Origin of the sequence: Microbispora corallina (genome assembly GCF_016863035.1) — a bacterium.
Lineage (GTDB): Bacteria > Actinomycetota > Actinomycetes > Streptosporangiales > Streptosporangiaceae > Microbispora > Microbispora corallina.
Genome location: NZ_BOOC01000033.1, coordinates 1 through 56,536 on the forward strand (window position 1 = coordinate 1; position 56,536 = coordinate 56,536).

Annotated in this window: 54 protein-coding genes and 2 pseudogenes (1 of these 56 cut by a window edge); 26 read left to right on the forward strand and 30 right to left on the reverse strand. The window is 72.4% G+C overall.

The genetic code is table 11. The features are described 5' to 3' along the window. Positions 1–480: RICIN domain-containing protein (locus tag Mco01_RS28650; protein WP_239103978.1), on the reverse strand; the 480-nt coding region annotated here is incomplete at its 3' end. Between the two features lie 605 nt (positions 481–1,085). After that, positions 1,086–2,168 carry an aldo/keto reductase gene (locus Mco01_RS28655; RefSeq protein WP_204059979.1) on the reverse strand — a complete coding sequence of 361 codons (1,083 nt, stop codon included), beginning with the start codon at positions 2,166–2,168 and terminating at the stop codon, positions 1,086–1,088. Between the two features lie 178 nt (positions 2,169–2,346). Between Mco01_RS28655 and Mco01_RS28660 the strand changes: the two genes are divergently transcribed. From Mco01_RS28660 to Mco01_RS28690, 7 genes are all read left to right on the forward strand, one after another. Further along, positions 2,347–3,237, forward strand: a complete 891-nt coding sequence (locus Mco01_RS28660; protein ID WP_204059980.1) for an AraC family transcriptional regulator — start codon at positions 2,347–2,349, stop codon at positions 3,235–3,237. A gap of 344 nt (positions 3,238–3,581) precedes the next feature. Next, positions 3,582–4,799, forward strand: coding sequence for an extracellular solute-binding protein (locus tag Mco01_RS28665; RefSeq protein ID WP_204059981.1), 1,218 nt, complete (start codon positions 3,582–3,584; stop codon positions 4,797–4,799). Between the two features lie 103 nt (positions 4,800–4,902). After that, positions 4,903–5,760: a carbohydrate ABC transporter permease gene (locus Mco01_RS28670; protein ID WP_204059982.1), complete on the forward strand. Its 858-nt coding sequence runs from the start codon at positions 4,903–4,905 to the stop codon at positions 5,758–5,760. After that, positions 5,757–6,599 (forward strand): carbohydrate ABC transporter permease, encoded by an 843-nt coding sequence (locus Mco01_RS28675; RefSeq protein ID WP_204059983.1) that lies wholly within the window; start codon positions 5,757–5,759, stop codon positions 6,597–6,599. The genes Mco01_RS28670 and Mco01_RS28675 overlap by 4 nt, the downstream gene beginning before the upstream one ends. Further along, positions 6,599–7,330, forward strand: a complete 732-nt coding sequence (locus tag Mco01_RS28680) for a GntR family transcriptional regulator (protein ID WP_204059984.1) — start codon at positions 6,599–6,601, stop codon at positions 7,328–7,330. The genes Mco01_RS28675 and Mco01_RS28680 overlap by 1 nt, the downstream gene beginning before the upstream one ends. Next, positions 7,327–8,280 carry an ROK family protein gene (locus Mco01_RS28685; protein ID WP_204059985.1) on the forward strand — a complete coding sequence of 318 codons (954 nt, stop codon included), beginning with the start codon at positions 7,327–7,329 and terminating at the stop codon, positions 8,278–8,280. Before Mco01_RS28680 ends, Mco01_RS28685 begins: the two co-directional genes overlap by 4 nt. Next, the gene (locus tag Mco01_RS28690) at positions 8,273–8,992 is read left to right on the forward strand and encodes an N-acetylmannosamine-6-phosphate 2-epimerase (protein WP_204059986.1); all 720 of its coding nucleotides are present in this window, start codon (positions 8,273–8,275) and stop codon (positions 8,990–8,992) included. Before Mco01_RS28685 ends, Mco01_RS28690 begins: the two co-directional genes overlap by 8 nt. Positions 8,993–9,063: 71 nt before the next feature. Here the strand turns inward: Mco01_RS28690 and Mco01_RS28695 are convergent, their stop codons facing one another. Beyond that, entirely contained in the window at positions 9,064–9,531 is a 468-nt protein-coding gene (locus Mco01_RS28695; protein ID WP_204059987.1) for a MarR family winged helix-turn-helix transcriptional regulator, read from the reverse strand. A gap of 106 nt (positions 9,532–9,637) precedes the next feature. On the opposite strand from Mco01_RS28695, the gene Mco01_RS28700 reads away from it, so the two are divergent. Continuing rightward, positions 9,638–9,814: a hypothetical protein gene (locus tag Mco01_RS28700; RefSeq protein WP_198167604.1), complete on the forward strand. Its 177-nt coding sequence runs from the start codon at positions 9,638–9,640 to the stop codon at positions 9,812–9,814. Between the two features lie 7 nt (positions 9,815–9,821). On the opposite strand, the gene Mco01_RS28705 is transcribed toward Mco01_RS28700, so the two are convergent. Further along, complete coding sequence (locus tag Mco01_RS28705; RefSeq protein ID WP_275410597.1) at positions 9,822–12,680, reverse strand: helix-turn-helix transcriptional regulator; 2,859 nt, start codon at positions 12,678–12,680, stop codon at positions 9,822–9,824. Between the two features lie 763 nt (positions 12,681–13,443). Between Mco01_RS28705 and Mco01_RS28710 the strand changes: the two genes are divergently transcribed. Both Mco01_RS28710 and Mco01_RS28715 read left to right on the forward strand, forming a co-directional pair. Continuing rightward, the gene (locus Mco01_RS28710) at positions 13,444–14,757 is read left to right on the forward strand and encodes a sensor histidine kinase (RefSeq protein ID WP_204059989.1); all 1,314 of its coding nucleotides are present in this window, start codon (positions 13,444–13,446) and stop codon (positions 14,755–14,757) included. Beyond that, positions 14,754–16,133 carry a sensor histidine kinase gene (locus tag Mco01_RS28715; RefSeq protein ID WP_204059990.1) on the forward strand — a complete coding sequence of 460 codons (1,380 nt, stop codon included), beginning with the start codon at positions 14,754–14,756 and terminating at the stop codon, positions 16,131–16,133. The genes Mco01_RS28710 and Mco01_RS28715 overlap by 4 nt, the downstream gene beginning before the upstream one ends. A gap of 89 nt (positions 16,134–16,222) precedes the next feature. Here the strand turns inward: Mco01_RS28715 and Mco01_RS28720 are convergent, their stop codons facing one another. After that, complete coding sequence (locus Mco01_RS28720) at positions 16,223–17,644, reverse strand: alkaline phosphatase PhoX (RefSeq protein ID WP_239103979.1); 1,422 nt, start codon at positions 17,642–17,644, stop codon at positions 16,223–16,225. Positions 17,645–18,140: 496 nt separating this feature from the next. Between Mco01_RS28720 and Mco01_RS28725 the strand changes: the two genes are divergently transcribed. The 6 genes from Mco01_RS28725 (at position 18,141) to Mco01_RS28750 (ending at position 27,243) form a co-directional block, all read left to right on the forward strand. Then, on the forward strand, positions 18,141–19,385 hold the full coding sequence (locus Mco01_RS28725; protein ID WP_204059992.1) for an MFS transporter: 1,245 nt from the start codon (positions 18,141–18,143) through the stop codon (positions 19,383–19,385). Beyond that, positions 19,382–20,602: a glycosyltransferase gene (locus Mco01_RS28730; RefSeq protein WP_204059993.1), complete on the forward strand. Its 1,221-nt coding sequence runs from the start codon at positions 19,382–19,384 to the stop codon at positions 20,600–20,602. Before Mco01_RS28725 ends, Mco01_RS28730 begins: the two co-directional genes overlap by 4 nt. Further along, positions 20,599–21,678 carry a hypothetical protein gene (locus Mco01_RS28735; RefSeq protein ID WP_204059994.1) on the forward strand — a complete coding sequence of 360 codons (1,080 nt, stop codon included), beginning with the start codon at positions 20,599–20,601 and terminating at the stop codon, positions 21,676–21,678. The genes Mco01_RS28730 and Mco01_RS28735 overlap by 4 nt, the downstream gene beginning before the upstream one ends. 142 nt (positions 21,679–21,820) lie before the next feature. Further along, entirely contained in the window at positions 21,821–25,987 is a 4,167-nt protein-coding gene (locus Mco01_RS28740) for a SpoIIE family protein phosphatase (RefSeq protein WP_204059995.1), read from the forward strand. Beyond that, positions 25,984–26,295: an STAS domain-containing protein gene (locus tag Mco01_RS28745; RefSeq protein WP_204059996.1), complete on the forward strand. Its 312-nt coding sequence runs from the start codon at positions 25,984–25,986 to the stop codon at positions 26,293–26,295. Before Mco01_RS28740 ends, Mco01_RS28745 begins: the two co-directional genes overlap by 4 nt. Before the next feature lie 75 nt (positions 26,296–26,370). After that, positions 26,371–27,243 (forward strand): sensor histidine kinase, encoded by an 873-nt coding sequence (locus Mco01_RS28750; RefSeq protein ID WP_204059997.1) that lies wholly within the window; start codon positions 26,371–26,373, stop codon positions 27,241–27,243. A 26-nt stretch (positions 27,244–27,269) separates the two neighbouring features. On the opposite strand, the gene Mco01_RS28755 is transcribed toward Mco01_RS28750, so the two are convergent. After that, positions 27,270–27,806 carry a hypothetical protein gene (locus Mco01_RS28755; RefSeq protein WP_204059998.1) on the reverse strand — a complete coding sequence of 179 codons (537 nt, stop codon included), beginning with the start codon at positions 27,804–27,806 and terminating at the stop codon, positions 27,270–27,272. Between the two features lie 69 nt (positions 27,807–27,875). Continuing rightward, positions 27,876–28,370, reverse strand: a complete 495-nt coding sequence (locus Mco01_RS28760; RefSeq protein ID WP_239103980.1) for a MarR family winged helix-turn-helix transcriptional regulator — start codon at positions 28,368–28,370, stop codon at positions 27,876–27,878. 96 nt (positions 28,371–28,466) lie between these two features. Between Mco01_RS28760 and Mco01_RS28765 the strand changes: the two genes are divergently transcribed. Further along, on the forward strand, positions 28,467–29,333 hold the full coding sequence (locus Mco01_RS28765; protein ID WP_204059999.1) for a haloalkane dehalogenase: 867 nt from the start codon (positions 28,467–28,469) through the stop codon (positions 29,331–29,333). A 243-nt stretch (positions 29,334–29,576) separates the two neighbouring features. On the opposite strand, the gene Mco01_RS28770 is transcribed toward Mco01_RS28765, so the two are convergent. The 4 genes from Mco01_RS28770 to Mco01_RS28785 all read right to left on the reverse strand — a co-directional run bounded on the left by Mco01_RS28770 (position 29,577) and on the right by Mco01_RS28785 (position 33,975). Further along, positions 29,577–30,110, reverse strand: coding sequence for a GNAT family N-acetyltransferase (locus Mco01_RS28770; RefSeq protein WP_239103981.1), 534 nt, complete (start codon positions 30,108–30,110; stop codon positions 29,577–29,579). Between the two features lie 48 nt (positions 30,111–30,158). After that, positions 30,159–30,977 (reverse strand): nucleotidyltransferase domain-containing protein, encoded by an 819-nt coding sequence (locus Mco01_RS28775; protein WP_204060000.1) that lies wholly within the window; start codon positions 30,975–30,977, stop codon positions 30,159–30,161. Between the two features lie 25 nt (positions 30,978–31,002). Next, entirely contained in the window at positions 31,003–32,433 is a 1,431-nt protein-coding gene (locus Mco01_RS28780; protein ID WP_204060001.1) for a tetratricopeptide repeat protein, read from the reverse strand. Positions 32,434–32,901: 468 nt separating this feature from the next. After that, positions 32,902–33,975: a hypothetical protein gene (locus Mco01_RS28785; protein ID WP_204060002.1), complete on the reverse strand. Its 1,074-nt coding sequence runs from the start codon at positions 33,973–33,975 to the stop codon at positions 32,902–32,904. Positions 33,976–34,689: 714 nt separating this feature from the next. Here Mco01_RS28785 and Mco01_RS28790 point away from each other — a divergent pair. Further along, a complete protein-coding gene (locus Mco01_RS28790) occupies positions 34,690–35,118 on the forward strand; it encodes a hypothetical protein (protein WP_204060003.1) in 429 nt (142 codons plus the stop codon). A gap of 87 nt (positions 35,119–35,205) precedes the next feature. Here Mco01_RS28790 and Mco01_RS28795 read toward each other — a convergent pair whose 3' ends face one another. Then, the gene (locus Mco01_RS28795; protein WP_204060004.1) at positions 35,206–35,817 is read right to left on the reverse strand and encodes a TetR/AcrR family transcriptional regulator; all 612 of its coding nucleotides are present in this window, start codon (positions 35,815–35,817) and stop codon (positions 35,206–35,208) included. 69 nt (positions 35,818–35,886) lie between these two features. Here Mco01_RS28795 and Mco01_RS28800 point away from each other — a divergent pair, with 69 nt between their 5' ends. Continuing rightward, positions 35,887–36,720 carry an MBL fold metallo-hydrolase gene (locus tag Mco01_RS28800; RefSeq protein WP_204060005.1) on the forward strand — a complete coding sequence of 278 codons (834 nt, stop codon included), beginning with the start codon at positions 35,887–35,889 and terminating at the stop codon, positions 36,718–36,720. A 43-nt stretch (positions 36,721–36,763) separates the two neighbouring features. Here Mco01_RS28800 and Mco01_RS28805 read toward each other — a convergent pair whose 3' ends face one another. Beyond that, positions 36,764–37,360 (reverse strand): hypothetical protein, encoded by a 597-nt coding sequence (locus Mco01_RS28805; protein ID WP_204060006.1) that lies wholly within the window; start codon positions 37,358–37,360, stop codon positions 36,764–36,766. Further along, positions 37,357–37,782, reverse strand: coding sequence for a MarR family winged helix-turn-helix transcriptional regulator (locus Mco01_RS28810; protein ID WP_204060007.1), 426 nt, complete (start codon positions 37,780–37,782; stop codon positions 37,357–37,359). The genes Mco01_RS28805 and Mco01_RS28810 overlap by 4 nt, the downstream gene beginning before the upstream one ends. A gap of 124 nt (positions 37,783–37,906) precedes the next feature. On the opposite strand from Mco01_RS28810, the pseudogene Mco01_RS40295 reads away from it, so the two are divergent. After that, positions 37,907–38,026 (forward strand): annotated as a pseudogene (locus Mco01_RS40295) (HAD hydrolase-like protein); the annotation flags it as partial. 72 nt (positions 38,027–38,098) lie between these two features. On the opposite strand, the gene Mco01_RS28820 reads toward Mco01_RS40295, so the two are convergent. The 3 genes from Mco01_RS28820 to rpmG all read right to left on the reverse strand — a co-directional run bounded on the left by Mco01_RS28820 (position 38,099) and on the right by rpmG (position 39,410). Next, positions 38,099–38,917, reverse strand: a complete 819-nt coding sequence (locus tag Mco01_RS28820) for a PIG-L family deacetylase (RefSeq protein WP_204060008.1) — start codon at positions 38,915–38,917, stop codon at positions 38,099–38,101. Between the two features lie 80 nt (positions 38,918–38,997). Further along, the gene (locus Mco01_RS28825) at positions 38,998–39,243 is read right to left on the reverse strand and encodes a type B 50S ribosomal protein L31 (protein WP_204060097.1); all 246 of its coding nucleotides are present in this window, start codon (positions 39,241–39,243) and stop codon (positions 38,998–39,000) included. 2 nt (positions 39,244–39,245) lie between these two features. After that, a complete protein-coding gene (gene rpmG, locus Mco01_RS28830) occupies positions 39,246–39,410 on the reverse strand; it encodes a 50S ribosomal protein L33 (RefSeq protein WP_204060009.1) in 165 nt (54 codons plus the stop codon). Between the two features lie 123 nt (positions 39,411–39,533). Here rpmG and Mco01_RS28835 point away from each other — a divergent pair, with 123 nt between their 5' ends. The 3 genes from Mco01_RS28835 to Mco01_RS28845 all read left to right on the forward strand — a co-directional run bounded on the left by Mco01_RS28835 (position 39,534) and on the right by Mco01_RS28845 (position 41,656). Next, positions 39,534–40,190 carry an Ohr family peroxiredoxin gene (locus tag Mco01_RS28835; protein ID WP_204060010.1) on the forward strand — a complete coding sequence of 219 codons (657 nt, stop codon included), beginning with the start codon at positions 39,534–39,536 and terminating at the stop codon, positions 40,188–40,190. A 58-nt stretch (positions 40,191–40,248) separates the two neighbouring features. Beyond that, positions 40,249–40,596, forward strand: coding sequence for a hypothetical protein (locus Mco01_RS28840; protein ID WP_204060011.1), 348 nt, complete (start codon positions 40,249–40,251; stop codon positions 40,594–40,596). Between the two features lie 82 nt (positions 40,597–40,678). Then, entirely contained in the window at positions 40,679–41,656 is a 978-nt protein-coding gene (locus tag Mco01_RS28845) for a helix-turn-helix transcriptional regulator (RefSeq protein ID WP_204060012.1), read from the forward strand. Here the strand turns inward: Mco01_RS28845 and Mco01_RS28850 are convergent. The 5 genes and pseudogenes from Mco01_RS28850 to Mco01_RS28865 form a co-directional block, all read right to left on the reverse strand. After that, on the reverse strand, positions 41,647–42,561 hold the full coding sequence (locus Mco01_RS28850) for an SDR family oxidoreductase (protein WP_204060013.1): 915 nt from the start codon (positions 42,559–42,561) through the stop codon (positions 41,647–41,649). The two genes, Mco01_RS28845 and Mco01_RS28850, sit on opposite strands and share 10 nt — an antisense overlap. A 160-nt stretch (positions 42,562–42,721) precedes the next feature. Continuing rightward, positions 42,722–43,573, reverse strand: a complete 852-nt coding sequence (locus tag Mco01_RS28855) for a neutral zinc metallopeptidase (protein ID WP_204060014.1) — start codon at positions 43,571–43,573, stop codon at positions 42,722–42,724. Positions 43,574–43,636: 63 nt separating this feature from the next. Further along, positions 43,637–44,449 carry a neutral zinc metallopeptidase gene (locus Mco01_RS28860; protein ID WP_204060015.1) on the reverse strand — a complete coding sequence of 271 codons (813 nt, stop codon included), beginning with the start codon at positions 44,447–44,449 and terminating at the stop codon, positions 43,637–43,639. Positions 44,450–44,539: 90 nt separating this feature from the next. Continuing rightward, the gene (locus tag Mco01_RS40525) at positions 44,540–44,809 is read right to left on the reverse strand and encodes a carbohydrate-binding protein (protein ID WP_504739637.1); all 270 of its coding nucleotides are present in this window, start codon (positions 44,807–44,809) and stop codon (positions 44,540–44,542) included. Next, positions 44,804–45,310 (reverse strand): annotated as a pseudogene (locus tag Mco01_RS28865) (lytic polysaccharide monooxygenase auxiliary activity family 9 protein); the annotation flags it as partial. The gene Mco01_RS40525 and the pseudogene Mco01_RS28865, both read right to left, overlap by 6 nt. A 183-nt stretch (positions 45,311–45,493) precedes the next feature. Here Mco01_RS28865 and Mco01_RS28870 point away from each other — a divergent pair. After that, positions 45,494–45,967, forward strand: a complete 474-nt coding sequence (locus tag Mco01_RS28870; protein ID WP_204060017.1) for a hypothetical protein — start codon at positions 45,494–45,496, stop codon at positions 45,965–45,967. Positions 45,968–45,970: 3 nt separating this feature from the next. On the opposite strand, the gene Mco01_RS28875 is transcribed toward Mco01_RS28870, so the two are convergent. From Mco01_RS28875 to Mco01_RS28910, 8 genes are all read right to left on the reverse strand, one after another. Next, positions 45,971–47,101: a small ribosomal subunit Rsm22 family protein gene (locus tag Mco01_RS28875; RefSeq protein ID WP_204060018.1), complete on the reverse strand. Its 1,131-nt coding sequence runs from the start codon at positions 47,099–47,101 to the stop codon at positions 45,971–45,973. Continuing rightward, positions 47,098–48,339 (reverse strand): MFS transporter, encoded by a 1,242-nt coding sequence (locus Mco01_RS28880; protein ID WP_204060019.1) that lies wholly within the window; start codon positions 48,337–48,339, stop codon positions 47,098–47,100. The genes Mco01_RS28875 and Mco01_RS28880 overlap by 4 nt, the downstream gene beginning before the upstream one ends. A 613-nt stretch (positions 48,340–48,952) precedes the next feature. Continuing rightward, positions 48,953–50,092 (reverse strand): CU044_5270 family protein, encoded by a 1,140-nt coding sequence (locus Mco01_RS28885; protein WP_204060020.1) that lies wholly within the window; start codon positions 50,090–50,092, stop codon positions 48,953–48,955. Further along, positions 50,089–50,616 carry an RNA polymerase sigma factor gene (locus Mco01_RS28890; RefSeq protein WP_239103982.1) on the reverse strand — a complete coding sequence of 176 codons (528 nt, stop codon included), beginning with the start codon at positions 50,614–50,616 and terminating at the stop codon, positions 50,089–50,091. Before Mco01_RS28890 ends, Mco01_RS28885 begins: the two co-directional genes overlap by 4 nt. 111 nt (positions 50,617–50,727) lie before the next feature. Further along, on the reverse strand, positions 50,728–51,564 hold the full coding sequence (locus tag Mco01_RS28895; RefSeq protein ID WP_204060021.1) for an NAD(P)H-binding protein: 837 nt from the start codon (positions 51,562–51,564) through the stop codon (positions 50,728–50,730). Between the two features lie 107 nt (positions 51,565–51,671). Next, the gene (locus Mco01_RS28900; protein ID WP_204060022.1) at positions 51,672–52,988 is read right to left on the reverse strand and encodes a ZIP family metal transporter; all 1,317 of its coding nucleotides are present in this window, start codon (positions 52,986–52,988) and stop codon (positions 51,672–51,674) included. Between the two features lie 97 nt (positions 52,989–53,085). Continuing rightward, on the reverse strand, positions 53,086–53,781 hold the full coding sequence (locus Mco01_RS28905; protein WP_204060023.1) for a DivIVA domain-containing protein: 696 nt from the start codon (positions 53,779–53,781) through the stop codon (positions 53,086–53,088). A gap of 103 nt (positions 53,782–53,884) precedes the next feature. Then, complete coding sequence (locus Mco01_RS28910; protein WP_204060024.1) at positions 53,885–54,649, reverse strand: glycerophosphodiester phosphodiesterase; 765 nt, start codon at positions 54,647–54,649, stop codon at positions 53,885–53,887. Between the two features lie 355 nt (positions 54,650–55,004). Here Mco01_RS28910 and Mco01_RS28915 point away from each other — a divergent pair, with 355 nt between their 5' ends. Together Mco01_RS28915 and Mco01_RS28920 are read left to right on the forward strand one after the other, a co-directional pair. Beyond that, complete coding sequence (locus tag Mco01_RS28915; protein ID WP_232326797.1) at positions 55,005–55,409, forward strand: ArsR/SmtB family transcription factor; 405 nt, start codon at positions 55,005–55,007, stop codon at positions 55,407–55,409. Next, on the forward strand, positions 55,402–56,536 hold the 5' portion of the coding sequence (locus Mco01_RS28920) for a cation diffusion facilitator family transporter (protein WP_204060025.1). The gene runs 92 nt beyond the window's last position; the window shows 1,135 of its 1,227 coding nt (coding positions 1–1,135); its start codon is at positions 55,402–55,404; its stop codon lies off the right edge, out of view. Before Mco01_RS28915 ends, Mco01_RS28920 begins: the two co-directional genes overlap by 8 nt.

Consider the following 56,536-nt stretch of genomic DNA (forward strand, 5'->3'; position numbering starts at 1 on the left):
AGTCGGCGTCGGTGAGGGCGTCGGCGAGGGGCTCGTCGGGGTTCCGGTGGTCCAGCGCTGGTTGGTGCCGGTGTGGCAGGTGTAGATCTGCACCTTGGTGCCGTTGGCGGTGCCGGCGCCGACGACGTCCAGGCACTTGTTCGCGCCGATGGCGGTGATGGTGCCGTCGGAGTTGAGGCGCCACTTCTGGTTGTTCTGCCCGTTGCAGTCCCAGATGATCACCGAGGTGCCGTCCGCGGTGCCGCCGCCGTTCACGTCGAGGCACTTGCTGCCGTAGACGCGCAGCTCACTGGCGCTGGTGGTGGTCCACTGCTGGTTGTTCTGACCGTTGCAGTCCCAGATCTGCACCTGCGTGCCGTTCGTCTGGGAGACGCCGGTGACGTCCAGACACCGCCCCGACCCCACCCCGATCAGCGGCGTGGTCGCCGCCGAGGCCGGTGCCGACAATGTCAGGGCGGCGGCGAGGAGGGTCGCCAGCACGGCGGTCAGACGAACCGCCAGCCCAACAGGCGAACGCCATCGGCCGACGGCCGAACGGATGGGGGGTGACTCCATGGTCTACTCCTGGGGGGATACGAGGCAGAGTGATCCTGTGTCATACGGCAGGAAGCGACAGGAGCCGGTACGTCCGGCTGAACCGCTCGCCGCCCCTGGGTGGTCGAGGCAGCGGGCGAACCCTCGTCGCCTGGAGATCCTCGGTCTGGGTGACCGATGACACGCGTTCCACCACCGGCACCAGGCCCGGGGCGTTCAGGGCGCCCCTCCCGGTGCCGGCCACGCCCGGGACGCCGCTGAGAAGGCGCGTGGCTGCGGACCGCCTCCGATCATGGAGACCTCCTTCCCAGGGCAGGGCGTGTTAACGCTAACATCTGTCCGCGGCGCGGAAGGTCGCGTCCACAGTGCTCGATGCCAGCGGTAATGGCGGAGCAAATCAGGGGTCGCCGGGGTGCGTCAAGAAGGCGATCGAGAGCTCCGATGGCGCTTCGGACCTTCTGGAACGCGCCCATCTGGTCTTTCCGGCCCCGCCCGCACCGTGAGCGAGAACGGCTGGTGATGAAAGTTTCAACCGACGGCCCGAGGGGGTGTCAGTAGCGGGCGCTGGAGGCGAGCAGCAACGGGGACGCGACCGAGGTACGGCCGTCCACCGTCGCCCCCGCGAACTGGAGGTGCGGCGCCAGAAGCCGGTTGTTCTCGGCGGGGAAGTTCAGCTTGGGCGCCGAGACCTCGTCGAGCGCGGCGCGGTGGACCTCGCTGAGCGTCACGTCCAGGGCGCCGACATTGGTCTCGAACTGGTCGATGCTGCGTGCGCCGATCAGGGTGGAGACGACTCCGGGCCGCCCCTGCACCCAGGCCAGGGCGACCTGGGCGGACGTCGCGCCGGTCTCCTCGGCGACGGCGTTCACGGCGTCGATCACGGTCAGTTCGGCCGGGCCCGGCTCGCCGGGAATCCGCGAGCGGCTCGCATCGGGGACGGTGCTGTCGGCGCTGGAGTACTTGCCCGACAGCATCCCTCCGTGCAGCGGCGACCACGGCATCACGCCCATGCCCAGCGCCTGGGACATCGGGACCAGCTCACCCTCCGAGGTCCGCTCGAGGAGCGAGTACTGCACCTGCACCGCGATGATCGGAGCCCACCCGCGCAACCGCGCGAGCGTGGCCGCTTCGGCGGTCGCCCACGCCGGCACGTCGGAGAAGCCCACGTAGCGGATCTTGCCGGCGCCGACGAGGTCGTCCAGCGTGCGAAGGGTCTCCTCCACGGGGGTGACCGGGTCGAAGTTGTGCAGCCAGTAGATGTCGACGTAGTCGGTCTGGAGGCGGCGCAGCGAGTTCTCCAGCTGTTGCACGATCGCCTTACGGCTGGGTCCGCCGCCGTTCGGGTCGGTGGAGTACAGATTGCCGAAGAACTTCGTGCCGAGCACGAGCCGGTCCCGCAGCGACGGCCGGCCGGCGAGGTAGTCGCCGATGATCTTCTCGGAGTGGCCGTTGGTGTAGATGTTGGCGGTGTCGATCGAATTGCCGCCGCGGTCGACATAGGTCGCGAGGATCTTCGTCGACTCCTCTACGCTGCTGCCCCAGCCCCAGTCCGGGCCGAAGGTCATCGTTCCCAGCGTGAACGGGCTGACCCGCAGGCCCGAGCGGCCGAGGGTGACATAGGAATCGAGCGACATTCGTGGACCTCCACGTTCAGGGGATATGAGAGCCGGCGAAGCGGTCTCCGGATGCGTCCCATTGAAGTGGGGGAACGGCGTGACCACCTAGGTCATTGCGCTCGGACCATTGCACGATCCGCTCAAGTTTGCCCGGATCATGATGCGCGTCCGCCCAGAACCGTGGTTCACTCGAGTCGTGAGCCACCTGGACGAACTCGGCCGCCGGATCGTGCGACTCGCCGGAGACAGCCGCCGCCCCCTGTGGGTCGAGGACGCCATGGTGTTCGCCGCCGACCACGTGACCGAGACGATGGCCACGGTCACCGAGCCGATGCTGGCCCTGGTCGTGCAGGGAGTGAAGCGCTCGGCCCTCGGCGGTCATGTCTTCGAGCACCACCCCGGCCAGGCCGCCGTGGTGACCGTCGCCCTCCCCCTGACCTCGCAGATCACCCGGGCCAGCCGGCGCGAGCCGTTCCTCGCGCTCGGGCTGCGGCTCCAGCCCGCGCTGATCGCCCAGCTGCTGGTGGACGGGGGGCCCACCGCCATCCGGCCCCACGACGGGCCGGGCCTGGCGATCAGCGACGCGGACGACAAGCTGCTCGACGCCCTCGTCCGGCTGATGCGCCTGCTGGAGGAGCCGCGTGACCTCCGGGTGCTCGGGGACGGGGTGCGGCGGGAGATCCACTGGCGGCTGCTGAACGGACCCCAGGGCGCCCTGATCAGACAGGCCGGCGCGGCGGACAGCCGCCTCGCCCTCGTCGCCCGCGCCATAGCCTGGATCAGGTCCCGGTACGACCAGGTGATCCGCATCGACGACCTCGCCTCGGACATCGGCACGAGCGTCTCGTCCCTCAACCGGCACTTCCGCGCGGTGACCGCGATGAGCCCGCTGCAGTACCAGAAGCAGATCCGGCTGCAGAAGGCCCGCATCGAGCTCATCTCCGCGCCGAACGACGTGGCCGCGATCGGCCACGCCGTCGGCTACGACAACCCCTCGCAGTTCAGCCGGGAGTACCGGCGCATGTTCGGGATGCCGCCGGGGCGGGACGCGGTACGTCTGCAGACGATGGCCGTCGTCGAGGAGTAGCCCGTACGCCCGCCCGTCTGGTGCGGCTCCCTCTGACGGTCGCGGCGCCCGTCCGCCGGGCCGAAGATCCCGACCTTGGCTCACGCGTCATGGCCAGGCACGGGCTGTCGGTGCACAAGTCGTCCGTACCACTTCCGAGCGGCCTTTCGCTCGCGCTCTTGACGTGAGGTGGGCCATAGAGGATTATTCCGTGCCACCTGCCATATTGGTACGGACCACTTGGAGAGGCGATGCGGGTACGAAGATTCACCGCGGCAGCGATCGCGCTGGTGGCTATGGGCGGAGCGGCAGGGTGTGCCGGCGCCGCGGGAGGTGGGTCCGGCGCCGGTGGCGGCACCGTCCAGATGGTTCTCTGGCCCGGTCCCGAGGGCGACGCGATGCAGAAGGTGGTCGACGCCTACAACGCCGGCCAGGGGAAGAAGGACGGGGTCACGGTCAAGATGACCCTTCTGAGCCGTACGGACACCTTCGCCAAGGAGGCGACGGAGATGGCGGCCAAGTCGAGCTCGGTGGACGTCTACTTCACCGCCAGCTACATCGTCGGGCAGCACGCGCCCAGCCTCGACCCCATCGCGGGGGTCGACTCGTCGGCCTACTTCCCGGTGGCCGTGGACGGGCTGACGTACGAGGGCAAGCTCTACGGGCTGCCGCTCGACGTGAGCAACCACTTCCTGCTCTACCGGAAGGACCTCATCGACCAGCTGATGTCCGACGCCGCGTGGAAGGCCGAGTACGGCAAGGTCAGCCAGGAGGTCGTCGGCAAGAGCCTGACGCCGAAGCCTCCGGCGGACTGGAACTGGGACGACTTCGTCGCCGCGGCCGCGTTCTTCACCAAGAAGTACAACTCCGGCTCACCCACGACGTACGGCACGGCGTTGCAGGCGAAGAACCTGCTGTACAACGTCATGATCTGGGACGACGTCCTGTGGAGTCAGGGCGGGAGCTGGCTGGACTCCTCCGGCAAGCCGACGCTGAACAGCGCCGCGGGAAAGGCCGCGATGTCGGTCTACTCCACCATCTACACCAAGGGGCTGACCTCCCCCGACTCCGCGCAGGCGGAGTTCCCGGAGACCCAGGCGGCGATGCAGTCCGGCAACGCGGCGTTCGCGCTGCAGTGGTCGGCGGGCTACGCCGACCTCAACAGCGCCGAGAAGTCACCGAAGACGGCAGGCAAGATCGGCATCGCGCCGGTGCCGGGTGAGCAGCACAAGACCCACGTGCACGCGCTGGCGGTCGGGCTGAACAAGTACTCGAAGAACAAGGCCAACGCCATGAAGTGGCTCACGTACCTGGCCACGCCGGCGGCCATGACCACGTACGCGCAGGCGGGAGGCATCCCGGCCATGCCGTCGGTGCTCCAGGCACAGCAGGGGACCAACCCGGTCTTCTCCTCCATCACCGACAGCATCGGCACGTACGGGTTCGCCGAGCCCACGCTGAAGAACAGCTTCCAGGCGTACAGCGATCTCGCCGACGCACTCAGCGGCGCCTGGGTGGGACGCGAGCCCGCGGACGCCGCGTTGGCCAAAGCCGACGACGCCCTGAACCGGCTGAGTGGATGATCAACGCGTGAGTACGCACACGTGGCTTCGGTCTGGGCGCCCGTCCCTGGGCGCCCAGACCCGCCATCCCCAGAGCAACCCCCATGAGGTCAGGGCCCGGTCGGTGCGAACCCGCTGGATCCTCGGCGCCCCGCTGCTGGCGTTCCTGGTGCTGCTCGTGGCGGCTCCGATCACCTACGGCGTGTGGACGAGCCTCACACGGCGGACGCTGAGTGGAACCGACGCCCCCTTCGCCGGCCTGGCCAACTACGGCGCGGTCCTCGGCGACAGCACCTTCTGGCACTCCCTGGGGTTCACCGCGGCGTTCACCGCGGCCGTCGTCGTTCTCGAGGTCCCGTTGGGCTTCGGTCTCGCGCTCCTGGTCAACCAGCGGCTCCCTGGGCATCGGGTGCTGTTCACCGCGCTCCTGCTGCCGATCATGGTGGCCCCGTCGTTGCTGGGAGTGATGTTCCGCCTGCTGCTCAACGGCGACATCGGGGCCCTGCCCGCCCTGCTCGCCAAGTTCGGCGTGAGCGTGTCGCTGTTCGACCCGTCCAGCGTCGTCCCGCTTCTGGTCGTGCTCGACGTGCTGCAGTGGACACCGTTCACCTTCCTCATCCTCTACGCGGGCCTGCAAGGGGTGCCGGCGGACCTGTACGAGGCCGCCGCCGTCGACGGGGCCTCCTACGTGCGCACGCTGCGATCGGTCGTGGCCCCCGTCATGGGACCGGTCCTCGCCTCGGCGGCGTTCCTGCGCGCCATCGACGCCTTCCGCACCTTCGACGTCGTCTACGTCCTGACGGGCGGCGGTCCGGGCACCTCGACGACGACCGCGAGCATCTACATCTACAAGACGGCGTTCACCGACGGTGACTTCGGTATCGCGTCCGCGGCCTCGGTGGTGCTGTTGCTGCTGCTCATCGGGCTTGTGCCCGTCGTGGTCCGGCGCATTGTGGGAAAGCCAGGGGAGGGACGCCGGTGAGCACGTCATTCACTTCGGGCCGGCGGCTGCGGCGGCTCGTGATGACCGCGGTGGTCGCCCTGATCGCGGTTGTGATCAACCTGCCGCTGCTGAACGCCCTCAACGTCAGCTTCAAGACCGACGGGGAGATAGCGACCAGTCCGCTCGCGCCGGCCGGGCATCCCACGCTTGAGCACTTCGCCAACGCTCTGGGGGCCGCCGGGTACGACTTCCCGGCCTTCTTCGCGAACAGCACGATGATCGCCTGCGGCACCGTCGTCCTCGTGCTGCTCGTCGCGGTGCCGTCCAGCTACGCCGTGGTGCGCCTCGGGTGGGGCGGACGCTGGGTGCTCAGCGGGGTCGCCGCGCTGCGGCTGTTGCCGGCCATCTTCTTCGCCGTCCCCTTCTATCTCCTGTTCTCCTTCGTGGGACTGCTGGACACGGTGGCCGGTCTGATGCTGGTCAACACGTTCCTCAACCTGCCGCTGGCCATGGTGCTGCTGGCCGCCGGCCTGCGCGATCTCCCGGTCCAGGTCGAGGAGGCAGCGGCCGTCGACGGGGCGAGCGACTACCGGATCCTGACCTCGATCGTCACTCCGATGCTGGCGCCCAGCCTGGTCGCGGTGTCGGTTCTGACGTTCCTGTTCACCTGGGCCGACTACCTGTTCGCGGTGGTCGTCTCCACGACCAGGGCCACCCCCGTCACCGTCGGGGCGGCCAACTTCGTGACCAGCTACGGCATCCGATGGGGAGACGTGTCCGCGGCGACGCTGCTGTCGGCGCTCGTGCCGATCGTGTTCGCCGTCGCCGCCCAGCGGTATCTGGTGAGCGGTCTGTCCATGGGGGCGGTGAAGGGCTGATGGCTTCCACGACCAACGCGGGACCCAAATACGATCAGGTCCGCGCTCAGCTCGCCGAGCGGATCCGGACCGACCTGCGCCCGGGGGACGCGCTGCCCAGCGAGCGAGAGCTCATGGAGATGTTCGGCATCAGCCGGATGACCGTGCGGAAGGCACTGGCCGGGCTGGAGGCCGAGGGGCTCGTCTACCGGATCCACGGCAGCGGCACCTACGTCAGCGAGACGGCCCTCGTGAGCAAGACGCTGCGGCTCACCTCGTTCAGCGAGGACATGCGCGAACGCGGCCTCCGCCCGGGCACGCGGTTGCTCGAAGCCGAGCTGGTGCCCGCGACGGCGGACGTCGCGCAGCGCCTCCGGCTTTCGCCGGGGACACAGGTCGCGCATCTGCGCCGGCTCCGCCTGGCCAACCAGACCCCGATGGCCTTGGAGGAGGTGTACCTCCCCGCGGAGCTCGTCCCCGGCCTGCTCGATCACGATCTAAGCGGCAGCCTGTACGACGTGCTGGACGCGGCCTACGGCGTGAGGGCCGTACGAGCCCGGCAGGTGGTGCAGTCCACCGTCGTCGACGACGCCCAGGCGGAGCTGCTCGAGGTACCTCCGCGGTCGCCCGCCCTGATCGTCGGCCGCGTCGCCGTGGACGCGCGCGGACGTGCCGTCGAGCTCGGGACCACGCTCTATCGAGGCGACCGGTACGCCTTCGACGTGACCATCACCCGGGAGGCACGCTCGTGAGCTGGGCGGGCATCGACATCGGCGGCACGAAGACCCACGTCGTCATCTGTGACGACGAGCTCCACATCCTCGCCGCCACCCGCGCGCCGACCCCGGTCGAGGCCGGCGCCCGCGTGATCCTGGCGGAGGCCGCGCGGCTGACACATGAGCTGGTCACCACGCTGGGTCTCCCCGTCGCCGCCGCGGGTGTGGGCGCCGCCGGCGTCGTCGATCCCGAGACGGGCGCGGTGGCCTCGTCGACCTCCACGTTCAGCGGCTGGTCCGGCAAGCCGCTGAGGGCGATCACGGAGGAGCTGCTGGGCGTGCCGGCCATCGTCGACAACGACGGCAACGCCGCTCTGTACGCCGAAGCGAAGATCGGAGCCGCGGCCGGCGCCTCACACGCACTGGCCGTGGTGGTCGGCACCGGGGTCGGCGGCGCGGTGCTCAGCGACGGCCGGCTGATCCACGGCCGTCACGGTGCCGCCGGGGAGTTCGGGCATCTACCGGTCGGCGGCGACGCGGCCTGCCCCTGCGGAGGACGAGGGCATCTGGAGTCGGTGGCGGCGGGCCCGGCTCTCGCCCGCGCCTATACGGGGCTCACCGGGGTGAGCGTGACCGGCTCGGAGGTGGCGTCGCTGGCCCGCGCCGGCGACCGGGCCGCGGCTGCGGTGCTCGACCACGCCGCCGCGGTTCTCGGCCGCGCGGTGGCCGGGCTGGCCAACGCGCTCGACCCCGACGTGGTGGTGCTCGGCGGAGGCGTCCTCGACGCGGCCGATCTGCTGCTCGCCCCACTGCGCGCGGCGGCCGCAGAACACCTGCTGCCACCGCTACGTGACCTGCCGATCGTGCGGGCCCGGCTCGGCTCCGACGCCGTCGCGGTCGGCGCGGCGGCACTCGCCCGCGACCACCGGATGCAACGGGCGGCACCTGAGGCCCCCTCACACCTTGGAGAGGAAACCCATGCCTGACACGACAGTCCTGGAGCAGCTGCGAGGACAGCTCGTGGTCAGCTGCCAGGCCCCACCCGGAGACCCGCTGCGCAGCCCGGATCACATCGCCGCCATCGCCGCGGCGGCCGTCGCCGGGGGTGCCGCCGCGGTGCGGATCAACTCCCCGGAGGACGTCCGCGCCGTGCGTTCCCGCGTCGACGTACCGATCATCGGGCTGTGGAAGGACGGTACGGAGGGCGTCTACATCACCCCCACCCCGCGTCATGTCACCGCCGTGGTCGACGCGGGTGCCGACATCGTCGCCCTGGACGCGACCGGACGCCCGCGGCCGGGCGGCGCCACCCTGGAGGAGTGCGTGGAGGCCGCACACGCCGCCGGCGCGCTCGTCATGGCGGACGTGTCCGTCCTGGAGGAGGGGCTGGCGGCGGAGAAGATCGGCTGCGACCTGGTCGGCACCACGTTGTCCGGCTACACGCCCTATTCCCGGCAGGACCATGGCCCGGACCTGGACCTCGTGGCCGACCTGGCGGCTCGGCTCACCCTCCCGGTGGTCGCCGAGGGCCGCATCTGGACACCCGAGGAGGCCGTCGCCGCGCTCCGCAACGGCGCCTGGTGCGTCGTGGTCGGCACCGCCATCACCCGCCCCGGCGTCATCACCGCCCGGTTCGCCGACGCCGTGACAGCAGCCGCCGCATCCGTCTCGCCCCTGCGTGACGAGCCGGCCAGCTGATGATCCGGTAGGCGATCCCGGTCACCGAGTGCCCGCCCGTCCTCTCAGAAAGGTATGGGCGGGTGCTCCGGTCAGCGCGGGACGGCCAGGTGAGCGTCGCCGGCGGCGGCGATCACTCGGGTGAGCGCATGGTGGAGGGTCTGCAGCTCGGCCAGGTCCATCCCCAGGCGCTCGACGATCGTCGCGGGCACCTTCTCGGCCTGCTTGCGCAGGTCGCGTCCCTTCGGGGTCAGCATCACCGCGAGGGAGCGCTCGTCGTCGCTGGAACGGCGGCGCTCGATGAGACCCGCGGCTTCCAGGCGCTTGAGCAATGGCGACAGCGTGGCCGGCTCCAGCTGCAGCAGCCTGCTGAGGTCCTTGACCGACAGCGGAGCGTGCTGCCACAGCGCCAGCATCACCAGGTACTGCGGGTGGGTCAGTCCCATCGGCTCCAGCACCGGCCGGTAGAGGCCGATCACCGAGCGCGAGGCCACCGCGAGGGCGAAGCAGACCTGGTTCTCCAGGGCCAGCGGGTCGACGATGTCGCCAATGTCACTCATGCACCCCTCCGTTGCCGCTACTCCTCACCCTACCGCCTTAGTACACTAACAGTTAGTGCACTAACCATTAGGGCCCTCCGCTCCGCCGTCCCAGTGAGGAACGCTCATGGCACGTAAGAGTCTCGAAGAGCGCATCGCCGACCGCGTCGCCAAGCGGCCGCCGCTGAAGGAGGGCAAGAACTTCGAGCACAAACCGGCGGCATGGCTGTTCGCCGCCGTCCTGGTGTTCACCGTGCTGATCCATCTCGTCATCGTGGGCATCGTCATGCTGGTGGGGAGCTGACAGCAGGCTACGAGTCCCGGTCCGGGCGCTCTTCGGCGAAGATGCGGGCGAGTTCGGCCCGGGACGCGATGTCGAGCTTGGCGAAGATCCGGCGAAGATGCGCCGAGACCGTGTGCGGAGACAGGAACATCTGCGCGGCGGCCTGACGATTGGTCAGTCCTTGGGCGATCAGCTCCGCCACCGCCCGTTCCGTGTCGGTGAGGCTGTCCCAGCCGAATTCCCGCTGGTGTGACTGGGCCCAGTGACGGCGCCGGACGCCCAGTGCGCGCAGGCGCGCCCGCGCGCGGGCCGCGTCCCGGAGGGCGCCGATCTGCTGGTAGCCGTCGTGCGCCTGGTCGAGGCTGCTGATCGCCCGCTCACGGTCGCCGGAGGCGCCGGACGTGGTGAGCAGGACCCCGAGGTCCTCGGCGGCCGAGGCGCGCTCCCACAGTTGCGGGTGGTTGGCGGCGGCGAAGGCGAGGTCGGCGGGGTCGGCGTGGAGAAGGCCGCGAGCGTGTGCGGCCGCCGCGGCGAAGATCGGGTAGTCGGGGTTCCTCCGTTCGAGGTCGTCGGCCGTCTCGACGACGGTCTGCGCGTACGCCCGGTTTCCCGAGGCCAGCGCCAGCCGGGTCATCCAGGCGGCCGCGAGGGGCGCCGTGATGAGCGTCCATTGTCGTTTCTCCGCGTCGGTGTAGAAGGGGCCGAGGATGCCCATCGCCCGTTCGCGATCCCCCTGGGCCTCGGCGACCACGGCCTCCACCCACCTCTCCCACGCCGATCCGAAGAGCATTCCGGCGGCGCCGGGCTCGCATGCGTACCTCTTGATGTGCCGCGCCGCGGCGTCCATGTCGCCGCGCCGCACGGCGATGTACGCGAGTATCGACAGCCCCACGCGGATGAACCCGCGCGTGCCCATGTCGTCCGCGATCGTCATTCCGGCCTGAGCCTCGGCGATGGCGTCGTCGAGCCGGGCGGCGGCCAGCTTCACGCGCGCGCGGAAGAGCGCGGGCTGCGCGGCCAGCACGGTGACGCCGAGGGCCTCGATGTCCTCCTCGGCCGCCCGGATGGCCAGGTCGGCCGCGTCGAACTGACACAGGCACCGGTGGAGATGGCCCAGCAGCAGTCGTGTGTACGGCCGCTGGACGGCCTCCACGGCGCCGCTGTTCCCGATCCGCAGGGCCTCGTTCAGGTGCGCGAACGAGTCGTCGACCCGTCCGTCGACCATGGCGCACCGGGAGAGCATCAGCAGAGCCCCCACCACGGCCGTGTCGGAACGCCCGTCGCGATCGGCGAGGACGGCCTCCGCTCGCCGTTGTCCCTCCCTCAGGTCGTTCGAGGAGATGAGCCCCCAGAACACCGTCCACTCGGCGACGCCGCGGAGGTCATGGGAGATGTCCTCCCGGCTGAGCAGGCTTTCGGCCTCGGACACCGCGTCGGCCGGCCGGCCGCTCAGAAGCAGGATGTACGCCAGCGCGCAGCGCAGGCGATGCGCCAGCACGGGGGGAGCCCTGCTGAGCGCGGGACGAGCGAGATCGGCGGCCTCGCACAGCCGCCCGACGGCCGTCAGGGCGTCGACCGCGATGGCGGCGCGGCCCACCCAGTCGGGGTCGGCGGCGTCGGTCAGCTCCAGCGCCCGCGTGGCGAGATCGGCGGCGGTCTGCGGGGAGGACCGCAGCACCTCCCGCGCCGCCCGGTCCAGCGCGAGCAGGGCGCACACGTCACCGTGGCCGGCGCTGTGGATGAGGTGCGTGGCGGCGGGAACGGCCGACCCGCCGCGTTTGAGCAGCATCTCCCCTGCTTCGCGGTGCAGGGCCCGCCGGACGGCGGTGGACAGGGTCTCCGTCACCGCCTCCCACAAGAGGTCGTGCCGGAAGGCCAGCTCGTGCCCGGCTGATTCGACGATGCCCGCCGACATCGCCTCCTCCAGCATGGGCAGCAGATCGCCCGTCGATTCGCCGAGCATCTCGGCCAGGTCCTTCACCGAGAACGAGCGGCCCAGGACCCCGGCGACCTGGAGCATGTGCCTGGTCGGTCCGGACAGCTCCTCCAGGCGCTCCCGGGTGACCGCCTGAGCCGGTGGCAGCCGCGTCGACACCAACCACGCGCGGCCGTCGGCGATCCGGAACCCGCCCTCGCGCTTGAGCTTCTCCATGAGGTCGACGAGCAGGAAGGGGTTGGCATCCGCTATGGCGGCCAGGGCCAGCACGTCCGGCTCGGGCACCGCCCCGAGGACGTCGGTGACCACCTCGGCCACCGCCGCGCCGTCCAGAGCCTTCAGCCGGATCCGCGTCGCGTCCGCTCGTTCCAGCGCGTTGAACACGCGGTCGAGGCGGAGGGCGTCGTTGCCGCCGGTCGTGCGGGCCAGCATCCAGATGAGCGGGGAGGAGGCGAAGTCGACGCTCAGCGACCGCAGCGCCAGCAGAGTTATGGGGTCGGCCCATTGCAGGTCGTCCAAGGTGAGCAGCACAGGCCCGTGCGCCACCAGCGTCTCCAGCGGTCCGTGCAGCTGCTCGAGCAACAGGAGCCGCCGGTCGACCGGGCCGGGCACACCGCCGTCGTCGCCGGCGCTCAGAGCGCAGCCCGACTCCTCCAGCGCCGAGATCAGCGGGGCCAGCGGCATCAGCTGGGTCAGCTCGTCCGCGACGCCGCGGACCACCCGGAACCCCCACCTGGCCGCGGTGGCGGCGGCCACGTCGAGCATGTGGCTCTTGCCGACGCCCGGCTGGCCCTCGACCAGCAGGACCCCGCCCCTGCCCACGCGCGCCGCCCGGAGCATGCCGGCGACGAGCTCCCACTCCCGGGCACGGCCGCGCCAACCAGGCCAGGATGTCTCCCGAGAATCGGGCCCCTCCGCCGTATCCAGGACATTCCGGGACACGTCCCCCATGAATCCATGAGACACCCGGCGCACACGGCCCCGCAACAGGCCCGCCCGGTGCGCCCGTCCATCGCCTCGTGCGACGACGAGGCCAGAACGTTGATCACAGGGCCGCGCGGAGGAGCGCAACCCTACACATATGTGCGATACGACACACTTCTGCGCCGTTCAGGATCGTATTCGTCAACTCAATTCCTGCTTATGAGCTGATGCGAAAGGACCCCCACGACTGAGCGGTACCGAGAAACGGGTGCAGCCGACGACGCGCCACGCCTCCCCGGCCCTCTCAGGAGCCTGGCATCCCTCGAATTCCTATTTCGAAAGGATGGCGATGGTGGATCTGACCGATAAATTGCTGATACTCATGTGGCCCCTGGTAACGCTGCTCACGTGGATAGCCGCCGCCAAGGGCCTCGTACACGTGCTGACGGGCAGGTCGTCGACGGTCACCTGGAACGCGCTTCAGACGAGCGACAGGACGGACCGCGCGAAGGCGCCTCGCGCGGAGGGCGGCGAACACGGATCCCGGCAGCGGGCCCCCCGCTGCCCCCCGAAAGCCGACCGGCCGCAGCACCGGCCCACCGCGAGCGGCTCCGCCGGCCACGCCTTCTCCGAGCACGCGCACGAGACCTCCGGCCCCGCGGGAGCGTCGTCGCCAGGCTCGATGAGTCAGTCGCCGGGCTCGATGAGTCACGAGAACGGCCACCGGCATCCGGACCATCGCCAGGCGCCCGTGTGGGGGCGATGGGCTCCGCGCTCGATCCGAGGGCAGATGACCCTGCTGGCCACCGCCATGACCATCCTCACCCTTCTCCCGGCGGGAGGGGGGATGTACCTCCTGGCCAGGGCCGGGACCGTCCGATGGCGGTGTGATCCGTACAGGACCGCTCTGACGGGCGCCGTCAGTCACCTGGCGGCGTACGGCCAGGTGCGACGGGGCACCGGCGGCGTCAGCCAGGTCACCCGCCTGGTGGCGGCCGGTCCCGCGGGGGCCTCGCCGCCCGCCGCCCGGGCAACGCCCCCCCGGCCCCCTTCAGGGAACCTCGAGCCGCGTACGGGCACCCCGCAGCCCATGCCGGCGTGTACCGCCGTCTTCCCCGCCGGGTCCCGGGTGGTCGTCGAGACGGGGCAGTCGCTGCTGGGTCTCGCGTGGCCCGGCTCTCTCCCGTTGCTCGTGTCGCTCGAGACCGCCGAGCTGATCGCCCTGAACGCCTGGGTCACCTGGAAGGTGAGCGGACGGCTGCTACGCCCCCTGAAGACGGTGGGCGCCGAGCTCTCCCGGATCGACTTCGGCCACCTGGCCGTCGGCGTCTCGGTGCCGAGGAGGGCGCAGGAGATCACCCGGTTGAGCCTCACGATCAACCAGGCTCTGGGGCGCGTGCACAAGGCCAAGGAAGAACTCGAGGAGCTCGCCCGCCGCCAACGGCAGTTCGCGTCGGACGTCGCCCACGAACTGCGCACTCCCATCGCCGGGCTGCGGGTGCAGCTGGAAGCGGCACAGCAGGATCCCGGCGGGGTGCCGCTGCCGGAGCTGCTCGACACGACGCTGGCTCAGGTGGACCGGCTTCAGACGATCACCGAGGACATCCTGTGTCTCGCTCGTGTGCGTACCTGCCCACCCGCCGAGTGGCGGCAGCTCGACCTCGCGGCCCTGGTCAAGGCCGAGATCGCGCAACGTACGGATCAGCACCCGGTGCGGCTCCGCATCACCCACGGCGCCACCGTCACCGCGGTGCCGTCCCAGATCAGCCGGTTGCTCGCCAACCTGCTGAACAACGCGCAGAGGCATTCCAGGCGTGTGGTGTGCGTCGAGGTGCAGGCCGAGCCCACCGCGGTCGAGGTCGCGGTCAGCGACGACGGGCCGGGGATCGCCGAGGCCGACCGCGAGCGGGTGTTCCAACGCTTCACCCGGTTGGACGACGCCCGCCGCCTCGACCGCCACGGCACCGGGCTCGGCCTGGCCATCGCCCGCGACATCGCTCAGGCGCATCAGGGGACCCTCAGCGTCGAAGAAAGCACAGTCGGCGGGGCGCGTTTCGTCCTGCGGCTGCCCCGAGTCCGGCCGACTGAGACGGGATCGTCATGAGGTTTGAAAACTGTTCGATCCGCGCCCGCCTGGCGCTGTTCATCAGCATCGCGGTCAGCATGCTCTGCATCGTGTTCTCCATCGCCCTGTTGTTCGCCCTCAACAAGATGGCCACCCAGAACCTCACCCAAGAGGTGACGGCGGTCGGCGAGTTGACCGCGTACGACGTCGACCACGGGCAGGTCGTCAATCCGCTGCCGCCGATCCCGCAGAACCTGATCCGTCCCGTCCAGGTGGTCGACCCGCAGGGACGGGTGGTCGCCGCGACCAGGGATTTGCAGCGCCGGCCGCTCATGGCGCATTTCACGCCGAGAAGCCCCAGACGGGTGGCGACCGCCGTGGTCTGCAATTCCGTATTTCCATCCGGCGGCTGCCACATCGTCGTCGCGCAGCAGGTGTATCGCAACGGCGACTGGACCGTGTACAGCGCCGCACCGACGCTGCCGTTCTTCGTCTATCCGGGTGTGGCGGCCCTCCTGATCGCGGGAACGGTCGTCTTCACGGGGGCGGTCGCCTACGGGGCGCGGCACACGGTCGCCAGCTCGCTCAAACCCGTGGACGCCATCCGGGCCCAGCTCGACCACATCCGGAGCACCAACCTGGGCCGCCGGGTCCCCGTCCCCAAGGTGAAGGACGAGATCTACCGGCTGGCCCGGAGCGTGAACGAGACGCTGGACCGGCTGGAGCACATGCTCGTAGAGCAGCGGCGCTTCTGCGCCGACGCGTCCCACGAGCTCCGCACCCCGATCACCGCCATCCGCGTCCAGCTGGAGGACGCCCTCCTGGCGGCCGAAGACGTCGACCTGAACAAGCTGTGCGACGACGTCCTTCCGAGCGTGGAGCGTCTCCAGTCGATCACAAGCGGTCTGCTGACGCTCACCCGGTTCGACGCCGGCGCCCCGTGCGAGCGACAGCCGGTCGACCTGGCCGAGCTCATCACCCTGGAGCTGAAGAGCCACCAGGTGAGCAGGAGGGTCCTCCTCCAGCTGACACCCGGCGTGACCGTGAACGGCGACCGGGCGCAGCTGCGGCAGCTGGTCTGCAACCTGCTCCAGAACGCCCAGCGACACGCGTCCTCCACCGTCACGGTCACGCTCCGGCGGGAGAACGGCGGCACGCGCTGCGGGAGGGACGTCGCGGAACTGGAGGTCCTCGACGACGGCGCCGGAATCGCCGTCGATCAGCGCGAGATGGTGTTCCAGCGCTTCACGCGGCTGGACAGCGCACGCAGCAGGGACGCCGGAGGAATCGGCCTCGGCCTCCCCATCGCCCGGCTGATCGCCGAACGCCACGAGGGCACCCTGACCATAAGGGACAGCGATCAAGGCGCCCGCTTCGTCGTCCGCCTTCCGCTGAACTCCCGGCCCGGCGACTGACCCGCGTCCATCGGTCAGCTCAGCCGGCGGCGGCCGGAGCGACGGGAAGCCGCCCCACCGGCGCCGGTGGAGCGGCTCATCGCGGTTCGTCAGTGGTGCCCGGGGCCGCCGTGCGTCTGGGTCCAGGGGCCGGTGATGGCGAGGACGTAGCCGGGGGTCTGGATGTTGGCGAACAGGATGCGGCCGTCGCCGCTGAACGTCGGCCCGGTGAACTCGCTGTCGTTGAGCTCGTTGCGGGCCATCGGGTAGGGCGTGCCCTTGTCCGTCACGCCCACCAGGTGCGACAGTCCCTCGCCGTCCTCGGCCAGGATGACCCCGCCGTACGGCGAGACGGTGATGTTGTCCGGTCCGTCGTAGTCGGTGTCCGCCTCGGGGTCGGGGTTGACGCCGAAGATGGTCGTGAGGGTGACGGTCTCCGACTCGGGGTCGTAGAACCAGACCTGGCCGTCGTGCTCGTTGACGCTGCCGTCGGTGTGACGGGCGTAGCTCGCGACGAAGTAGGCGCCGCCGTCACCCCACCAGGCGCCCTCCAGCTTGCGGCTGCGGGTGATCTGGTCGTCGGTGAACTGCTTGCGCACCGAGGTGGTCGTGGCGTTCCGGTCCGGCACGTCCACCCAGTCCACCTTGTAGCGGGTGCCCGGCTGGGTCGCCTCGGACAGGTCGGTGATGTGCCTGCTTCCCTTGCGGCACCGCATGGCCTGCAGGGTCCCGGCCGTGTCGCCGCCGGGCCCGAGGGCCAGCGCCCGCAGCGCGCCCTTCCGGCCGTGGAAGCCGCGGGGCGGGGTCCAGCGGAAGTACAGCCCGTTCGGGCCGCTCGCGTCCTCGGTCAGGTAGATCTCGGAGGTGCGCGGGTTGACCGCGACGGCCTCGTGGGAGTAGCGGCCGAGGAACTTCAGCGGGACGGGGTTCGCGTTGGCCTCGCGGTCGAACGGGTCGACCTCGAAGACGTAACCGTGGTCCTTCTGGAACGCGCCGCCGGCCCGCTGCTCGGTCTCCTCACAGGTCAGCCAGGTGTTCCACGGCGTGATGCCGCCCGCGCAGTTGTTGTGCGTGCCTGCCACGCTGACGTACTCGCGGATCCGGTTGCCGTTCCTGTCGACCTCGATGGTGGTGGTGCCGCCCTTCGCGCCGGGGTCGTAGGTCAGCCCGGGCAGGGCGGGCACGCCGTAGGGCTCGTCGCCACTGATCTCGTGGTTGTTGACCAGGACCCAGCCGTCGCGGCCGGCGAAGCATCCGGTGCCGTCGGCGTCGCTGGGGGTCGGCTCGCCCGTCTCCAGGAGCGTCGTGCCGGCCTGGGCCACGATCGTGTACGAGAAGCCCTTGGGCAGGGCGAGCAGGCCCTTGGGGTCGGGAATCACCGGGCCGTACCCGATCGTCTTGCCGGCTCCGGCCTGGGCGGCCTGCGCGGCGGCGGGACCGGCGATGGCCTCGATGCTGCCGGCGATGGCGATGCCGAGACCGCCGGCGGCGGCCGAGCGCATGAGGTCGCGGCGGGAGAAGGAGGAACTCACAGACATACCTTTCGGGGAGCTTCAGGCAGGCCATGAGATCCAATGTCGCCCCCCTGAACTCCTCCTTCAGGGCGGCGGACGCGTGGGTGAACGCGTTCTGACGATCACAGAAAGGGCCAGGTCCGCGCCCTGGACAGACATGTGCGACGCGCATGGCGTGCCACGTCGCGGATGCCCGGGCCGCACGCCCGCGCCTGTGCGCGACCCCATCCGCGGCGCCGCGTGTGCGAGCCGGCCCGCGGCAGGGCCGTCTGACGGGGAGGAGAGCACGCTGGAAGTGGGCCGCCGCCGGGACGCGATCGTAAGGTGCCAACGTCACGGCATCCGGCAGGTGATGCCGGGGGCGAGCACATGTGGGAGCGCTTCCGAATTCCGGCCTAATCTACGGGGACCTTTTGACAAGCGCCGTCTCGACACATCCGTCGCGGATCCGCCCGTGGTCCGACCCCGGTCCGCGGCCCGGCTCTCCCGAGGCGCGGGGCGCGGGAGGGCCGTCGTGACGGTCGCCGAGCAGACCAGGGAGGGCGCCGGGTCCCTGCTCGCCCACCGGCCGTTCATGCTGGTGTTCGCCAGCAGGACGGCGTCGGCCGCGGCCACGGCCGGCACCTGGGTCGTGCTGCCCCTCTACGCGTACTCCGTGACGGAGTCCGCCGCGCTCGCGGGCCTGGTGAGCGCGATGAACGTGATCCCGTACATCCTCTTCGGCGTGGTGGCCGGCGTCGTCGTCGACCGGGCCGCGCCGCGCCGCTTCCTGGTGGCCATGGAGGCGGCCAACGCCGTCGTCCTGCTGGCCGTACCGGTGCTCGCCGGCGCGCACGCCCTGTCGGCGGTCGCGCTGTGCGCGTTCGGGTTCGCCACGGCGACGGTCTTCGTGTGGTTCGACGTCGCGTCGGCCGCCTTCGTCCCCGCGGTGGTGGGCAAGACGCGGGTGTTCCAGGCGAACGGGCACCTGTGGGCGGCCTCCACCCTGGTCACCGCGGTCGCCGGGCCGGGCGGCTTCTTCCTGCTGGCGCACCTGGGGGTCGGCGGGACGTTCGCCGTCCTGGCGGCGTTCTCCGCGCTGTCGGCCGGCCTCCTGTCGGCGGTGCGGGTGAGCGAGCCGGAGCGCGGGCGCTCACGTCCGGAGCGGCGGCCGGTCGCCGAGCTGGCCGAGGGCTTCCGCTTCATCGCGGGGCAGCCGACCGTCCGGCTGCTCACCCTCGTGGGGATCGGCTCGGGGCTCAGCGCCGGAGCCGTCTACGGGCTCATCGTGGTCTTCGCCGACCGGGCGCTGTCCCTCGGCACCGAGGACTACCGGATCTCCTGGATCATCGCGGGGTCCAGCGCGGGGGCCCTGCTCGCGTCGCTGGCCGCGCCGCGGCTGCGGGGCCTGCCGCCCGTCGGCGTGGTGGCGGCGCTGCTGACCCTGGAGGCCGGGCTGATGGCGGGCTACGCCCTGACGACCGGCTGGATCGCCGCCCTGGTCGCGATCTTCCTGTGGAACCTCGCGCACACCACCCTGATGATCTTCAGCATCTCCGCCCGGCAGGTCATCGCCCCGTCCGAGATGCAGGGCAGGGTCAACGCGGCGGGGCGCACGCTCGTGTGGGGCTGCGTCCCGCTCGGCTCCGCGGCCTGCGGACTGCTCGCCGAGACGACCGGGATCCGCGGCGCGCTGCTGGTCTTCCTGCTTCCCGCCGTCGCGAGCCTGGTCCTCACCGGGTTCGCGCTCGCCGGCCGACGGCACGAGGTGGCCCTGTGACAGCCCTGCGCGTGATCTTCTTCGCCTTCTCCCGCAGCAGCCTCGGCCATATCGTCCGCTCCACGACCGCGGCCGCCCGGTTCGCCCGGGAGGGCCACACGGTGACCGTCGCCTGCCACGAGGAGTGCCGCGGGATCCCGGAACGGGCGGGTGTCGCCTGGTATCCGGTCAGGGAGCTCGGCCCGGCTCCCGCGTGGCGGGGCATGGACGATCCCGAGCGGCTGCGCGAGTTCAGCCGCGGGAGGCTGGCGAGCCCCGCCTACATCGCGGAGTGCCTGGAGGACGAACTCCGGCTCATCGACGGCCGCCGTCCCGATGTCGTGATCTCCGACATGCGCAACACGGCCGGCGTGGCCGCCGCCATGCGGGGCGTGCCCAGTTACTCCATCCACAACCTGCGGCTGTTCCGGCATCCCATGCACGTGGTGCTTCCCGAGATCATCGCCACCCTCTCCTCGCTGGGCGTGCCCGACCGTCACGCCCGGCGCGTTCTCGGCGACGCCGTCCTGGTCCCGGATCTGGCCGTGCTGGACGACCTAGCCGGCGTCCCGCCGGAGACCGCCGCGCTGATCTGCTCGCTCACCCGGGAGATCCGTCATGTCGGGCCGCTGCTTCCACCCGGGACACCCGAGACAGCCAAGACACCCAGGGCGCCTGTCCCCGCCACGCAGGACGGGTTCCTGCACGTCACCCTGGGTGGGAGCGGCGCGGGGAACCACGAGATCCGGCGCGTCGTCGACGCCGTGGGAGACCTCGACCTGCGCGTGCAGATCACCCTGGGCGTCGCGGCGACCCCGGAGGTGGTGCGCTCGACCCAACGCGAGCTCGCCGCTCTCGCCCGCCGGGCCACCGTCCGCGTCACCGGCTTCCGGCCCGACGCGGTGGACGTCACGAGGGCGGCGGACGCCGTGGTGACGCACGGCGGCCACGGGTCGATCACCGAGGGGCTGGCCGCGGGCACGCCCCTGGTCTTCCTGCCCCACTCCCCCGAGCAGCGGCTCAACGCCGCGCGCGTCGAGGAGCTCGGCCTCGGCGTCGTGCTGGCGCCCGGCGACGACGCGGTCGTCGTCCGGGACAAGATCCTGGCCGCCGTGAAACTGAAGGGCGGCGCCCAGACGGCCCGGTTCCGCGAAGCCCTCGTCTCCGCCGACGGCGCCGGGCAGATGGTGTCGTACGTGACGGGCTCGCTGGCGGTGGAACGGGCGGTGAGCGGATGATCCGCGCGGGAGAGCTCGCGATCTCGGTCGCCGCCATGGCCCACCCGTCCCGCGCCGACGCGGTGCGGGCGATGGCCGATGCGCACGCGGACCTCGGCATCACGGTCGTGTTCGACCCCGAACCGGACCGGGGGCACAGCCTCGCCACGGCCCTCGCCGCGTGGTCGGCCGTGGAGCCCGGCGCCACCCACCACCTGGTCGTCCAGGACGACGTGATCTTCTGCGACGGCTTCGCGCGGCTCCTGGCCGCGGTGGTCAGGGCCCGGCCCGACTCGGCGATCGGTCTCTTCGCGGAGTGGGGCTCGCGCACCGCGTCGATGATCAGGGTCGCCGCCCTGCGCGGCGCCGCGTTCGCGGCGGTCGCCGACCCCTACGTCCCGACGCAGGCCCTCGTCCTGCCCGCCGAGCACGCTCGCGCGCTGGGCCGGCGCGCGTTCCGGGAGATCGAGCCCGACGACATCGCCGTCCGTCGTCACCTGCGGGAGGCGAGGGTCACGCCGGTCGTCGCCGTCCCCAACCTGGTCGAGCACGACGACCGGCCGAGCCTCACCGGCAACGGGTTCCAGGGGTTGCGGCACTCGGCCTGTCACCTCCCCGCACCTCGGTTCCCCGTGCCAGCGGCCGAGGCGGCCGGGACCGGCCTCGCCCACGTGCCGCACCTGTCCTGGATGCGCTTGGTGGCCGAGTGGTTCCCGTGCGGCCCGGACGACGAGCCGGGATGGACCGGGCAGCCCCTCGCCGCGCGGCTGCCGGCGCAGGTCACCATGGACGAGCTGCGGGGGACGTTCACCGCCTGCGTCCGGGGGGCGGACGCGCTGCGCGCCGCCCTCACCGAGATCGTGCTCTTCGAGTTCTGGCTGTACGGCGTCGGCGTCGGACTCGTCGCCGGGGTGCCGCCGGACGCCGTCGCCGCCCGGGCCAAGGGCCCGGTCTGCCGTGCCGCCCTGCTCTCGGCCTTCCCGGGCGCCTTCCGCCGCTGTCTGCCGCTCCCGGCCCTGCGCGAGCTCGGCGAGGACGCGTTCCGGCTGCTCTGCCTCGCCGTACGCACCGGTGCGGAGGTCGCCCTGCGCAGGTGAGTCGCCGCGTGTCGGGGGCATTCACTATCCTGCGATCGGCCGCCGGTCTCCGGGAGGCTGAGCGCGGCCCGCCGTGCGCCGACGGCACGGCGGTGAGTCCGGCGTGGGATGGCTGGGCCCGGCGTCAACGAAAGGGTGTCAGGTGACCCACTGGGACGGCGCTGAGCACGAGCCGCGGACGGCGGCCGGACACGAGGTGTTCGCCGCCGACGACGAGGTCGGCCGGGATCTGGCGACGGTCGACTGGTCGTTGACCCCGCTCGGGCCGCCGGCCGGCTGGCCGCAGAGCTTGCAGACCGCGGTGAGCATCCTGCTGTCGTCCCGCTTCTCCATGTGGATGGCGTGGGGACCGGAGCTGACCTTCTTCTGCAACGCCGCCTACCGCCGCGACACGCTGGGCCGGAAGTACCCGTGGGCGCTCGGCCGGCCGGCCAGCGAGGTGTGGGCGGAGATCTGGGACGACATCGGCCCGCGCATCGACACCGTGCTGGCCACGGCCAAGGCGACCTGGGACGAGGCCCTGCTGCTGTTCCTCGAACGTTCCGGCTACCCCGAGGAGACCTACCACACGTTCTCCTACAGCCCCCTCCGCGACGACGCCGGCGCCGTCGTCGGCATGTTATGCGTGGTCAGCGAGGACACCGAGCGGGTCGTCGGCGAGCGGCGGATGGCGACGCTGCGCGACCTCGGCTCCGACCCCAGCGTGGTCCGCACCGAGCAGGAGATGCTGGCCTTCGCCTGCAGGCAGCTCGGCCGCAACCCGCACGACCTCCCGTTCACGCTGACCTACCTGTTCGACGACGGCGGCGGCGCGCGGCTGGCGGGGGCGACCGGGATCTCCGCCGGACATCCGGCCGCCCCCGCCTCGCTCGCGCCCGGCGACCCGGACGGGGCGTGGCCGGCGGCGGCGCTGGCCCGCGGAGAGTCCGTGCTCGTGCCGCTGGAGGGCGCCCCGTTCGCGGACCTGCCGTCCGGCGAGTGGCCGGACCCGCCCGCGCAGGCGCTCGTGGTGCCGCTGCTGCAGCAGGGAAGCGCCCCCTACGGGTTCCTGGTGGCCGCGCTCAACCGGTACCGGCCGCTGGACGACGGCTACCGCGGGTTCGTCGAGCTGGCGGCCGGGCACGTCGCGGCGGGGATCGCCAGCGCCCGCAGCTATCAGGCACAGCAGCGGCGCGCCGAGGAGCTGGCCGAGCTCGACCGCGCGAAGACCGTCTTCTTCTCCAACATCAGCCACGAGTTCCGCACCCCGCTGACGCTGATCATGGGTCCGGTCGAGGAGCTGCGCGGCCGTCTCCAGGACGCCGACGTCGAGGTGCGTGAGGAACTGGAGGCCATCCGCCGCAACGGGTTGCGGCTGGGCAAGCTGGTCAACACGCTGCTCGACTTCTCCCGGCTGGAGGCGGGCCGGATGCAGGCCCGCTACGAGCCGGTCGACCTGGCCGCGGTCACCGCGGAGCTGGCCAGCCTCTTCCGTTCCGCCATCGACAAGGCGGGCCTGGAGTTCCACGTCGACTGTCCCCCGCTCGACGAACGCGTCTACATCGACCGCGGCATGTGGGAGAAGGTGGTACTCAACCTGCTCAGCAACGCGCTGAAGTTCACCTTCGAGGGGTCGATCGGCGTGGCGGTGCGCAGGGAGGGCGCCCACGCGGTGGTGACGGTCACCGACACGGGTGTCGGCATCCCGGCGGAGGAGGTGCCGCGGCTGTTCGAGCGGTTCCACCGCATCGAGAACGCCCGTTCGCGCTCCAACGAGGGCAGCGGCATCGGCCTGGCCCTCGTCCAGGAACTGGTCGCGCTGCACGGCGGCACCATCGCCGCCGACAGCGCCGACGGCGAGGGCACCCGCTTCACGATCCGGCTGCCGTTCGGCTCCGCGCACCTGCCCGCCGAGGCGATCACGACGGCCGCCGGCAGCGGCGCCGCGTCCGCCACCGCCGCCCCCTACGTCCAGGAGGCCCTGCGCTGGCTGCCCGCGGACACCGCCGCCGATCCCGCCGAGGACGCCATGGAGATGCCGTCCCACGGCGCCCTCGCCGGCCCGGCCGCCCCGGCGCGCGTCCTGGTGGCCGACGACAACGCCGACATGCGCGAGTACCTCGTCCGCCTCCTCAAGGGCGCCGGCTACCAGGTCGCCACGGCGAGCGACGGGCGACAGGCCCTGGACGCCATCCGCGCCGACGTCCCCGACCTGGTCGTCAGCGACGTGATGATGCCCCGCCTGGACGGCCTGTCCCTGGTGGGGGCGTTGCGGGCCGACCCGCGCACCGCCGCCGTCCCGGTGCTGCTGCTGTCGGCCCGGGCGGGCCAGGAGGCGTCCATCGAGGGGCTGCAGGCGGGCGCCGACGACTACCTGGTCAAGCCCTTCGCCGCCGCCGAGCTGCTCGCGCGGGTGCGGGCCAACATGGAGATGGCGCGCCTGCGGCACCACCAGGCCCGCTGGCGCACCGCGCTGGTGGACTCCCTGCAGGAGGCGTTCTTCGTCTGCGACGAGAACGGCGCCGTCGTCGACATCAACAGCGGGTTCACCGACATCCTCGGCTACGGGCCGGAGAACCTGCCGTACCTGCCGGTGCACCCCTGGTGGCCGGACGCCGAGATCGATCCCGAGGCCCACCAGCAGGCCGCGGACGCCTTCACCGGCCTTCTCGGCGACGGACAGGGCAGCTACACGATCCCCCTCGCCCACCGCGACGGGCACCGGCTGTGGGTCAGCGCCACCGTCAACCGGGCGCAGGACCCGGACACGGGGCGGCGCGTCGTCGTCGGCACCTTCCGCGACGTCACCGCCGAGCACTACGCCATCCAGCGCGAAAGCGCCCTCGCCTCCCTCAGCACCTGCCTGTCGCAGGCGGCCAGCCTGCCCGAGGCGCTGGCCGGCGCCCTGCGGGAACTGCGTGACCTGTGGCGGGCCAGGTCCGTGGTCGCCGCCGTCTTCGGCCACGGCGCCGAACCCACCCTGACCGCCACCGACCCTGCGCTGGACTGGCGGCGGCTGCCCGCCGAGCGCCGCGAGACGCTCACCGGGCTGCGTCAGCGGCCTCTGCTGACTCCCGTCGCCGACCCCACCGGCGTCGGGGTCCTGCTGGAGCACCCCGACGGGCCGCTGGCCCTGTTCGTGGACCTCGGCGACCACCGGCCCTTCACCGGCGAGGACCAGCTCCTGCTGTCGCTGCTGGCCTCGCACCTCGCCCAGGGACTGGCCCGCGCCCACCAGATCGACCAGCAGCGCGAGACCGCGATCGCGCTGCAGCGCGCCATCCTCGGCCCCTCCCGGCTGCCCGACGGGTTCGCCGTCCGCTACGAGCCCGCCACGCGCCCCCTGGAGGTCGGCGGGGACTGGTACGACACCATCACCCTGCCCGGCGGCCGCATCGGCATCGTGGTCGGCGACTGCGTCGGGCGCGGCGTGCAGGCGGCCGCCGTCATGGGCCAGCTGCGCAGCGCGTGCCGGGCGCTGCTGCTGCAGGACGAAAGCCCGGCGCGCACACTCATGGCCCTGGACCAGTTCGCGGCCGGCGTCCCCGGCGCCGTCTGCACCACCGTCTTCTGCGGGGTCCTCGACCCGGACACCGGACACCTCACCTACTCCAGCGCCGGTCACCCGCCGGGCATCCTCACCCATCCCGACGGCACCACCCACCTGCTCGAGGACGGGCGTTCCGTCCCCCTGGCGGTCCGCAGGACCAGGCCGCGGCCCGAAGGCGAGACGACCATCCCCGCCCGCGCCACCCTCATGCTGTACACCGACGGCCTGGTCGAACGCCGCCGCCGGCCCCTCGACGTGGGCATCGGCCTGGCCAGCCGGGCCGTCCAGGACGGCCGGGACGTCGCCGTCAACGATCTCGCCGCGCAGGTGATGACGCGCCTGGCGCCCGCCGACGGCTTCGACGACGACGTCGCTCTGCTGCTCTACCGGCACCCCGCCCCGCTGGAAGTGACCTTCCCCGCCGAGTCGTCCCAGCTGGCGCCTGTACGGAAGGCCCTGCGGACCTGGCTCGCGCAGTGCGACCTACCGGCCCAGATGATCCAGAACATCCTGGTGGCCGCCGGTGAGGCGTGCGCCAACGCCATCGAGCACGGTCACCGCCACTCCCCCGGTGAGACCGTCCGCCTGCGGGCCGAGGCCTTCGTCGACGTCCTGCGCCTCACCGTCGCCGACACCGGACGCTGGAAGTCGCCGCAGCCCGAGGCGAACCCCCACCGCGGCCGCGGCGTGGCGCTCATGCGCGCCCTGATGCAGCAGGTCACCATCACCCCCAGCCCGTACGGCACCACCGTCGACATGCACACGAGGATCGCCCGATGAGCACTCCCCTCACCGTCACCCCCGGCCAGGGCCCGGACGGCGCCCCGCTCCTGACCGTGGCCGGCGAGATCGACATGAGCAACACGGCCGCCCTCGCCGACGCCATCGGCGGCACGGCGGGCCCGCTCGTCCTCGACCTGACCGCCGTGGAGTACCTCGACAGCGCCGGCCTGAACGTCCTGTTCGCCCACGCCGACCACATCACGCTCATCGCCAACCCCCTGCTGGAGTCCCTCCTGACCATCTCCGGCCTCGCCGAGCTGGCCACCGTCCACTACCGGGAGCCCGGCGCCTCGATGGCCGGGTAGCGGCTCCGGCACCCCCCGGGCCCCGTACGGGTCTCCTCGCGGCCTGTCTACTCTCGGAGGAAAGGGGGACGGGCCATGAAGACGAGCCAACCTCTGCCGCTGGTGCCGATGCTGGGCGGGGCCGTCACCGCGGCCGTCCTCGGCTACTCCTACGGGCGGTGGCGCAGGCGGCGACCGGTCGCCGCGATCACGCCGGCGCCGGTCGAGGCCCATCCGCCGCCCGCCGCCCAGCCGGCGACGATGTCCGCCGACGGGATCGCCGAGCACCTGGCGGCGGCCAACGCCATGATCAACCTGTGTGAGCGGATCCGCTGGTACGCCGAGGACCTGTGCCACGAGCTGCGCTCACCCCTGACCGCGCTGCGTACCGAGCTGGAGGAGGCCCGGCTGCACCCCCGGCAGGCCGACACCGCCCGCCTGATCGAGAACGCCCTGGTGAGCGCCGACCGGCTGGACCGCGTGGTCGACAGCATCCTCGTCATGACCCGGTTGCAGGCCGCCAGCCACCAGAGCCGGGAGCGGTTCGACCTCGCCGCCGTGGTGCGCAACGAGGTGCTGATGGCCTCGCTGCACGCCCGCATGCGTCCTTCCGACCCCGTCGTGGTCTGGGCCGTGCGGGAGCAGATCCGGCAGGCGCTGCGCAACCTGCTCGACAACGCCCACCGCCACGCCCTCGGCACGGTGGAGGTCGAGGTCCGCCACGCCGACGGGACGGTCTTCCTGATCGTGGACGACGACGGCGACGGCGTCCCGAACGCCGATCGGCGGCGCCTGGTCGAGCGGTTCACCCGGCTCGACGACGTCCGCCGCCGCGACGAGGGCGGCACGAGCCTCGACCTGAGCCTCATCCAGGCGATCACCGAGGTGCACGGCGGCACCCTCCACGTGGAGGACTCCCCCATCGGCGGCGCCCGGTTCGTCCTCACCCTGCCCGCGGCCCAGCCGTAGAAGCCTGCGGCCGGGTTCTCGAGACGCTATCCACCCCGCGTCACGGTCGCGCCGGGCAGCGACTCCTGCTGCGCTTCCGGCGAACCGACGACCGCGTTGAGCCCGCCGTTCACGGGCTGCGCGACCGCGTCGCCGGAGACGAAGGGATGCGACGTCTCGCCCTCGACCCTGATCAGCATCCTGGTGGGAGTGCAGACCAGGCGGACCTTGCTCTCCGAGGAAATGACCACCGCCGGTTCCACCGGTCCGGAGAACCCCTCCTCCCGCTCCGGCTCCCCCTCCGACTTGGTCAGGTCGACGTGCATGCTCCAGCCGGAGCCGGACAGCCCGCACAAACCGGAGGAGTCGATCCACGCGAGCAGGTCCTGGGAGCCGACCATGATCTGTGCCAGTGCCCGCTCCGCCTCGTCGGGGAGCTTGGGGTGATCGGTCAGTCCCCTCAGCTTCACCAGCGGCCACCGGGCCGGGTCCTTCAGCACCGGGTTCACGGGCGACGCGGAGCACGCGCCGAGGGCCGGTACCAGCGACAACGCGGCTGCGGCACGCGCCAGACGATCGTTCACTGCGGTTCCCCGTTCGCGACGACGCAATGATCTTGAGTCTACGCACCACAGCTGAGGCACGGGCACCGATCAGGCATCCCGGCCGTGGGACCTCGCGTGGTGGTCGGCGAGACGCGTGAGCAGCTCGATGAGCCGGTCGCGCTCCGCTCCGGTGAGAGGCGCGAGCACCTCGTCCTGGAGCTCCGCGAGCAGGGCGTCGAGCCTGCGCAGCGTGTCGCGGCCCTCCGGGGTGAGGGTGATGACGTTGCGGCGGCGGTCGGCGGGGTCGGGCGCGCGCTCCACCAGGCCACGGCCGGCCAGCTCGTTGATGACCGCGACCACGTCGCTGCGGTAGATGCCGGTACGGCGGCTGAGCTCCGCCTGGCTCGCCGGGCCCAGCTCCTCCAGCGTCACCAGCACGGCGTAGTGCCACTTGCGGGCCTCCTCGCGCGCCAGCCCCTCGGTGACCACCCGGTCGGCGTGCGCCGCGACCATCGCCAGCAGCCGGGTCGGCACGCCGCGCAGCCTGGCGGGGGTCGCCTTCCCGTCCACGTGGTGGGTCATGTCGGACGCGCCGCTGCTCATGCCGATGATCCTATCTCGTTGCGTTAGTGGCACTAACGATGTACGTTCGTTCGTGGCACTAACGTTAGTGCCACGAACGAATTGAGGAGAACCCCCATGCCCGTGATCGACGTGCTCGACTCCACGATGTACTACGAGGAGACCGGGAGCGGCGTCCCCTTCGTCTTCCTGCACGGCAACCCCAGCTCGTCCTACCTCTGGCGCAAGGTCCTGCCGCGGGTCGGCGAGCGGGCCCGCCTGCTCGCCCCCGACCTGATCGGCATGGGCCGCTCGGGCAAGCCCGACGTGCCGTACCGGTTCGCCGACCACGCCCGCTACCTCGACGCCTGGTTCGAACGGCTCGGACTGGAGGACGTGGTGCTCGTGGGGCACGACTGGGGCGGGTCGCTCGCCTTCGACTGGGCCGCGCGCCATCCTGGACGGGTCCGCGGCGTCGCCTTCTTCGAGGCCATCGTCCGGGGAGTGTCGTGGAGCGAACTGGGCGAAGGCCCCCGATCCCGGAGTGAGGCCATCCGGGGCCCGGAGGGCGAGTCGCTGGTGCTCGACCGGAACTTCCTTGTGGAGACGGCGTACACCGGTGGGGTGCTGACCCCTCTGAGCCCGGCGGAGATGGAGCCGTACCTGGCGCCGTACCCCACGCGGGAGAGCCGCCGCCCGCTGCTGGAGTGGGCGCGCTCGCTGCCGCTCGACGGCGAGCCCGCGGACGTGGCCGAGCGGATCGGCCGCTACGGCGAGTGGCTCGCCGGCAGCGACGACGTCCCCAAGCTGCTGATCACCTTCGACGGCTCGGGGACCCTGCTCGTCACCCCGGAGGTGGCCCGATGGTGCCGGGCGAACATCGCCGCCCTGGAGGTCGAGCACGGTGGCCCGGCGGGACACCACGCGCCGGAGGACCAGCCCGAGGCCATCGGCGCGGCGATCACCGCGTGGGTGGCACGGCACGGGCTGGCCAAGCACAGCTAGCCGGACGCACGGCCCGCCCCCGCGCGCGGGAGCCGTCGGGCGCGGCGCGGCGATCCCGGCGCGGCGGTTGCCGCGGGCCGTTACGGCGGGGCCGTTGCGACGGGGGTGCAGCGGGGCGGTTCCGGGGCGGCGGTTGCCGCGGGCCGTTACGGCGGGGCCGTTGCGACGGGGGTGCGGCGGGGCGGTTCCGGGGCGGCAGTTCCGGGGCGACGGTTCCGGGGCGACGGTTCCGGGGCGGCGGCCTCAGCCCCGTTCCCACCGCCACAGGCGCTCGCCGTCCTCCATCAGGTCCGTCGGCCGCAGGCCGATCCCGGCCGCCACCTTCATGGACGCCTGATGATCGGGATGGATGTGGGCCTGGAGGAGGTCGACGCCCCGGCCGCGCAGCCATCCGGCCAGCGCCGCCGCGGCCTCCGAGGCGTACCCGCGCCCCTGCCAGGCCGTTCCCACCACCCACGCGACCTCGGCCCGCCGCCCGGCGCCGGTCACCGTCGCCTGCACCGTGCCGACCGCCCGGCCGTCCCGCCTGCGGCGCAGGATCCAGTTGAGCCAGGCCTGCCGGCCGTCGGGCGAGCGTCCCGCGGCCAGCCTCGCGTACCGGGCCCGCAGGCCGTCCAGGTCGGGCGGCCCTCCCCCGATGAAGCCGTACAGGTCCTCCCCGGCGAGGACGTCCACCATGTCGTCGGCGTCCTCCACGGTGAGAGGCGTCAGCGTGAGCCGGGCCGCCTCGATCCGGTCCGCGCTCAGGCCGCCGCCCGCTCCGCTGTCGTCGTCCACGTACCGGAGTCTTCCGCGAGACGGAGGCGGTGCGCGAGCCGGTTTCCGTCAGCCCGCCACGGCGGCGCGCACGTCCGCGAGCAGGGCCTGCGCCGCGGCCACGGTCTCCTCGATCCGCTCCGGCGACTCGCCGACGCGACCGAGCAGCCTCTGGGCCCGTACGGCGAAGCCGGGCGGGGCCAGAGGCAACCGGCCTGCGGAGGCCACCATGCCCTTCTCGTTGATCAGCCACCGGCCGGCCCGGCCGTGCAGGGCGTGGCAGGCGACGCCGACGGCGCGGAAGAGACAGCCGGCGGCGTAGACGGGGTCGGCTCCGGCCGCGCCGTACCTCGCCAGTTCCAGGCAGAATCCGGCCTCCCACAGCCCCCGCACGAGGGCGGCGCCGAGAGCCGGCGGGTAGGCCTGAGCGCTCTCCCGCAGGGCGGTGAGCTCCCCGGTGGGGTCGGCGAGCACCCGGCACAGCGCCGCCTCCCCCGCATACGCGTGCGAGTGGAACCCCAGCGGATGCCCGGTCTGGACGGCCACCTCGTAGCGGCCCTCACGGCACTCCGCCCAGACCCGGTGCACCCTGTCCAGGTCGCGGTAGATCCAGTCGACGCGCAGGCCGCCGACCGTCAGCCAGGCGCCGCCGTCGACCCACGGCCCCCAGCCGCCGGGCTCGGTGGCCGTGCTCCCCTCGCCCGCCACCTGTACGGCGAGCTCGCGCAGCGCCGTCACGTCCAGGTCGCCCCGGTAGTAGAGCCCGAGATCCACGTCGGAGTCGGGGCGGTGGGTGCCCCGGGCCCGGCTGCCGCCCAGCGCCACCGCGACCACGCCGGGAATCCGCGCCAGCTGTCCCGCGAGCGCTCCCACGGCCATGTCGTCCATGAGCCTATGATCACGCGGATCGGGCTCAGGCGGGGTCGTGGGCCTCGGTGATCCAGTAGGCGAGGTTGGCCTGCGCGGTCAGTGTGTCGGGGTGGTCGTCGCCCAGGACCCGTTCGCGTACGGGCACCAGAGCGAGGTAGAGGTCGCGCGCCCCGGCCGGGTCCCCCGCCTCCCCGGTCCACGTCGCGTGGTTGCCCCGGGCGGTGAGGGTGTCGGGGTGGTCGGGGCCCAGCACCCGCTCCCGCACCGGCACCAGCGCCGCGTACAGGTCGCGGGCCGCCGCCGGGTCCCCCGCCTCCCCCGTCCAGTAGGCGAGGTTGGCCCGGGCGGTGAGGGTGTCGGGATGATCGCCCCCCAGCACCCGCTCCCGCACCGGCACCAGCGCCGCGAACAGGTCGCGGGCGGTGGCCGCGTCGCCGGCCTGTCCGGTCCAGTACGCGAGGTTCGCCCCGGCCACGAGCGTCTCGGGATCGTCGGGGCCCAGGCTCCGCTCCCGATCCGGCACGAGCACGGCGAACAGGTCGCGCGCCGCAGACGCGTCGCCGGCCTGGCCGGTCCAGTACGCCAGGTTGCCGCGGGCCGTGGAGACCGCCGGGTGACCGTCTCCCAGCACGCGCTCCATCAGGGGCACGAGCTCGGCGTACAGGTCCCTGGCGGCCACCGCGTCTCCCGCCCGGCCGGTGAAGTGGGCGAGGTTGGCCCGGGCGCCCAGCAGGTCGGGGTGGTCGGCGCCCGACACCTGCTCCATCGCGGGGACGAGCTCGGCGTACAGGTCGCGGGCGGCCGCGGCGTCGCCGGCCTGTCCGGTCCGGACGGCGAGGGCGGCGCGGTCGGCCAACGACGCGAGACTCTCGCGATCGGCCGGCGACACGAGGCCGTCGGGGTCGATCGGCGACTCGAGGCCGTCGCCGGCGGGCTCGGGCGCGGACGTCGTCCCGGGAGTTCCGGCGGAATCGCCCGGCGGCAACGCGGCGAGAGGCGCTGGACGGGACGGGTGCCGCGTGAGGGCGGCGTGCCGCGCGGGCGACCGGAAGGCCCGGAACCGGGAGGCCGCCGCGAGCGCGCGCCGGTGCAGCTCCCGCGGGGCGCACCAGCTGAGCGCGGGGCGGCCGTCGTTTCGGGGACCGGAGCCCAGGCCGTCCGTCATGAGGCCGCACTGCCAGTACCACCGGCGCAGGTCCTGGAGCACGCACACGTAGACCGTGTCGACGTCCAGCGAACGCTTCGCGGCGTACGCGGCAATCTGCTCCCAGGTGGCGATGATCGGCGTGGTGAAGGAACGTTCCACGCAGACGCGGGTGAGCGTGTACAGCGTCGTCCGGTCCTCGGCCCCGTTGTCCGCGACGCTGCCGAGCATGCGCGGCTGCTGCCGGACCAGGACCGCCCGCCAGGGCGGCCACGCCGACGCCACGAGCAGGCCGAGCAGGGCCCCGACGACCCACCAGTTCAAAGACATGGCGCATACCTTCGTCACAAGCGGTACGGGAGACCCGTACGAGGAGGAAAGGCTCCGGCCCGCCGATGTCCCGCCGTCCTCGCCGCGCGAGGAGGCGAAGGAGACGAGGGCCGACAGCCAGGAGAGCGGCTGCGATGTCGTCGCAGCCGCTCTTGTCGCGGCGGTTCCCGTCCGCGCGGCTCATGCCCTTGCGCAGGGCGCGAGACGGGAACGGTCAGGCGGATTGCCGGAAGACCCGCGCCGCGAACCCGTTCGGAGACGCCCCCCTCGGGTCGTGCCGCCGGAGCTTTCGTCCCGCCCCCCGCGGGCTGTTCCCGCGGTCGTGGTGGTGGACGGCCCCTGCCGGCGCGACCAGCGCCTCCGAGCCTTCGTGCGCCTCGGCGGGGGCGCGCTCCCGCCGAGGATCGTGCGGTGGTGTCGCTGCCGCGGTCCCGGGGGCACCCGAACCGCGGGCAGCGACATCACCTGTCAGTGGTGGCCGCCGCCGGTGCCGCCGCCCCAGCCGCCGCCGCCCGTGCCGCCGGTGCCGCCCGTGCCGCCACCCTGGCCGCCGCCGTGGCCGCCCGTGCCGCCGCCCGTGCCGCCGCCCGTGCCGCCGCCCGTGCCGCCCGTGCCGCCCGTGCCGCCCGTGCCGCCGGTGCCACCGGTGCCACCCGTGCCGCCGGTGCCACCCGTGCCGCCGGTGCCACCCGTGCCGCCGCCGCCACCCTGGCCGCCGCCGTGACCGCCCCAGCCGCCGTTGCCGCCGCCGTTGCCGCCGCCCCAGCCGCCGTTGCCACCGTGGCCGCCGTTGCCCCAGCCGCCGTCGTGGCCGCCGTTGCCCCAGCCGCCGTCGTGGCCGCCCCAGCCGCCACGACCCCAGCCACCGTGCTCCCAGCCACCGCGACCGAAGCCGCGGCCGGGCAGGCCGTACCAACGACCGGGGAGGCCGACGCGCCCGTCGCACCAGCTACCCGGAAGGTCGTAGGTGCGGCCGTTCAGGATGTAGACCGGCTCGGACAGCCCGGCGCCGCACGACGGCGAGACGTACACGCCGCCGTTCATGGCGTACTGGCAGCTCGGCAGCGTGTACGTACGGCCGGCCACCACGTACTCGTGGATGCTGGTCGTCGTGGTCGTCGTGGCGACCGCGACCGTGCTGGGGAGGCCGTACAGGCGGCCGGGCAGGCCGGTGACGGCCTGGTCGCACCACTGGCCCGGAAGGGCGTAGGTGCGGCCGGAGAGGATGTACACCGGACGCGCGTACGTCGAGCCGCAGGACGGCGAGATGTAGACGCCCCCGTTGACCACGTACTGGCAGCTCGGCAGGACGTAGGTGCGACCGCCGAAGACATACCGGTGCGAGTAGTAGCTGTCACGCAGATGGCGCGGGAAGGTGTGTTTACGGGCCGCCTTGCTCACCTTGACGACGTGGGAGCTGCTGGTGGCCGAGAAAGGAGCGGCGCTGGTCGCGGCGCTCGCGGACTCCGTCGCCATCGCCGCCGGGGTGATCAGAGCTGAAGCGGCGAGGGCTCCGGTGATGAGGGCTTTCTTCATCGTCAAGAGACGATCCTTTCGTGAGGTTGGCGGAAGATGCCATGCTCTTCCTGCTGACGGGCACCGAACACGCATTCAGAAAACGGTCAATTACGAACCGTCCGGCGGAATGCGTATCCCAATCGAGAACGGCGCGAATCGGACATTGGACAGAGCCTCTCGGGAGGATCAGGAGCACGCATCCTCGGTCGAGACGCACGGCGGAATCAGAGATCCCGACTGTCAGGAGATTTTGATGACACATTGGGGTTGAAGAGGTCGAGCAAGCGCACACCCGCCGCAGACGCGATGGCCTCCGCCGTGGTACGGCGGCACGTTCCCCGCTTCAGCAGAGCGTCGATGCACTGCCGGGTAAGGGCCGCGCGGCGAGCGAACTCGGCCACACTTCCGTCATGGCCGAGCATCAAGGCGCGCAAGAGCGCCACACTCCGCAGGTGCATTTGTGGCTTTCCCGCCATAGCCAACCTCTCCGATGGTGACTACGTCATCAGAATTCGCTGACAGCTCGACTGCGGACATCACTGTAATGGGAATGGGTCGGCGTGCGCACGCGAAATCGAAAGGTTCCTCAAACGCGTCTCCAGCACGTCATGGTTTCGTGAGGCATCTTGTTGACACGACTGATCGGCGACCGCGCCGGGGTTCTCTCCCCGCCGTCAGGATCTACGGGCATGATGGGGGCGATCACCGAGAAAAAGCAGTCGAGGAGCTGACAACCAAATGCCGCCGCGCCGCGTGACAGGTGACCCCTCCCCCACCCCCCTGAGCGACTGCATCCGTGCGCACATCGAGGACCAGGGGATCAGCATCCGCACGCTGGCCCTGAGGTCCGAGAGCGCGACCACCGGCCAGCGGCTGACGGCCCAGTGGATCACCGACGTGCTGAGCGGCCGGGTCCCCCGCATGCCGGACATGTGGCGTCTGGAGGCGCTCGCCGCCGGCCTCGGCCGGGATCCCGACAGCGTGAAGGCCATGGCCATCACCCAGTGGATCGGCTGGGACGTCGTCGACGTCCCCGCGGGCGGGGGCGAGCGCCTCATCTTCCGCGTGCCGAAGGGGTACACCCCGGAACAGTCCAGCCACCTCGCGGACGAGTTGAAGAAAATGATCGACTCCGCCGGGGATCAGCCGGACAGCGACGGCCAATAATTGGATAAATGCCCGCACGTGTGAATATGCGGTATTGCATTGGATAAACGCGCTATTTTCTGAGCGAGACGCCTCGAATCCCGCCGGTCAATCGGCGACCTCGACGCCGAGGAGACGGACCACCGCACGGCGGGCGCGGGCGGGCGCCTCCGGGTCGTGGTGGAGCTGGATGGACTGGTGGGCCGCGAGGGCGACGCCGTTCAGCTCGAAGACCAGCTGCCCGACGTCGCCGTCCACCGGCAGCTCGCCCAGTTCCACGGCGGTGCGCAGCTCGCTCGCGACGTACGCAGACCAGCTCGACAGGGCGGCGAGTACGGCGTCGCGGACCGGGCCGGGACGGCCGTCGAACTCGGTGGCCACGGAGGTGAGGAAGCAGCCGGCGTGCCCCTCGGCGTCCGCCATGGAGTCGACCCACTCCCCGAACGCGCGCGCCAGCCGCCTCGTCCCGGCGGGGACGCCGGCGACGCGGTCCACCACGCGGCGCCGGAACCTCTCGACGGCGGAGTCGAGCGTCGCGAGCTGAAGTGCCTCCTTGGTGCCGAAGTGCCCGATCACGCCGGCCTTGCTCATGCCGAGATCGAAGGCGAGGCGGCCGATCGTCACCCCTTCCAGCCCTTCGGACGTCGCCAGATCGAAGGCGCGCTCGACGATACGGGTGCGGGTGGCGGCCGACTCGACCGCGGACTTGCGCGGGCTCACGAACCGAGCTTAACCTACCGATCGTTCGCTAAATGCTTACGAACGTTCGTTAGCTAAAGGAGCCGGGCCGTGAAGATCCATCACCTGAACTGCGGATCCATGCGGGAGATCGACCCCGGGGCCGCCCCGGCGCACCGCCTGCCTCCGGCCCGCGCGCTCAACCACTGCCTCCTGGTGGAGACAGACGCGGCCGGGCTCGTCCTGGTCGAGACCGGGTTCGGCACCCAGGACGTCGAACGGGGCCGGGAGACCCTCGGGCCCACCTTCCTGGCCCGGACGGAGGCCCTGCTCGACCCTCGGGAGACCGCCCTCAGCCACGTCCGGAGACTCGGCCACTCCCCCGCGGACGTCCGGCACGTCGTCCTCACGCATCTCGACCTCGACCACACCGGCGGGCTGCCGGACTTCCCCCAGGCCACGGTGCACGTGCACGCCGACGAGTACCGGGCGGCCATGGCCACGACGAGCGACCATCCCGAGCACGACGTGCGCTACCGGCCCGCCCACTGGGCGCACCGCCCCCACTGGGCAACGTACGGGCGGCAGAAGGGCGTCGCCTGGTTCGGGTTCGACGCGATCGAGCTGGACGGCCTGCCGCCGGAGATCCTGCTGGTCCCGCTCGCCGGGCACACCCGCGGCCACTGCGCGGTGGCCGTACGCGACGGGGACCGCTGGCTGCTGCACGCCGGCGACGCCTACTACCACCAGGGGCAGATCGATCCGGGCGACCGCTGGTCGATGCCCCTGTGGGAGGCGCTGGAGGAGATCACCGAGGTCGACCGGCCGCTGCGGACGGCCAACCAGGCCCGGCTGCGCGAGCTGCTGCGCGACCACGGCGACGAGGTCGAGGTCTTCTCCGCCCACGATCCCTGGGCGTTCCGCCGGCACACCCTGGTGAGCTGATCGGCCGGGAGCGGTGACCGTGCGCTCTGGTCCACGGCCTCGTTCAGCCGGTGGCCGGACCTGCGGCGCCGGACCGCTCCCGGCCGGGTTCCTGCCAGGGGAAGGGTGCCAGGTCGGGCTCGACCCACGCGGTGCGGGCCCGCGGAGCGGCCAGCGTCGCCGAGCGGTAGAAGCGGCCGAGCAGCCGCTTGTCCAGCAGCTCGGGATTCCGCTCGACGAACGCGGCGAAGCTCGATCCGGCGGCGTCGCCGGCAGCACGGGCGGCGACACGACCGGCGGCGTGATCGGCGGCGTGATCGGCGGCGTGATCGGCGGCCTGGTCGCCGCGGTGGCCGGCGGCGTGGGCGGCGGAGTCTGCGGTGTGGGCGGCGTGGTGGGCCACCAGTTCCACCCAGGCCCGGCTGACGGTGGCGTGGTACTTCTGCGGCGCTCCGGCATACCGGGCGGTGCGCCGGATTCCGGCGCTGACCAGGTCGACGGCGGCCGGCATGCCGACCCGGCGGACCGCGAGCCAGGTCAGGTGCAGGTGCGCGCGGTGGCCGAAGCGTCCGCCGTCCGCGGTCGCCTCGGCCATCAGCTCGTCGAACAGCCCGTCGGACAGTGCGGCGGGCTCGGGCGTCTCGGGGTGCGGCGTGGTCACGCGGACACCTCCGCCAGCGCGCGCAGGACGGTGTGGAACCCGGCGATCGCCTCGGCCGGCAGGCCGGCGAGGGCGCGGCTCTCCAGTTCGGACAGGGTTCGCCGGATGGTCTCCGAGGCCTGGCGGCCGGCGGTGGTCAGCTCGACGACCACGACCCGGCGGTCGCCGGGGCGGGCGCCACGGGTGATGTGGCCGCGCCGCTCCAGCCGGTCCAGCACGCTGGTCAAGGTCGTGGGGCGGGTCCCGGCGGCGGCGCCCAGCTCGGAGATGGTCCGGCCCCGGCCGTCGGCGAGGATGGCCAACGCGTTGATCTCGGAGGCGGTCAGGTCGAGGTCGGCCAGTTTCGCGGTGAGGATCTGCAGGGTGGCGTGGGTGGCGCGCTGCAGGGCGAGCAGCGCGGACGGTTCGGCGACACTAGTCACGATATCGGAATATACGAAATCGTATTATCGCTCGCAAGCCTCTTTCCGGAGGACGGACACCGGTAGCGTCCCTGTTCGCGATCGCGGCGGCCCGCTGCGGCACGACCCTGGAGGACGGCGGCCGATGATCGGCGACAACCCGGACGCCGACGTCGCGGGCGGCCGGGCCGCCGGACTCCGGACCGTCTGGATCGACCTCGGCGAACCGTACGGTGACGGACCGGACGCCGACCACGTGGTCGCCGACGTCACCGAGGCCTTCCGATCCTGCTCGGGCACGACCGGTCTCGGCCGTAGCCCCCCGCCTGCTGAGAGGTCAGGCGCGCAGGCCTGCGAAGAGGTCGTCCTCGCGGTCGGGGGCGGCGACGCGGGACATCCGGCGGACGAACGCCTCCTCGGCGAACACCTGCCGCTGGGCCTCCTCGGGCAGCCGCAGCAGGAAGATGGTGTCGCCCTGGCTCGCGTGGGCCCGCAGGGCCTTCATCTTGTCGTCGGCGTACGCGGCCACGTCGACGACCGTGGTGATCAGCTCGTCGGGGGTGCCGAAGTCGTCGGGCAGGTCGAACTCCTCGTTCGCCACGCCGCCGGCCCGCATCAGCTCGGCCAGCCGCCGGATCCTCTCGCGCGACACTGCCGAGTAGTAGAGCTTGTCCGGGATGCCGGTTCCCTCGACCGCCGCGACCGCGATCCGGTGGGCCTGGATGTGGTCGGGATGGCCGTAGCCGCCGTTCTCGTCGTACGTGACGACGACCTGCGGGCGGTAGCGCTCCATGAGCTCGCCCAGCCGGGCGGCGGCCGTCTCGACCGGGACGTTGGCGAAGGCCTGGGCGTGCTCGTTGCCCTGCCAGCCCACCATGCCGGAGTCGCGGTAGCCCAGCGTCTCCAGGTGCGCGATCCGGAGGTGGGCGGCGGACTCGCGCAGCTCCGCGAGCCGCCGCTCGGCGACCGCCGCCTCGTCGTGGCCGGGCTCCCCCGGCTTCACGCCGCCGGGCCCGTCGCCCTGCTCGCCGTTGGTGCACGTCACCAGGACGGTACGGACGCCCTCGTCGGCGTACCGGGCGAGGATCCCACCGGTCGCGATGACCTCGTCGTCCGGGTGGGCGTGCACGGCCATGACGGTGAGCTCTCGGTCCATTCGGTCTCCCCGGGCGTCCGGTTCTTGATCACTGACGGTTACCCGATCGAGCCTATGTCCCCGTTCGAGGCGGCGCGGCGTCAGCGCCTGCCGTACCGCTGGTTGAACCGCTCGACGCGCCCGGCGGTGTCGAGCACCCGGCCGCGGCCGGTGTAGAAGGGGTGGCTCGCGGAGGAGACGTCCACGTCGACGACGGGGTAGACGTTGCCGTCCTCCCACTCGATCGTCTTCTGGCTGGAGACGGTGGAACGGGTCAGGAACGCCACACCCGCACCGGGGTCGCGGAAGACGACGGCACGGTAGTCGGGGTGGATGGTCTTCTTCAAGGTCATCGCTCCTCTCGGAACGTCACGTAACGGCGGACGACGGGATCGTACTTGCGCAGCGTGAGCCTGTCGGGGTCGTTGCGCCGGTTCTTGCTGGTCACATAGGTGAAGCCGGTGCCCGCGGTGGACTTCAGCCTGACCACCGGGCGGAGCTCGTTTCTCGCCACTGGGGCTCCTTCCGAAGAATGCGACGGTGATAACCGTTTTCGTCCGGTGGATGTTCCCGGGTCCGTGTCCCCGTGCTCTGGCGGGGTACGGCCGCCTCGGGGACACCGATTCGGGGGGCGACGATGGACGGTGACACGGGCGGGCGCGGGTCCTACACAGCGAACTGGCGGTTGAGGGCGCCCGGGCCGGACTACTCGGGGCCGGGCGTGGACGCCGAGATGCGCGGCGAGCTGGGGGAGGCCCCGGCGGAACGCGAGGAGGCCTTCGGCGGCCGGGCCGCCCCGGCCCAGGAGCCGGTGGCGCGGGAGCGGTCGCGTCCGCCGGCGCAGCGACCGGCGGCGGACCGCGGACCCGCGGGCCGGCTGGGCGTGTACGACGATCTCTACACGGGCCGGGCCGTGTCGACGAAGGCGGGCGTCGTGTCGGACGACGGCCTGCTCGACGTGCGGCTGCGGGACCCCGAGGAGCTCGGCGGCCCCGGCGGCGCGCCGAACCCCGAGCAGCTGCTCGCCGCGGCGTACGCGGCCTGCTTCCGCAGCTCGCTGGCCCTGGTGGCGGGGCGGCAGGGGGCCGACACCTCGGAGGCGACCGTCGAGGCCTCGGTGACCCTGCGCAAGCGGGGGGTGGCCGACGACTACGCGATCACCGCGGACGTCGTCGTCCGGCTGCCGAACGTCAAGCCCGAGGTGGCCCAGCGGCTGGTGCGCCAGGCCCATCGGGAGTGCCCGTACTCGCGGGCCTTCGAGGAGGGCGCCGACGTGGCCGTGCGCGTCGGATGACGCGCCGGCTCTGGTCATCGCCGGCGATCCGGCCCATCCTTGGGATGGGGGTGGCGGCATGCTGTACCGGATCCTGGCCGACACGATCACGGGCTGGGTGGACGCGGACGCGCCGCGCGAGGACGCCGCCCGGCCTTCTGGCACGGGGCTCCGCGGCGCGTGGGCGTCGGGCGGCCCGTGCGCCACGCTCGACGGGCTGCCTCTTCCGCCACTGACGAACCGCCGCGTCCGGTTCTGGTACACCGAGGAGGGGTGGCGGGCGTACGGCCTGGCCCACTGCGGTGAGCTGCGCGCGGCCGGTCACACGGTGCGGGTGATCCGCGCCAAGAACCCGTCCGGCTCCCGGGTCGCCTACCGGGACAGGTACCAGGTCGCCCTGCTTCCCCCGTCGTCCCGCAAGGGGTGAGGGCCGCCTCCCGGAGCCGTCCGGTGGAACGATCCCGGACCCGGGTGCGCGGGCGGCGACCCCCGGGACCAGGATCGAAGGGATGCGCGCCTCTCGACTGATCTCCTTGGTTCTGCTGCTCCAGTCGCGCGGGACGATGACCGCGGCGGAGCTCGCCCGCGAGCTGGAGGTGTCGGACCGGACCGTCTACCGCGACGTCCTCGCCCTGTCGGCCGCGGGGATACCGGTGTACGCCGACCGAGGCAGGCGGGGCGGCTACCGCCTCATGGACGGGTACCGGACCCGGCTCACCGGCCTGAGCCGGGCCGAGGCCGAGGCGCTGTTCCTGGCCGGGCTGGACGGGCCGGCCGGGCAGCTCGGCCTCGCCGACGTCGCCGCCTCGGCCCGGCTGAAGGTGATCGCCGCCCTGCCGCCCGGCCTGCGCGACGCCGCCGCGAGGACCGGGCGCCGGTTCCACCTCGACGTGCCCGGCTGGTTCGCCGACGCCGAGCCGCCGCCCCTGCTCGCGGCCCTGGCCGGGGCCGCGTGGGAGGACCGGACGGTACGGCTGCGCTACCGGCGCCGCGAGGAGGTCGTCCGCACGGTCGAGCCGTACGGACTGGTCCTGAAGGCGGGGGTCTGGTACCTCGTCGGCCGTGTCGAGGGCGGCTACCGCACCTACCGGGTGGACCGGGTGGTCGCCGCCGACCCGGACGGGGGGACGTTCGCCCGCGACGACGCCTTCGACCTGCCCGCGTTCTGGGCCGAGAAGGCGGCCGAGTTCGTGGAGTCGCTGCTGGCCGAGTCCATCACGGTGCGGCTGAGCCCCACCGGCCTGCGGGCCCTGCGGTTCGTCGCCGAGCCGCCGGCCGTACGGCGGGCCCGGGAGGCGGCCGGGGAGCCGGACGGCGACGGCTGGGTCGTGACCCGCCTGCCGGTCGAGTCGCTGGAGGTCGCCTTCGGCCAGGTGCTGCGGCTCGGACCCGAGGTGGAGGTGCTCGACCCCCCGTCGCTGCGCGCCCGGATGGCCGAGGCCGCCTGCCGCCTGTCCGGGATGTACGGCCTGGAGGGTCAGCGGTAGCCGGTGACGTCGGCGGGCCTGCCGGCGTCCTGCACCTCGACGAGGTAGCGCCAGGCGTCGGGCCGGCTGCCGTCCACGTCGGTGAACCCGTACACCTGGGCGAGCTGCCCACTTGACAGCGACCGCCCGTTCCAGCGGCTTACCTCGGGGTCCGCGGCCAGCGCCGCGACGGCCCGGCCCGCGAAGGCCGGGGTCTCGGAGATCGCGAAGTGCGGCTGGACGGCCAGCGCGTCCCGCCAGTTCGCCTCCGTCACGCCGAAGTGCTCCAGCATGATCTCCGAGCGGAGCCAGCCGGGCGTGAGCGACACAGCCGTCGCCCCGTACGGCGCGAGCTCCCTGGCCTGGCTGAACGCCATCCGGTTCACGGAGACCTTGGCCAGGTCGTAGAAGAAGGAGACGCGGTAGTTGGCCGCGTTGTACTCGGCCGTTCCGTCGGTCACCTCCACGACGAGCCCGCCGGGCCGCCGGATGAGCAGCGGCAGCGCGAAGTGGCTCGTGATGATGTGCGTGTCCACGGCGAGCCGCAGGATCCGCAGTCCGTCGTCGAGGGAGTGCTCCCAGAGGCGGTCGCTCCAGCTGAACAGCAGCTCGCCACCCCAGATGTCGTTGACCAGCACGTCGAGCCGTCCCTGTTCGGCGTCGACGCGCTCGACCAGCGCGCGGACCTGCTCGGGGTCGAGGTGATCGGCGGGTACGGCGATCCCCCGGCCGCCCGCGGCCGTGACCAGCTCGGCCGTCTCCTCGATCGTCTCGCGGCGGTCCATCTCCGACCGCCGCTCCCGGGTGCTCCGCCCGGTCACGTAGACCGTGGCCCCCGCCGCGCCCAGCTCCACCGCGATACCGCGGCCCGCGCCGCGCGTACCCCCGGCGACCAGTGCGACCTTTCCTGCCAGCGATGTCGTCATGCCGGCCATGCTGGCAGCGAAAACTGACAACCCGCGTCGGCTTTTCCCGTCGAACTCGGCGCAGCCTGGCACGGCACGGCACGGCACGACACGGTCAGGCACGGGCGCGCTGTAGCGGTCGGGGGTCGGGGTGGCGTGGCCAGGTGTGGGCGCGGCCCGGTCAGGTGACGTTGCGGGCCTTGGCCGACCAGGTGTCGCAGGCACCGGGCTTCCCCGACCGGTACCCCTTCTCCAGCCACCGCAGCTGCGTCGCCAGTCGCCCGTGGTCGTGCACCCACCGCTCGGCGAGCGTGCCCTGGTAGTTGTAACGGAAGTTGCCCCAGGCCGGGATCTCGTCCCGCATGGCGTGCAGCGCGACCCCGGCCAGGCACTCCGCCTGGAGTTCCACACGCCTGGAGACCAGGTCCTTGGCCGCCCGGCTCTTCGCCAGGGACGCGGCCGTGTCCTTGTACTCCATGATGTCCGTGACCGTCTGGACGTGGTGCGCGTACTCGTGGGCGGCGACCTCCGCGGCCCTGGCCGTGTTCCAGAGGCTGCCCTCGGTGCTCTCCGGAAGGATGTAGTAGACGCGGTCGGCGCCGCAGTAGGTGCCGGTCGCGCCCTTCATGGGCATACGCCCGCACTCGTCGTCCTTCACCCGCTTCAGGATGAAGCGCCTTTTCGGCGGGGAGTAGAGCCTGCCCATCCCGCGGAGCTCCGCGCCCCACACCCGGTCGAGACAGGTCGAGACCGCCGCCAGGTACTTCTTCGTGGACGCCCATCCCCCTGTCATGCGGGGAAGCCGGCAGTCCGCCTTCGGCCGGGGCGCGTCGTACAGCGGGTTGTGCACGGCGATGTCGCGCGCCTCGCGATGTGCGGAGCCGGTCGAGGTCGGGGTGGGGCTCGGGCGATGGTAGACGAACGGCGTGGTGGGCCACGTCGACATCGACAGGAGGATGGGAGAGGGCGGCGGGTCCACGGAGCACGAGGTCACCAGCGCGAGGACGAGCAGCGGGAGCAGGCGGCGGCGCACGGCCGGAGCCTAGGCATTTTTGATCACGAATCCGCGTATAGCTGGAACTGTCCTGACAACGAATCAGGTGACGTCCCCGGCCTTGGCCGACCAGGTGTCGCAGACACCGGGCTTCCCCGACCGGAACCCCTTCTCCAGCCATCGCAACTGCGTCGCCAGACGCCCGTGGTCAAGAATCGACTGCTTCGCAAGGGTGCCGCCGTAGTTCTCCCGGAACCTCTGCCAGGGGGGCAGGTCGTCCTTCATCGCGTTCAGCGCCACCCCCGCGAGGCACTCCGCCTGAAGCTCGAACCTCCTGCTGCTCAGGTCCGCCCCCTCGACCCCGGGTGTTCCCGCCGTCACCGGATCCGGGAAGCGGTCGATCTGGGACAGGCGCTGGATGTGGTGGCCGTACTCGTGTGCCACCACAGTGGTCATGAAGGCGATGTTCCCGGGATCGTCGGCGAGCCGGCCTACGTCGACGTAGAAGAGACCACCGTCGGTGCAGTACGTACCGGACGCGCCGTCGTGCGGCATGAGCCCGCACAACGGGTCCACCCGCGGGTCGCGGACGAACGTCCGGTTGGGTGCCCAGAAGGACATGCCGACGCGGTCGAACTCGGCCTTCCATGTGCGGTCGAGGCAGGCGGAGACGGCGTTCAGATACTTCTTGATGGAGGCCCAGGTGGAGTCCCGGGTCCGGGAGAGCGGGCACGACACGGTCACTCGGGGCGTGGCGTAGAGCGGATTGTCCTGGGGGGACGCCCACGGCCGAGGCGTGACGTAGACCGTGTCGGACCAGCTGGGGATCCCGAGTGGCAAGGCGTCGGGCGGCGGGTCCTCGGCGCAGGAGGTCAGCAGGACGCCGGCGGCGACCAGAGGGAGGAGGAGGCGCACGGTCCGGGAGCGTAGACACCGCCGATCACGAACCGTGCACGGCGGACGGACCCGCGCCGGGATGAGGCGCGGGCCCGCCCGCCGGTCATGTCACAGCTTCTTCCACAGGGCCGGGGTGTTCGGCGGCTCCCAGCCCACGAGAGCGGTGTGGGCCTGGAGGCACTGGTACTTCGCGCCGTTGTAGGTCACCTGGTCGCCCACCTTGTAGGCGGTGCCGGGCGCCCACGTGCCCGCGGGCGCCGTCACGGTCGGCGTGGGAGTGGGGGTCCGGGTGGGGGTCGGCGTCGGTGTCGGCGTCGGTGTCGGCGTCCGGGTCGGAGTCGGGGTCGGGGTGGGCGTCGGGGTGCCACCGCCGCCCACCTGGAGGTCGACGCAGGAGTAGAAGGCGTTGGCGGTGTCGGCGATGTTCCAGATCGCGAGGACCTTCTGCCGTCCGCTGTGGCCGCTCAGGTTCACCGTGTGGCTCACGGTGGCCCCGGGCTGCGCCCCGTGGTCGTCGAAGACCGCGACCCGGGTGCCGCCGATGTAGTACTCCCACGTGCTGGTGGCGTGGCGGGCGGTCAGGACCCAGGTGAAGGTGACCGTGCTGCCGACGCTCGTGGCCGGCCAGGCCTTGCTCTCGTCGTCGAGCTGGGCGAAGCGGGCGTTCCCGCCGCTGCAACTGCGCAGGCCCTTCGGGCCCTCGACGCTCTGCGGCTCGTAGACGATGTCGCCGCAGTTGGCGACGCGGCCCTGCGCGCACATGGCCTGGCGGCTCGGGGGCGAGTTGATGTACCCGTGCGCCTGAGCGGGCGAGGCGATGAACACCGCCGCGCCGATGGCGAGTACCGCTGACGCGATGAAGGTCAACGTTCTTCGCATGTGGTGCTCCTTTGCTGGGGGGTGGCCCGAATATAAAAGAAAGTTTCTTAACAGTAAAGGCCTATTTTCTGCCTTGTCAGAGCCGCGGTCACGGGAAAGGCGCTGGTAGACGGCCTGCGATGTCAGTTCGACGGCAACGGGGGACCCGCCGTTTGAGCCCGCCCGGACGGGTAGGCGCACCTTATGGGCAAGGGACGGATATTCCATGATCTGGCCGCAGGGGTGGCGGCGGGGGCGACCGGCACGACGGCCCTCAACGCGATCACCTATCTCGACATGGCCGTACGGGGACGGCCCGCGAGCGGGCTCCCCGAGAAGACGGTGGACACGCTGACCGAGCGTCTCCATGTCGGCCTGGGCCCGGAGGAGGACGCCCGCAACCGCGAGCAGGGCCTCGGACCCATGCTCGGCATCCTGACCGGGGTCGGCGTCGGTCTCGCGTACGGCCTGTTCCGCCACTCCGTACGACGGGTCAACGGGCCCGCCGCGGCCGCCGGAGTGGGGCTGGCGGCGGCCGTGGCGAGCAACCTCCCGATGACCTCGCTCGGGCTCACCGACCCCCGGAAATGGGGGATCGGCGGCTGGGTCTCCGACCTGATCCCCCACCTCGGGTACGGCGCGGCCACGGTGGCGGCCTTCGAGCTCATGCGCGGCTGACGGTCAGGGCCAGGGATCGCCCCAGGCGGCGTCGCGGGCGGCCCGGTAAGCGTTCCGGTCGCGCCGGGACACGATCTCGTCGCGCAGGTCCCCGTCGCCAACGCACAGGCGCAGGCGGACCATGCCGTCGCGCTTGGCCGGATGCCGCACGATCCGGTCGCCCACCGGAATCCGCCGCTCCCGTGAGGCGACGACGTACGAGAACTTCTCGTCCTCGAACCCGAGTGACGCCCTCTTGATCCGCCGGTGCAGCGGGGTCCGCGGAAGCCGTACGGAGAAGTGGCACCAGTCCCGGCCCGGGACGATCGGGCAGGCGGCGTCGTGCGGGCACGGCGCGAGCGTCGTCATGCCGAGGGCGAGCAGCGTGTCCCGGGCGGCCGTGATCCGGGCGTGCCCGGCGGGCGTCCCGGGCTCGACGACGACCACCGTCCCCGCGCCGGCGGCGAACCGCCGGATGGCCCGATCACGCGCGTCAGGGGGAAGCTCCCCCAGCACGTACGCCATCGTGACGAGGTCCGCCGCGGGCGCCGCCGCACACGCCCCGGCGGCCGGCCGCGGCCCGGATGCGGCGACCTCCGCGCGACGTGACGCCGAGGCGATGTCCGAACGGCGTGACGCCGAGGCGATGCCGGTGTGCCGCGATGTCGAGGCGACACCGGACTGACGTGTTCCTGACGCGATCTCCGTGTGGCCCGAAGCCGAGGCGAGGTCGGCGCGGTGCCAGGACGCTCCGCGGAGGGCGGCGGAGCCGGCGCCCGCCGCGAGCCGCCTTCCGGCCGCGATCACGGCCGGGTCGCGCTCTGTGATCTCGATCGCCTCGATGCCCGGCCAGATCCCCGTCGCCGCCCAGGCCGCCGCACCCGTGCCGCCGCCGGCGTCGGCAAGGGTCCGCGGGAGGAACCCGGGCGCCGCCAGGGCCGCCTGCCGCATCGCCGCCGAGGCGGCGGCGTACGTGGCGGGCATCCGGTACGCCGCGTAGGCGGCCACGTCCACGGGTGAACGCATGACGGGGCCCGCTACGCCGCCGCGGTAGCGTCCGACGAGCCGCTCCACTGCCCGGGTCAGCTCCCGCTGGGAGAACCCGGCGAGCAGGGAGTCGAGGGCGTCGTTCAGGTCGCCGGGAAGGGGGATCATGCGCCTCCTCCCCCCGGAACCGCGGACGCCCGCCCGAGTGGGCGCCAGGCGACCACGGCGATCACGAGCGTCACGGCCGCCGCCGCCCCGAACGGCGCGACGACGGTGAGCGACCGCGCCACCGACCCGCCGACCAGGGATCCGACGGCCGCCCCGCCGACCTGCAGCAGGGAGTACACGCTGCCGACCCGTCCCCGCAGGCGGTCGGGCACGGCACGCTGGCAGGCGGTCGTCGCCACGATCCCCCAGACCATCGTGTGGACGCCGAAGACGACGAGGATGGCGGCGGCCACGAAAGGAGCCGTGGTCAGCGCGAGGATGGCGTGGGTCGCGGCCTCCAGGAGGAGCCCGGCGCGCAGCAGGGCCGCCGCGCCGAAACGCGCCTGGAGACGGGCGGCGATGCCCGTTCCGGCCAGGCCGCCCACGCCGAACGTGGTCAGCAGCAGGCCGTACCCGATGTCCGACAGCCCCAGCCGCTGACGGGCGTACAGGACGAAGACCGAGAAGGCGGCGCAGAACGCGATGTTCGCGACACCCATGCTCAGGGCCAGGGCCCGGAGCAGGCCGTCGTGCCACAGCGTCCGCAGCCCGGCGGCGATCTCGGCGGCCACGCCGTCCGCCCGCGGCTTGTCACCGGACGGATCGGGAGGCTGGGGCGGCGCGGGACGGACGGCCACGACCAGCGCGGCCGCCGCGACGAACGACAGGGCGTCGACCGCGAACGGCAACGCCGGGGCGACCACGAACAGCCACGCGCCGAGTGGCTTGGCCGCGAACTGGTTGGCCAGCGTGAACGTGGCCATCAGCCGGGCGTTGGCCGCCGCGAGGCGGTCGGGCGGCACGACGGCGGGCAGGAGCGCGCCGTACGCCGTGTCGGCGAGCGTCTCCCCCACTCCGAGCAGGAAGAAGGCGGCGTAGACGAGCCACACGCCGGCCGTGCCCGAGGCGATGGCCAGGGCCAGGACGCCGAGGGGAACCGCGCGCAGCAGGTTGACGGCGACGATCAGCCGGCGACGGTCCAGCCGGTCCACGTAAACGCCGCTGAACAGGGCGAACAGCAGCCAGGGCAGTTGCTGGGCGAAGGCGGCCCCGGCCACTTGGGCGGGGTCGCCGGTGAGCGAGGCGACGAGCAGCGGCCCGGCCGCCATCGTGACGCCGTCGCCCACATTGGAGATCGCGGACGCGATCCAGAGCTTGCTGAAGTCCGCGCCGAGACGCGCGGAGGTGCGGGCACGCACAAGAGCTCCTCAGGAAGAAGTCGGCCATGAATCGGCGACCGCTTCGAGACGAGGAGCCCGCACCCGCGCGACGTGCCGCTGCCGCGGCCCGCACGCCTTCCCCAGGACCGTCACGCCCACGCGGCGACGCGCGCATGCCCTCCGTAGGCATGCCGGGATCCCACCCGGCGTCGGCGCGGGTGACGGTTGTGACGGTGTTCGGCGACGCGCGCGTACCGCTCATGCGCGGCCCGCGATCAGGCAGGCTCGCGCGGGCACGTCGCGTGAGCGGGATCAGTGCCCGGTCAGCGCTAGGTGCGTCCTCGTACCGAAGCGGCGACCTCGACCATGCCGTGGCGCATGCCGACCTCCTCCTGACCGATGGGGCAGGTGCCCGATGGGTACGGCGGCAGCGTACCGGCGCGCCTCCTGCCGGTGCCCCCGATTTTCCCGGCACGACGCAACCGGATGCCTGATCCTGGGTCCACGTCCGCGGCGGCAGCCTGAGGGTGGAGGGCAGCCCCCGCGGTGCCCGCCTGGTCCTCCGGCTCCCGCTCGCCGCGCCCGGATGCCGCCCGTTCCGGCGCCGCCCCGCCGTACCCGGGTGTGGAGGTACGACGGGGCGGCGGGGAGGTCAGGCCTTGGGCGGGGTCTGGTCCGTCCAGGAGGCCTCGGTGACGGCCTGCCAGATGATCGGCGTGCCGGGCTCGGCCCACGCGTACTGGCCGCGCGGTTCGACCGCGACGAACTGGTCGGTCAGCAGGGTGCCGGTGTCCGGGTCGATCAGGAGCTGACGCTCGAACCGGCCGGTGGGCCAGGTCTCGGTCCGCCCGACACCGGTCGCCGTACGGCCGAGGGCGTCGGTCACCTGGCCGAGGTTGCGGACCCCGCCGATCCCGGCGAGCACCTTGTACGCGGCGGCGCGGGTGGCGGGCTTCACCGGCATGTCCGCGATCAGCCCGGCGGTGACCTGGAAGAGCCACGAGTCGGCGTCCATCGGCGTGTTCGCCTCGGTGCCATGGCCCTGGTAGCCCTTGAGCAGGTACTTCTTCAGGCCGTCGGGGGTCGTGGGCAGGGCGCGGAGCTCGGCCACCGAGATGTTGTGCCCGGCCAGGTCGAAGACGTCGCCCTTGTAGTCGATCCGGTCCCTGGACGGCTTGCCCGGGCGTGCCTCGATCGACAGGCTCAACCGCTTGCCGCCCTTGTCGCCCTGGGTCGTCCAGCTCGTGGGCGAGCCGTCCTGCCGCCAGGCGTCCTCCTGTCCCTTGGCGGGCTTCGTGCCCATGTTCTGGGAGATCCAGTAGCTCGGCCGGTCGGGGGTGCTCGCCACCCAGAACTGGGAGCGGCCCAGGCTGTTCACGACGTACTTGACCTTGGTGCCCACCTGGTAGGCGTAACCCGACGACGTCTCGGTGTGCCAGTACGCCCCGTCGGCCGCCGACGCCTTGCGGGACGACTCCGCCGCGACCAGCAGGAGCTGCCTGGCGGACAGGTGGGCCACGGGGGTGGCGGCGCTCGTCGACGGGGCCGCCGCCGAGGGGGCGCGGGGGGTCGTGCCGCCGGTTCCGGCGACCGACACCGTCACGGCCACCGCCGTCGCGGCCGCCGCCCCCGCGAGGCTCAGCCCCCACACGGGCCGGACGGACGTGCGCCGCCGCGGCGCGGTCCGGGGCTGCGCCATGGCGTGCGCCAGCTCGCCGGCCCTGGTGTGCTGGTCGACCTGGGCGTCGTAGTACGCGGGGCGGGCCGCCCGCAGCTCGTCCATGGGGTTCATGACCACTCCTCGTTGAGGTTCCGCACCCGGGGGCGGGGCCGTGCGGCCGGCGCGGCCTCCATCGCCTGGGCCAGGCGCTTGCGCGCGCGGTGCAGCCGTACGCGGAAGGCGGCCTGGGAGCAGCCGACGACGCGGGCCGCGTCGCGCGGGGCGAGCCCCTGCCACGCGACGAGGATGAGGATCTCGCGCTCCTCCTCCGACAGCGTCGCGAGCGCCCGGACCACCGCCAGGTGCTCGGCCACGCGGTCGGCGTGGTCACCCTCGGCCCAGGCTCGCAACTCCCTCGACAGGGACTCCTGCTTGATCTCCGCGCGGATGTTGTCCCGCAGCACGTTGCGGGCCACTCCGAGCAGCCACGGCAGGGCCGGCTCAGGCACGTCGTCGAACCGCCGCCAGGCGATCGCGAACGTCTCGCTCACCACTTCGTCGGCGACCTGCCGGCCCGCGCGACTGACCACGTACGCCCATACGCGCTGGCGGCATTCGTCGTACATGGTGGTGAACCGATGAGAATCGTCCGTCACCGCCCGCCCCCTTCATCCCGGGTGTTGTTGCTGACAGGAGGAAGTGGTCCGGGACGTCCAAGTGTTACCGACGAATTCAGGTCGATTCGCCGGAGAGGGCTCTACCGGGTGTCAGCGGAGATCGTCGGCGTGGTCGGCCGCCCACTGGGCGAACGTGCGCGCGGGACGGCCGAGCACCTTCTCGACCGTGTCGATCACGTACGCCTCCTGCCCGACGGACGCCCTCATCAGCGCGAACAGTGAGTCCACGACCGGGGCGGGGACGCGCGTGAGCATCTGCTCCCTGGCCAGGTCCGGCGGGAGCTCCTCCAGGCGAAGGGGCCGGCCGATGGCCTCGCCGACGATGCGCACCTGATCGCGGTGGGTCAGCGACTCGGGCCCGGTCATGGGGTACTTCGCGCCCGCGTGCCCGTCCGCCGTCAGCGCCCGGACGCCGACGGCGGCGATGTCGGCCTCGTGAATCGGTGCGGTGGCCGCGTCCGGGAACGCCAGCCGGACCACGTCTCCCGCCTTGACCTGCCCGGCCCACTGGTAGACGTTCGTCGCGAACGCCCCGGGCCGCAGGAAGGTCCACTCCAGCCCCGACGCCGCGACGGCGTCCTCGATCTCGGCGTGGAAGGCGCCGATCGGGTTCGACTGGACCTCGACGTCGTCCCGCACCGCCAGCGAGGACAGCATGACGACCCGGCGGACGCCCGCGTCCAGGGCGGCCCGGACGAACGCGGGCGCCGACCCGGGCACGGCGTACAGGAAGACGGCCTCGACGCCGGCCAGCGCCGCGGGAAGGGTCTCCGGGGCGGACAGGTCGCCGCGGACGACCTCGACGCCGGGCGGAAGCTTCGCGCGCTCGGGGTTCCGGGTCAGGGCCCGCACGTCGTGCCCGGCCTCGACGAGCTCTCCGACGACGTCGCCGCCCACGTTGCCGGTGGCTCCAGTCACCAGGATCATGGCATCCTCCCCGTACGGCTCGCGTTGCGATGATCGTTCCGTCAGCCTAATCGGCATTCCCCCGATTCCGCCGCCGCGAATCATCCCGATCGGTCATCCGCCCTCCCTCACTGGACGCCGCTCCCGAGGACGTGCAGGAGGCGCCGCCGCTCGTCACCGGTCAGCGTGCCGAGCGGCCGCTCCGCGCCGATGCCCGCCTCCGACAGGAGCGTCGCCACGCGCCCCCGCCCGTACCCGGGCAGCGCGTGGAGGGCCCGGCCGACCGGCGTCCGCCGCACGGACGCGTCGCTGCGCGCCAGGAGCTCCGCCAGGATGCTCCGTTCCGCCATGAGGGACGCGGGCCGGTCAGTGTGGGCGACCGCCCCGCCGAGGCGGGGGGAGGCGGGCGCCGCCTGCTCGTCGGCCCGGCCGATGAGCGCGCGGGCCGGGGAGCCCTCGGTCGTCTCGTCCGCGCCGGTCAGGCTCACGCCTGTCTGCTCCGGCTGGTACGGCGAGCCGAAGGCGCGGCTCTCGGCGGTCGGCGTCCCCTCGTGCCCCTGTTCGAGGCGGTGCGCGGACGCGATGAGGAGGCCGGCCCCGGCGGCGGCGGTGACGGCGAGCACGATCTGGCGGCGCGACAGCCGTCCGGACCGCTGGCCGCCCGCGGCGAGCCGGATGCCCACGATCGCCGTGCGCAGCAGCACCCCCATCACCACGCTCAGCAGGATCGGCACCACCTGGGCGGGCAGCGGCCGGAACGTGGCGGTCAGGACGCCGATCACCGGCCCGGCGCAGGAGGCCGCCAGCCACGGCGCGAGACGCTGATCGGCCAGGTCGAGCAGGGCCGCGAGCGCCAGGCCCTCGCTGGCCGAGTGCACGGCCAGCGCGAGGACGACCACGACGGACGCCGTCAGGGCCAGCGTGGCGCCCTCGACGGCCCGGTGCAGGGTCAGCGCGGCGGCCGTGCCCATGCCGCCGAACAGCGCGGCGTCGACCGCCCGTCTCAGCCTCCGGTGGCGTCCGGGCGCGTGCTGCGGCCCCCGTGGCCGTTCGTGCTCGTCGGGGCAGGCGCACCCCTTCCGGGTGAAGTAGGCGACCACGAGGAAGCCGGTGCACGCGGCGACGCCGAGCGCCCAGGTGGGCACCCCGGCCTCCGCCGCGTCGTCCAGCGCGTCGGGCAGCAGGTCGACCAGGGCAGTGACCAGCATCATCGCGGACGCGACCGCCAGCCACACGGTCACCCGCGCCGAGTAGCGGCGGGCGAGCCAGGCGCCGGCCAGCGTCGCGCAGCAGATCAGCAGCACGGCGGCCCACGCCCCCTGCCGTCCCGGCAGGCCGTCGAGCACGGGCCCGGGGAGCGGCCCGCCGGCGAGCCCGCGCAGCTCTCCGGTCCGCCCCTCGGGCACCGGCGCGAGGAGACCCGCGCACGCCGTCAGCGACACCATGTGCCCGTGCCTCCCGTCGTTCCGATCCGGTGCGTCCGGGCCGCCGCGGCGATGCCCGGGACCCGCGGGACGCCGGGGACGCCCCGATCTGGAGCCCTCATCCGTCCGCCTTCCCGTTCGGCCGGGTGCTGTCGAAGATCGCGATGCCCACGTTGCCCTCGCACGCGTCTCCGGGCGGAGGCGGCGAGGACGCGCCGTCGGGCGGGGGCGCGTCACGGGCGGCGGACGCGCGAAGCTCCTCCAGCAGAGCCTCCAGGTGGTCGGGCTCGCCGTTGAGGCTCTCGCGCAACCGGCTGCCGAAGTCGTCGATGAACTCCTGCAGGTCGTCGATGCGCCGGTCCAGGGCCTCGCGCTGGGATTGCCGGACCTCCCGCTGCAGGGCGACCGCCCGTTCCAACGACTCCCGTTCCAGTCCCTCGGCCTGCTGCCGGGCCTCGGCCAGGATCGCCTCGGCCTCCTGGCGGGCCAGCGTGACCACCCGTTCCGCGGCCTCGTGGGCGATCTCCACGACCCGGCCGGCGGTCGCGCTCTCCGTACGAGCCTGCCGGCCGGCCTGGACGGCGGCCCGGAGGCGGCCTCGCAGATCTTCGTTGTCGTGCACCAGCGTGGTCAAGGTGATCTCCACCAGCCCGAGGAACGTGTCGACCTCCGCAAGGTCGTATCCCTCGCGCAGGCGGACCACGCTGAACACCTGGTTGCGCACGGCGGCCGGGCTCAGCAGTCCCAGCCGCAGGTGGGCGGAGTCTGCCTCCTCCGGATCTCTCAGCGTGTCGGGGGAGTCCGCGTACAACACCGCGGAGCCGTGACCATGCTCATGTCCGTCATGTCCGTCGCACATGCCGTACCTCACCGTTCTCACTTCGTCGCTTCACGCGGGCGGGGGCCCGCGGCGGAGGTCAGAGGCCGCAGGCGGCCCCCGCCCAGTCCAGGTAGGCGGACGTCCGGTCGGTCACGACGCGGGTCACGCCGTACCCGGCCAGCCGGCGCCAGGAGGCGGGATCGTCAGGGGTCCAGGCGTAGACCGGGACCCCGGCGGCCCGGTAGGCCCGCACGCGGTCGGCCGACAGGGTGTCGTGCCGGACGCTCACGAATGCGTACCCCCGGGCCGTCGCGACCGGCGGCGGCGCCGTCGCGAGCAGCCCCTGCGGCGCCGGAATGGATCGCACGGCCCGCAGCGCCGCCGCCGAGAACGACATCAGGGGCGCCCATCGGTACGCGCCGTACCGCCGGTAGTCGCCCTCGAGCGCCGCGAGGTCCCGGTGGTCGGGAACCTCCTTGAGCTCGACGAGCATCCGGGCGCCGCCGTCCCGCACCAGAGCCATGACCGCGGCCAGGGTCGGCGGTCGCTGTCCCTCGTACGTCCTGAGCGTGCGGAAGCGCGCCAGGCTCATGCCGGAGACCCTGCCGGTGCCCGTGGTCGTGCGGTCGACGGTCGCGTCGTGCATCAGGACCGGCTCGTGGTCCCTGGTGAAGTGCACGTCGAGCTCGACCGTGTCGGCCCCCGCCTCGATGGCGGCCCGGAATGCGTCGAGGGTGTTCTCCGTGCCCCCGGTCGGGTCGCCGCGATGGGCGACGACGCCCGGGGGCGCACACGTCCTCGCGGCGTGCCGGGCGAGGGCGCCGTCCAGGCCCTGGGCGTGTCCGACCAGCGTCAGGGACATCACCGACACCACAGACAGGCGCCACGGCAGGGCGCTCACCGGGCGAGGAGGCCGGCCCGGACGACGTGAAGGAGTAAGGCATGCCGGGGGTCGCGAGCGCTCGAAGCGGGTAGGTGCCGGGCCGTGGCCGACATGCGTGTCACGGGCGTCTCCCTTCGGTGCCGCATCGTCCCGGCGCAGCGGACGCCGCGCGATCCTGCGGGAAGCGATGCTCACGAAAAGTAGTTCCTCGATTACTCTTCGTTTACACACCTGCTCAAGCGGTCATACATTCTTTGCCATTCCGAGCCCGAGGTCCCCCCAGCCGATGAGCGACTCCGTTGACAGGCCGACCGGCCCGCATAAACTTTCACATGTGAATAACCGTGCAAGTGTCATGGACGGGAGCGCCGACGCGTGCGCCCTGCCCGTGGTCGACGCCGCCCGGGTCGAGACCGTCCGCCGGACGCTCCCGTCCCGCGAGACGACCGAGGAGCTCGCCCAGATCTTCGGCCTCCTCGCCGATCCCGGCCGGCTGCGGCTGATCTCGGCACTGCTGGAGGGTGGTGAGATGTGCGTCTGCGACCTGGCGGCCGCGACAGGCCACAGCATGTCGGCCGCGTCGCACGCGCTTCGCCTGCTGCGGGTTCACAATGTCGTGAAGGTCCGCAGGTCGGGCCGGCAGGCCTACTACCGGCTCGCGGACTCGCACGTACGGATGCTGTTCGACCTGGCGATCACCCACATCGGGCACGACGGGAGGGAGCGGGACGATGAGTGACCACGCGCATCTCCAGGACCCCGAGCGCGGCCCGGAGCCCGACCGCCGGGACGGCGAGGGGGCCGCCGCGCGGGATCACGAGCCGGACCACGAGCCGGACCACGAGCCGGACCAGGGCCGGGCTGACGGCCACGGCCATGGGCACGGCAAGGGTCAGGGTCACGGGCATGGTCATGGGCACGCGATCGGCGCGGACACCGACCGGCGGCTCCTGACGGGCGCCCTCGCGCTGATCGTCGCCTTCATGGCGGCCGAGGTCGTCATGGGTCTGATCGCCCGTTCCCTCGCCCTCGTCTCCGACGCGGGGCACATGCTGACGGACGCCATCGCCATCGCCTTCGCGCTCGTCGCCATGCGGATCGCGGCCCGTCCACCGCAGGGCGGCTTCACGTACGGGCTGAAGCGGGCCGAGATCGTGTCGGCCCAGATCAACGGCATAACGCTGTTGCTGCTCAGCGCGTACTTCGTCTACGAGGGCGTCCGGCGGCTGATCTCACCGCCACAGGTCGAGGGCGTGTACGTCGTGGCCACCGGCCTGGCGGGGATCGTCGTCAACCTCGCCGCGACGTGGCTGCTCAGCCGGGCCAACAGGGGCAGTCTCAACGTCGAGGGCGCCTTCCAGCACATCCTGAACGACCTGTACGCCTTCATCGCCACCACCGCGGCCGGCGCCGTCGTCTGGGCGACCGGCTGGGCCCGCGCCGACGCCGTCGCGGCACTGGTCGTCTCGGCGCTCATGCTCAAGGCGGGGTGGGGGCTGGTCCGCGACTCCGGCCGCGTCTTCATGGAGGCCGCTCCCGCGGGGATGAGCCCGGCGGAGATCGGCCGCAAGACGGCCGGGCTGGAGCACGTGGTCGAGGTGCACGACCTGCACATCTGGGAGGTCACCTCGGGCTATCCCGCGATGTCCGCGCACATCCTCGTCGCCCCTGGGGCGGACTGTCACGCCGTACGGCAGGCGGCGCAGCGGCTGGTGCACGACGAGTACGGAATCGACCACACCACGCTGCAGGTGGACCACGCCCCGCCCGAACTGCTGGCCATCGGCGAGCCGGCGCCCCACTGCGCCGACGCCCATGGCCCCGCCCACACGTCCCCCGAGCGGGTGAACGGCGCTCGCGCCGGCA

Bases quoted from the DNA above. Each gene is read 5' to 3' on its own strand.
- Mco01_RS28655 (WP_204059979.1), bottom strand. From the start codon at position 2,168: ATGTCGCTCGATTCCTATGTCACCCTCGGCCGCTCGGGCCTGCGGGTC.
- Mco01_RS28665 (WP_204059981.1), top strand. From the start codon at position 3,582: ATGGTTCTCTGGCCCGGTCCCGAGGGCGACGCGATGCAGAAGGTGGTC.
- Mco01_RS28680 (WP_204059984.1), top strand. From the start codon at position 6,599: ATGGCTTCCACGACCAACGCGGGACCCAAATACGATCAGGTCCGCGCT.
- Mco01_RS28690 (WP_204059986.1), top strand. From the start codon at position 8,273: ATGCCTGACACGACAGTCCTGGAGCAGCTGCGAGGACAGCTCGTGGTC.
- Mco01_RS28695 (WP_204059987.1), bottom strand. From the start codon at position 9,531: ATGAGTGACATTGGCGACATCGTCGACCCGCTGGCCCTGGAGAACCAG.
- Mco01_RS28700 (WP_198167604.1), top strand. From the start codon at position 9,638: ATGGCACGTAAGAGTCTCGAAGAGCGCATCGCCGACCGCGTCGCCAAG.
- Mco01_RS28705 (WP_275410597.1), bottom strand. From the start codon at position 12,680: ATGGGGGACGTGTCCCGGAATGTCCTGGATACGGCGGAGGGGCCCGAT.
- Mco01_RS28710 (WP_204059989.1), top strand. From the start codon at position 13,444: ATGACCCTGCTGGCCACCGCCATGACCATCCTCACCCTTCTCCCGGCG.
- Mco01_RS28715 (WP_204059990.1), top strand. From the start codon at position 14,754: ATGAGGTTTGAAAACTGTTCGATCCGCGCCCGCCTGGCGCTGTTCATC.
- Mco01_RS28735 (WP_204059994.1), top strand. From the start codon at position 20,599: ATGATCCGCGCGGGAGAGCTCGCGATCTCGGTCGCCGCCATGGCCCAC.
- Mco01_RS28745 (WP_204059996.1), top strand. From the start codon at position 25,984: ATGAGCACTCCCCTCACCGTCACCCCCGGCCAGGGCCCGGACGGCGCC.
- Mco01_RS28750 (WP_204059997.1), top strand. From the start codon at position 26,371: ATGAAGACGAGCCAACCTCTGCCGCTGGTGCCGATGCTGGGCGGGGCC.
- Mco01_RS28760 (WP_239103980.1), bottom strand. From the start codon at position 28,370: ATGAGCAGCGGCGCGTCCGACATGACCCACCACGTGGACGGGAAGGCG.
- Mco01_RS28765 (WP_204059999.1), top strand. From the start codon at position 28,467: ATGCCCGTGATCGACGTGCTCGACTCCACGATGTACTACGAGGAGACC.
- Mco01_RS28775 (WP_204060000.1), bottom strand. From the start codon at position 30,977: ATGGACGACATGGCCGTGGGAGCGCTCGCGGGACAGCTGGCGCGGATT.
- Mco01_RS28780 (WP_204060001.1), bottom strand. From the start codon at position 32,433: ATGTCTTTGAACTGGTGGGTCGTCGGGGCCCTGCTCGGCCTGCTCGTG.
- Mco01_RS28790 (WP_204060003.1), top strand. From the start codon at position 34,690: ATGCCGCCGCGCCGCGTGACAGGTGACCCCTCCCCCACCCCCCTGAGC.
- Mco01_RS28820 (WP_204060008.1), bottom strand. From the start codon at position 38,917: ATGGACCGAGAGCTCACCGTCATGGCCGTGCACGCCCACCCGGACGAC.
- Mco01_RS28835 (WP_204060010.1), top strand. From the start codon at position 39,534: ATGGACGGTGACACGGGCGGGCGCGGGTCCTACACAGCGAACTGGCGG.
- Mco01_RS28840 (WP_204060011.1), top strand. From the start codon at position 40,249: ATGCTGTACCGGATCCTGGCCGACACGATCACGGGCTGGGTGGACGCG.
- Mco01_RS28845 (WP_204060012.1), top strand. From the start codon at position 40,679: ATGCGCGCCTCTCGACTGATCTCCTTGGTTCTGCTGCTCCAGTCGCGC.
- Mco01_RS28850 (WP_204060013.1), bottom strand. From the start codon at position 42,561: ATGACGACATCGCTGGCAGGAAAGGTCGCACTGGTCGCCGGGGGTACG.
- Mco01_RS28870 (WP_204060017.1), top strand. From the start codon at position 45,494: ATGGGCAAGGGACGGATATTCCATGATCTGGCCGCAGGGGTGGCGGCG.
- Mco01_RS28875 (WP_204060018.1), bottom strand. From the start codon at position 47,101: ATGATCCCCCTTCCCGGCGACCTGAACGACGCCCTCGACTCCCTGCTC.
- Mco01_RS28885 (WP_204060020.1), bottom strand. From the start codon at position 50,092: ATGAACCCCATGGACGAGCTGCGGGCGGCCCGCCCCGCGTACTACGAC.
- Mco01_RS28895 (WP_204060021.1), bottom strand. From the start codon at position 51,564: ATGATCCTGGTGACTGGAGCCACCGGCAACGTGGGCGGCGACGTCGTC.
- Mco01_RS28900 (WP_204060022.1), bottom strand. From the start codon at position 52,988: ATGGTGTCGCTGACGGCGTGCGCGGGTCTCCTCGCGCCGGTGCCCGAG.
- Mco01_RS28910 (WP_204060024.1), bottom strand. From the start codon at position 54,649: ATGTCCCTGACGCTGGTCGGACACGCCCAGGGCCTGGACGGCGCCCTC.